This window comes from Herbidospora yilanensis, from assembly GCF_001570565.1.
Classification (GTDB): domain Bacteria; phylum Actinomycetota; class Actinomycetes; order Streptosporangiales; family Streptosporangiaceae; genus Herbidospora; species Herbidospora yilanensis.
Map to the genome: position 1 here is coordinate 64964 of NZ_BBXE01000029.1, position 56487 is coordinate 121450.

The 56487-nt window shown below is 72.4% G+C and carries 55 protein-coding genes (1 of these 55 running past the window's edge); 32 read left to right on the top strand and 23 right to left on the bottom strand.

What is annotated here, in order from left to right; all coding sequences use genetic code 11:
* Positions 1-39 precede the first annotated feature (39 nt).
* Positions 40-927: an SDR family NAD(P)-dependent oxidoreductase gene (locus AW273_RS23360; protein ID WP_062351829.1), complete on the top strand. Its 888-nt coding sequence runs from the start codon at positions 40-42 to the stop codon at positions 925-927.
* Here the strand turns inward: AW273_RS23360 and AW273_RS23365 are convergent.
* The 6 genes from AW273_RS23365 to AW273_RS23390 are packed head-to-tail and all read right to left on the bottom strand — an operon-like array spanning position 924 to position 5489.
* Positions 924-1706, bottom strand: coding sequence for an amidohydrolase family protein (locus AW273_RS23365; RefSeq protein WP_062351832.1), 783 nt, complete (start codon positions 1704-1706; stop codon positions 924-926). The genes AW273_RS23360 and AW273_RS23365 overlap by 4 nt on opposite strands.
* Entirely contained in the window at positions 1703-2533 is an 831-nt protein-coding gene (locus AW273_RS23370; protein ID WP_062351835.1) for an amidohydrolase family protein, read from the bottom strand. Before AW273_RS23370 ends, AW273_RS23365 begins: the two co-directional genes overlap by 4 nt.
* Entirely contained in the window at positions 2515-2961 is a 447-nt protein-coding gene (locus tag AW273_RS23375) for a lipocalin-like domain-containing protein (protein ID WP_062351838.1), read from the bottom strand. Before AW273_RS23375 ends, AW273_RS23370 begins: the two co-directional genes overlap by 19 nt.
* The gene (locus AW273_RS23380) at positions 2958-3683 is read right to left on the bottom strand and encodes an HpcH/HpaI aldolase family protein (RefSeq protein WP_062351841.1); all 726 of its coding nucleotides are present in this window, start codon (positions 3681-3683) and stop codon (positions 2958-2960) included. Before AW273_RS23380 ends, AW273_RS23375 begins: the two co-directional genes overlap by 4 nt.
* Positions 3680-4585: a cupin domain-containing protein gene (locus AW273_RS23385; protein ID WP_062351844.1), complete on the bottom strand. Its 906-nt coding sequence runs from the start codon at positions 4583-4585 to the stop codon at positions 3680-3682. Before AW273_RS23385 ends, AW273_RS23380 begins: the two co-directional genes overlap by 4 nt.
* Positions 4586-4595: 10 nt before the next feature.
* The gene (locus AW273_RS23390; RefSeq protein ID WP_062352119.1) at positions 4596-5489 is read right to left on the bottom strand and encodes a DUF6282 family protein; all 894 of its coding nucleotides are present in this window, start codon (positions 5487-5489) and stop codon (positions 4596-4598) included.
* 99 nt (positions 5490-5588) lie between these two features.
* Between AW273_RS23390 and AW273_RS23395 the strand changes: the two genes are divergently transcribed.
* From AW273_RS23395 to AW273_RS23415, 5 genes are read left to right on the top strand one after another with little or no spacing between them, the layout of a single operon-like run.
* Complete coding sequence (locus AW273_RS23395; RefSeq protein WP_062351847.1) at positions 5589-6383, top strand: CoA-transferase subunit beta; 795 nt, start codon at positions 5589-5591, stop codon at positions 6381-6383.
* A complete protein-coding gene (locus tag AW273_RS23400) occupies positions 6380-7195 on the top strand; it encodes an alpha/beta fold hydrolase (RefSeq protein WP_062351850.1) in 816 nt (271 codons plus the stop codon). The genes AW273_RS23395 and AW273_RS23400 overlap by 4 nt, the downstream gene beginning before the upstream one ends.
* Entirely contained in the window at positions 7192-7986 is a 795-nt protein-coding gene (locus AW273_RS23405) for an alpha/beta fold hydrolase (protein ID WP_062351853.1), read from the top strand. Before AW273_RS23400 ends, AW273_RS23405 begins: the two co-directional genes overlap by 4 nt.
* A gap of 11 nt (positions 7987-7997) precedes the next feature.
* Complete coding sequence (locus AW273_RS23410) at positions 7998-9527, top strand: class I adenylate-forming enzyme family protein (protein ID WP_062351856.1); 1530 nt, start codon at positions 7998-8000, stop codon at positions 9525-9527.
* A complete protein-coding gene (locus AW273_RS23415) occupies positions 9524-10405 on the top strand; it encodes a CoA transferase subunit A (RefSeq protein ID WP_062351859.1) in 882 nt (293 codons plus the stop codon). Before AW273_RS23410 ends, AW273_RS23415 begins: the two co-directional genes overlap by 4 nt.
* Positions 10406-10410: 5 nt before the next feature.
* Here AW273_RS23415 and AW273_RS23420 read toward each other — a convergent pair whose 3' ends face one another.
* A complete protein-coding gene (locus tag AW273_RS23420; protein ID WP_062351862.1) occupies positions 10411-11412 on the bottom strand; it encodes an aldo/keto reductase in 1002 nt (333 codons plus the stop codon).
* Between the two features lie 171 nt (positions 11413-11583).
* Here AW273_RS23420 and AW273_RS23425 point away from each other — a divergent pair, with 171 nt between their 5' ends.
* The 11 genes from AW273_RS23425 to AW273_RS23475 all read left to right on the top strand — a co-directional run bounded on the left by AW273_RS23425 (position 11584) and on the right by AW273_RS23475 (position 23691).
* Positions 11584-13035, top strand: coding sequence for an aldehyde dehydrogenase family protein (locus AW273_RS23425; RefSeq protein WP_062351865.1), 1452 nt, complete (start codon positions 11584-11586; stop codon positions 13033-13035).
* A gap of 14 nt (positions 13036-13049) precedes the next feature.
* Complete coding sequence (locus tag AW273_RS23430) at positions 13050-14135, top strand: zinc-binding dehydrogenase (protein ID WP_062351868.1); 1086 nt, start codon at positions 13050-13052, stop codon at positions 14133-14135.
* Positions 14136-14223: 88 nt separating this feature from the next.
* Positions 14224-14733: a VOC family protein gene (locus AW273_RS23435; RefSeq protein ID WP_062351869.1), complete on the top strand. Its 510-nt coding sequence runs from the start codon at positions 14224-14226 to the stop codon at positions 14731-14733.
* A complete protein-coding gene (locus AW273_RS23440) occupies positions 14727-15863 on the top strand; it encodes an alpha/beta fold hydrolase domain-containing protein (protein ID WP_083949986.1) in 1137 nt (378 codons plus the stop codon). Before AW273_RS23435 ends, AW273_RS23440 begins: the two co-directional genes overlap by 7 nt.
* Positions 15851-17071: an FAD-dependent oxidoreductase gene (locus tag AW273_RS23445; RefSeq protein WP_062351870.1), complete on the top strand. Its 1221-nt coding sequence runs from the start codon at positions 15851-15853 to the stop codon at positions 17069-17071. Before AW273_RS23440 ends, AW273_RS23445 begins: the two co-directional genes overlap by 13 nt.
* Positions 17068-18216, top strand: coding sequence for an acyl-CoA dehydrogenase family protein (locus tag AW273_RS23450; protein ID WP_198168318.1), 1149 nt, complete (start codon positions 17068-17070; stop codon positions 18214-18216). The genes AW273_RS23445 and AW273_RS23450 overlap by 4 nt, the downstream gene beginning before the upstream one ends.
* 16 nt (positions 18217-18232) lie before the next feature.
* Positions 18233-20200, top strand: coding sequence for an AMP-binding protein (locus tag AW273_RS23455; protein ID WP_157556079.1), 1968 nt, complete (start codon positions 18233-18235; stop codon positions 20198-20200).
* Positions 20197-20592 carry a MaoC/PaaZ C-terminal domain-containing protein gene (locus AW273_RS23460; RefSeq protein WP_062351873.1) on the top strand — a complete coding sequence of 132 codons (396 nt, stop codon included), beginning with the start codon at positions 20197-20199 and terminating at the stop codon, positions 20590-20592. The genes AW273_RS23455 and AW273_RS23460 overlap by 4 nt, the downstream gene beginning before the upstream one ends.
* On the top strand, positions 20589-21473 hold the full coding sequence (locus tag AW273_RS23465; RefSeq protein WP_062351874.1) for an amidohydrolase family protein: 885 nt from the start codon (positions 20589-20591) through the stop codon (positions 21471-21473). Before AW273_RS23460 ends, AW273_RS23465 begins: the two co-directional genes overlap by 4 nt.
* The gene (locus tag AW273_RS23470) at positions 21473-22978 is read left to right on the top strand and encodes an FAD-dependent oxidoreductase (protein ID WP_062351877.1); all 1506 of its coding nucleotides are present in this window, start codon (positions 21473-21475) and stop codon (positions 22976-22978) included. The genes AW273_RS23465 and AW273_RS23470 overlap by 1 nt, the downstream gene beginning before the upstream one ends.
* Entirely contained in the window at positions 22975-23691 is a 717-nt protein-coding gene (locus AW273_RS23475) for an IclR family transcriptional regulator (protein ID WP_063910073.1), read from the top strand. The genes AW273_RS23470 and AW273_RS23475 overlap by 4 nt, the downstream gene beginning before the upstream one ends.
* An 88-nt stretch (positions 23692-23779) precedes the next feature.
* Here the strand turns inward: AW273_RS23475 and AW273_RS23480 are convergent, their stop codons facing one another.
* The 8 genes from AW273_RS23480 to AW273_RS23515 all read right to left on the bottom strand — a co-directional run bounded on the left by AW273_RS23480 (position 23780) and on the right by AW273_RS23515 (position 34314).
* Positions 23780-25207 carry an FAD-dependent monooxygenase gene (locus AW273_RS23480; protein ID WP_062351883.1) on the bottom strand — a complete coding sequence of 476 codons (1428 nt, stop codon included), beginning with the start codon at positions 25205-25207 and terminating at the stop codon, positions 23780-23782.
* 264 nt (positions 25208-25471) lie between these two features.
* The gene (locus AW273_RS23485) at positions 25472-27379 is read right to left on the bottom strand and encodes an Ig domain-containing protein (RefSeq protein ID WP_063910074.1); all 1908 of its coding nucleotides are present in this window, start codon (positions 27377-27379) and stop codon (positions 25472-25474) included.
* A 165-nt stretch (positions 27380-27544) separates the two neighbouring features.
* Positions 27545-28417: a ketopantoate reductase family protein gene (locus tag AW273_RS23490; protein WP_062351886.1), complete on the bottom strand. Its 873-nt coding sequence runs from the start codon at positions 28415-28417 to the stop codon at positions 27545-27547.
* Positions 28414-29004 (bottom strand): TetR/AcrR family transcriptional regulator, encoded by a 591-nt coding sequence (locus AW273_RS23495; protein WP_062351889.1) that lies wholly within the window; start codon positions 29002-29004, stop codon positions 28414-28416. The genes AW273_RS23490 and AW273_RS23495 overlap by 4 nt, the downstream gene beginning before the upstream one ends.
* Positions 29005-29113: 109 nt before the next feature.
* Positions 29114-30496, bottom strand: coding sequence for an aldehyde dehydrogenase family protein (locus AW273_RS23500; RefSeq protein ID WP_062351891.1), 1383 nt, complete (start codon positions 30494-30496; stop codon positions 29114-29116).
* The gene (locus AW273_RS23505; protein ID WP_198168309.1) at positions 30493-31395 is read right to left on the bottom strand and encodes an N-acetylglucosamine kinase; all 903 of its coding nucleotides are present in this window, start codon (positions 31393-31395) and stop codon (positions 30493-30495) included. Before AW273_RS23505 ends, AW273_RS23500 begins: the two co-directional genes overlap by 4 nt.
* On the bottom strand, positions 31392-32414 hold the full coding sequence (locus AW273_RS23510) for an SIS domain-containing protein (RefSeq protein ID WP_062351893.1): 1023 nt from the start codon (positions 32412-32414) through the stop codon (positions 31392-31394). The genes AW273_RS23505 and AW273_RS23510 overlap by 4 nt, the downstream gene beginning before the upstream one ends.
* A 22-nt stretch (positions 32415-32436) precedes the next feature.
* Positions 32437-34314 (bottom strand): primary-amine oxidase, encoded by a 1878-nt coding sequence (locus AW273_RS23515; protein WP_232327555.1) that lies wholly within the window; start codon positions 34312-34314, stop codon positions 32437-32439.
* Positions 34315-34540: 226 nt separating this feature from the next.
* Between AW273_RS23515 and AW273_RS23520 the strand changes: the two genes are divergently transcribed.
* Entirely contained in the window at positions 34541-35293 is a 753-nt protein-coding gene (locus AW273_RS23520; RefSeq protein WP_062351899.1) for a GntR family transcriptional regulator, read from the top strand.
* Between the two features lie 5 nt (positions 35294-35298).
* On the opposite strand, the gene AW273_RS23525 is transcribed toward AW273_RS23520, so the two are convergent.
* Genes AW273_RS23525 through AW273_RS23535 form a run of 3 tightly spaced genes read right to left on the bottom strand, consistent with a single transcriptional unit; the run spans position 35299 to position 38371 of the window.
* Positions 35299-36132 (bottom strand): carbohydrate ABC transporter permease, encoded by an 834-nt coding sequence (locus tag AW273_RS23525; RefSeq protein ID WP_062351904.1) that lies wholly within the window; start codon positions 36130-36132, stop codon positions 35299-35301.
* Positions 36129-37007 carry a carbohydrate ABC transporter permease gene (locus AW273_RS23530; RefSeq protein WP_062351907.1) on the bottom strand — a complete coding sequence of 293 codons (879 nt, stop codon included), beginning with the start codon at positions 37005-37007 and terminating at the stop codon, positions 36129-36131. The genes AW273_RS23525 and AW273_RS23530 overlap by 4 nt, the downstream gene beginning before the upstream one ends.
* 59 nt (positions 37008-37066) lie before the next feature.
* Positions 37067-38371: an ABC transporter substrate-binding protein gene (locus tag AW273_RS23535; protein WP_063910075.1), complete on the bottom strand. Its 1305-nt coding sequence runs from the start codon at positions 38369-38371 to the stop codon at positions 37067-37069.
* 190 nt (positions 38372-38561) lie between these two features.
* Between AW273_RS23535 and AW273_RS23540 the strand changes: the two genes are divergently transcribed.
* From AW273_RS23540 to AW273_RS23550, 3 genes are all read left to right on the top strand, one after another.
* Entirely contained in the window at positions 38562-39593 is a 1032-nt protein-coding gene (locus AW273_RS23540; protein ID WP_062351913.1) for a Gfo/Idh/MocA family protein, read from the top strand.
* 18 nt (positions 39594-39611) lie between these two features.
* Positions 39612-40151: a GNAT family N-acetyltransferase gene (locus AW273_RS23545; protein WP_062351916.1), complete on the top strand. Its 540-nt coding sequence runs from the start codon at positions 39612-39614 to the stop codon at positions 40149-40151.
* Between the two features lie 183 nt (positions 40152-40334).
* Positions 40335-41234, top strand: a complete 900-nt coding sequence (locus AW273_RS23550) for a hypothetical protein (RefSeq protein WP_083949977.1) — start codon at positions 40335-40337, stop codon at positions 41232-41234.
* A gap of 80 nt (positions 41235-41314) precedes the next feature.
* Here the strand turns inward: AW273_RS23550 and AW273_RS23555 are convergent, their stop codons facing one another.
* A complete protein-coding gene (locus AW273_RS23555) occupies positions 41315-41770 on the bottom strand; it encodes an anthrone oxygenase family protein (RefSeq protein ID WP_062351922.1) in 456 nt (151 codons plus the stop codon).
* A gap of 74 nt (positions 41771-41844) precedes the next feature.
* Here AW273_RS23555 and AW273_RS23560 point away from each other — a divergent pair, with 74 nt between their 5' ends.
* Both AW273_RS23560 and AW273_RS23565 read left to right on the top strand, forming a co-directional pair.
* A complete protein-coding gene (locus AW273_RS23560; protein WP_062352129.1) occupies positions 41845-42483 on the top strand; it encodes a TetR/AcrR family transcriptional regulator in 639 nt (212 codons plus the stop codon).
* 16 nt (positions 42484-42499) lie between these two features.
* Entirely contained in the window at positions 42500-43333 is an 834-nt protein-coding gene (locus AW273_RS23565) for an aldo/keto reductase (protein WP_232327556.1), read from the top strand.
* A gap of 8 nt (positions 43334-43341) precedes the next feature.
* Here AW273_RS23565 and AW273_RS23570 read toward each other — a convergent pair whose 3' ends face one another.
* Positions 43342-44091, bottom strand: coding sequence for a TetR/AcrR family transcriptional regulator (locus tag AW273_RS23570; RefSeq protein ID WP_232327557.1), 750 nt, complete (start codon positions 44089-44091; stop codon positions 43342-43344).
* Positions 44092-44149: 58 nt separating this feature from the next.
* Between AW273_RS23570 and AW273_RS23575 the strand changes: the two genes are divergently transcribed.
* The 5 genes from AW273_RS23575 (at position 44150) to AW273_RS23595 (ending at position 50479) form a co-directional block, all read left to right on the top strand.
* On the top strand, positions 44150-45094 hold the full coding sequence (locus AW273_RS23575) for an ATP-binding cassette domain-containing protein (RefSeq protein ID WP_062351928.1): 945 nt from the start codon (positions 44150-44152) through the stop codon (positions 45092-45094).
* Positions 45091-45882 carry an ABC transporter permease gene (locus AW273_RS23580; protein ID WP_062351931.1) on the top strand — a complete coding sequence of 264 codons (792 nt, stop codon included), beginning with the start codon at positions 45091-45093 and terminating at the stop codon, positions 45880-45882. The genes AW273_RS23575 and AW273_RS23580 overlap by 4 nt, the downstream gene beginning before the upstream one ends.
* Before the next feature lie 183 nt (positions 45883-46065).
* The gene (locus AW273_RS38750) at positions 46066-49404 is read left to right on the top strand and encodes a glycosyl hydrolase (RefSeq protein WP_083949978.1); all 3339 of its coding nucleotides are present in this window, start codon (positions 46066-46068) and stop codon (positions 49402-49404) included.
* A gap of 135 nt (positions 49405-49539) precedes the next feature.
* Positions 49540-49731: a hypothetical protein gene (locus AW273_RS23590; protein ID WP_062351935.1), complete on the top strand. Its 192-nt coding sequence runs from the start codon at positions 49540-49542 to the stop codon at positions 49729-49731.
* A gap of 145 nt (positions 49732-49876) precedes the next feature.
* A complete protein-coding gene (locus tag AW273_RS23595) occupies positions 49877-50479 on the top strand; it encodes a superoxide dismutase family protein (protein WP_083949979.1) in 603 nt (200 codons plus the stop codon).
* A 190-nt stretch (positions 50480-50669) separates the two neighbouring features.
* On the opposite strand, the gene AW273_RS39175 is transcribed toward AW273_RS23595, so the two are convergent.
* Positions 50670-51401 (bottom strand): collagen-like domain-containing protein, encoded by a 732-nt coding sequence (locus AW273_RS39175; protein ID WP_198168310.1) that lies wholly within the window; start codon positions 51399-51401, stop codon positions 50670-50672.
* A 298-nt stretch (positions 51402-51699) separates the two neighbouring features.
* Here AW273_RS39175 and AW273_RS23605 point away from each other — a divergent pair, with 298 nt between their 5' ends.
* On the top strand, positions 51700-52338 hold the full coding sequence (locus tag AW273_RS23605; RefSeq protein ID WP_062351945.1) for a helix-turn-helix transcriptional regulator: 639 nt from the start codon (positions 51700-51702) through the stop codon (positions 52336-52338).
* Positions 52335-53510: an aminotransferase class I/II-fold pyridoxal phosphate-dependent enzyme gene (locus AW273_RS23610; protein ID WP_062351949.1), complete on the top strand. Its 1176-nt coding sequence runs from the start codon at positions 52335-52337 to the stop codon at positions 53508-53510. Before AW273_RS23605 ends, AW273_RS23610 begins: the two co-directional genes overlap by 4 nt.
* Here AW273_RS23610 and AW273_RS23615 read toward each other — a convergent pair.
* On the bottom strand, positions 53452-54318 hold the full coding sequence (locus AW273_RS23615; protein WP_062351952.1) for an NAD(P)H-binding protein: 867 nt from the start codon (positions 54316-54318) through the stop codon (positions 53452-53454). The genes AW273_RS23610 and AW273_RS23615 overlap by 59 nt on opposite strands.
* Before the next feature lie 109 nt (positions 54319-54427).
* Here AW273_RS23615 and AW273_RS23620 point away from each other — a divergent pair, with 109 nt between their 5' ends.
* Positions 54428-55384, top strand: coding sequence for an AraC family transcriptional regulator (locus tag AW273_RS23620; protein WP_062351956.1), 957 nt, complete (start codon positions 54428-54430; stop codon positions 55382-55384).
* On the opposite strand, the gene AW273_RS23625 is transcribed toward AW273_RS23620, so the two are convergent.
* Positions 55311-56387: a cation diffusion facilitator family transporter gene (locus tag AW273_RS23625; RefSeq protein WP_062351959.1), complete on the bottom strand. Its 1077-nt coding sequence runs from the start codon at positions 56385-56387 to the stop codon at positions 55311-55313. The two genes, AW273_RS23620 and AW273_RS23625, sit on opposite strands and share 74 nt — an antisense overlap.
* A gap of 20 nt (positions 56388-56407) precedes the next feature.
* Between AW273_RS23625 and AW273_RS23630 the strand changes: the two genes are divergently transcribed.
* Positions 56408-56487 carry the 5' end (the start) of an ArsR/SmtB family transcription factor gene (locus AW273_RS23630; protein WP_062351962.1) on the top strand. Its footprint extends 280 nt past the window's final position, so the window shows 80 of its 360 coding nt (coding positions 1-80); it begins with the start codon at positions 56408-56410; the stop codon falls past the right edge of the window.

Consider the following 56487-nt stretch of genomic DNA (forward strand, 5'->3'; position numbering starts at 1 on the left):
GGCCCCGCCCCCGCCCCATTTCGTGTCGAAGGAGAGAACGTGCGACTCGACGACAAGGTCGCCGTCGTGACCGGCTCGGGCCGGGGCCTCGGCCGCGCCTACGCGGAGGCCCTGGCCGCCGCCGGCGCGAGCGTGGTCGTCAACGACATCGACGCCGACGCCGCGCACGAGGCGGTGGCCGCCATCGCCGCGGCGGGCGGCCGGGCGGTCGCCGAGGCCGGCGCCGTCGGAGACGCGGCGACCGCCGACGCCCTCGTCGGCCGGGCCGTGGCCGAGTTCGGCCGCCTGGACGTGATGTGCACCAACGCGGGCGCGCTCCGCGACCGCACCCTCGGCAAGGTGACCGACGAGGAGTTCGACCTGGTGGTCGACAGCCACGTCCGCGGCACCTTTACCTGCGGCCGCGCCGCCGCGCGCCGCTTCCGCGAACAGGGCGGCGGCGGCCGCCTCATCCTGGTCGGCTCCCCGGCGGGTCAGTACGGCGGCTTCGGCCAGACGGCCTACGCGGCCTCCAAGGCGGCCGTGATCGCGATGGTCCGCGTGTGGTCGGTCGAGCTGGCCAAGCAGGACGTGACGGTCAACGCGATCGTCCCGACGGCTCTCACCCGCATGGCCGCGACGATCCCCAGCCTGACGGAGGTGGTGGCCGCCGTCGAGGGCGGCGCCCCCGTCCCGGCCGAGCTGCGCCACCGGGGCATCGGCACGGTGCGGGACGTGGCGCCGCTCCTGGTCTTCCTGTCGTCGGACGAGGCGTCCGGCGTCACCGGCCAGTACTTCGGCTTCGGCGGCGACAGATTCTCGATCTGGGGCCACCCGAAGGAGACGTTCGTGACCCGGCGGGAGGGCGGCTGGACGGCCGACCAGTTGTCCGCCGACTTCGCGGAGTTCACCCCGCACTTCCAGAGCCACCTGCCCCCGGGCCGCTAGCCGAAGTAGAAGTCCAGCGACGCGCGGGTCATGCGGTCGCGGTCGGCCGGGTCCGGCACCAGCACGCCGAACGACCGCACCGCCTCGGCGTAGGAGACCGGCCGCCGCGCGCCCACGAAGGGCGCGTCGCTGCCCCAGAACAGCCGGTCGGGGCCGGCCGCCTCCAGCAGGGTGGCGGCGTATCCGGCGAGCCGCTCCTGCGACACCCGGAACCGGTAGCCCGCCGACAGCTTCACCCGGACGCGGCCGGTGGCCAGGGCGGGCAGCAGCGCGGAGCCGGCGTAGCCGGTCTCCGGGGACGGGTCGCCGAAGTGGTCGACGACCACGTCGACGCCCGACTCCAGCAGGCCCTCCAGCACGGGCGCGAGGCGGGACGACTCCACGTTCAGCTCCACGTGCCAGCCGCGCTCCGCCACCTCGCGCAACATCGAGCGGTAGGGGCGCAGCGACAGGTCCGCGCGGCGGCGCCACTGGAGACGCACGCCCACGACGCCGGGCCAGTCGTCCAGGGCGTCGCCCGGTTCCAGGTCGACGGTGCCGCGCAGCCTGTCGTGCGCGCGCAGCACCGCCAGGGTGTACGCGTTGCGGTCGCCCAGCAGGCTCATGGCCGAGACGACCGCGTGGCTCACGCCGTGGGCGTCCATCAGGGGGAGGAAGTCCTCGACCGGCAACTCGCCGTCGGGGCGCGTCCACGCGCCGGCCGACAGGGGGAGGTCGCGGCGGAACAGGTGGACGTGCGTGTCGACCAGAGTGCCGACCGGAGTGTCCGCCGGGGTCACGGGGCCAGGCCGTACAGGCGGGCGGCGGTGCCGGCGAGGACCTGGGCGGCGTCGGCGGCAGGGAGGCCGGACACCGAGGCGCGGCCGATGCGGACCATCTCGGGGTAGGCGACCGGGGTCTGCGTCACGTCCGAGCCCCACAACACGCGTTCCGCGCCGAACGCGCCGACCAGCCAGGTCACCGCGCCGGCCGGGTCGAGGCCCGGGTTGAGCGTCGTCGCCTTCACGTGGACCCGGGGATGGTCGGCCAGGGCGAGCAGCAGGTCGGCGCCGGGGTAGGGCCGGGGCCCGCCGGTCTCCACGCTCGCCACGTGGTCGAGCACGACCGGCACGTCCGGGAACACGCGCAGGACGGCGGGGAGGGCGCGCAGGCACTCGTCGCGGTTCCAGCGGTAGAGGTGCAGGCACATCGACAGGCCCAGGTCGGCCGCCGTCCGCCAGACCGCCGCGGCCTCGGGGCCGGCGAACCAGCCGGCGCCCGGGGGGCCGCCGTGCCTGCCGCCGCCGGGGGCGGTCAGGCGCATCGCCCGCGCGCCCAGGGACGCCCAGCGGCGGACCGTCGTGGCGGCGTCGGGGGCGAGCCCGTCGACGACGCACATCGCCGCCAGGCGGCCGGGGTGCCTCCTGGCCGCGTCCACGACATAGCGGTTGTCGAAGCCGAACACGTGGGCGCGCTGCACCGCGACCGCCGCCGACAGGCCGTGGGCGTCCAGCGCCGACAGCAGGCGTTCGGCGGTCATCGGGTCGGCGACCGGGACCAGGGAGGGATAGGCGGGGTCGTCGGTCGTCAGGTGCGCGTGGGCGTCGATCATGAGGCGGGTCTCCACGGGGGCAGGCGCTCCCAGACGAGGACGGGGGTGGGGGGTTCGTCCGGAGTGCGCTCGGCGCGCAGGGTCAGGCGGTCGCCGGTCAGCTCCGCGAGGCGGACCATCGTCGCGCCGATCCAGTTCGGGTAGACGGCCGCCTCGATGTGGTGGGCGACCCGGTCGCCGAGCCATTCGTAGCCGCCGCTGTAGGCGCCGTATCCGCGCACCGCCGCCAGGCGTTCGGGCCCGGTGGCCCAGCGCCAGTTGCCGGTGGTCAGCGGGGCACGGTCGCCCGGCATGTACTGGACGGCCATGTGGCCGTCGGGGGCGTACAGGAGCCGGCCGAGCGGGACGGGGCCGAGCGGGCGGTCGCCCGGCGCGCCGTCGGGGCCCGCCGCGCCGCCGCCTTCGAGGTAGTGGTCGAGCAGCCGCCACGTGCCGACGATCACGGGGCCTCCCCGCGCACGCCGCGCACCGTCGAACGGGCGGTGCGGGCCAGCATGGTCGCGTCGTTGCCCACGATCAGGAACTCGTGGCCCAGGCCGGCCGCCCTCCGGGCCGACGCCGCGTCGGCGCAGGCCGCGCCGCACGGTTTCCCGGCCCGCGCGGCGGCCTCCCGGCCCCTGTCCAGGAGGGGGAGCAGCGCGGGGTCGCCCATGCCGACGCCCAGCGCGAGCGACAGGTCGCCCGCGCCGAGGAAGACCGCGTCGACGCCGGGCACCGCGAGGATGTCGTCGGCCGCCTCGATCGCGGCGGGGCTCTCCAGTTGCGGCACGCACCACACGGGCGCGCCGACGTACTCCTCGCGGGAGAGCAGGCCCCACCGGCCCGCCCGGGAGGTGCCGCCCGCGCCACGGGCGCCGAGCGGCGGGAAGCGCATGGCCGAGACGACCCGGCGGGCCTGCTCGGCCGAGTCGACCCGGGGAACCAGCAGGCCGCGCGCTCCGGCGTCGAGCACCCGCTGGATCGTGGCGGCGTCGTGGCCGGGCACGCGGACCAGCGCGTCCATGCCGGAGGCGTGGGCCAGGGCGATCATCTGGGCGGTCAGGCCGAGGTCGAGCGGGGAGTGCTCCAGGTCGATCACCACGAAGTCGAAACCGGCGTACCCCATGATCTCGACGGACTCGGTGGTGGCCAGTTTGATCCAGGTGCCCAGGCGGGGGCCGCTCATGGCGCGGGGTACTCGTCGGCGTTCAGCACCCAGCCGGGCCGGGCCGAGAAGTCGGCGCGCGGCGGGCTGAACACGTCGATGAGCAGGTGGCGGCCGGGGCCCACGGCCTGGCTGGTGTGCACGGTCGGCGGCGGGATGATCGCGACCGACGGGCTGGACACGCGCGGGTGCTCGTCGGGACGCCACTGGCTCAGCCGGGAGGTCCACGGGGTGCGCACGTGGTGGACGTAGTCGCCGGCGACGGTCAGCGAGCACTGCTCGAAGTCGTCGTGGTGGTGCGGGGACATGCGGTCGGGGTCGCGCGGGCCGTCGGCGGGGTCGCCGAAGTTCACCATGAACGCGCTGGTGCGGAAGATGCGCCCGAACCGGCCGGGCGCCCGCGGATGGTCGGCGGTCAGGTAGACGCGCAGCCGGTGCCCGGCGGGCGGGTCGGGCCACAACCCCAGCGGAGCCACCCGGGGGTGCGGTTCTGCGTAGGAACCCGCGTTGGCGCAGCGGGCCAGCACGTCCTCGGTCCGGGTGTCGAACAGGCGGAACAGGGTGACCGGGCCGCGCGCGGTGAGCGTGCTGTCGCCCGGCGGGACCACGACGACGCCGCTGCCGGCGACCGTGGCGGCCGAGTCGCCCGCGACGACCTCGACGGTGCCGGCCGGGTCGGGCAGGATCACGACGTACTCCTCACCCTGGCCGGTGCGCGTGAGGGTGTCGCCGTCGGCGAGGTCGCTGTAGACGATGGCGAGGTTCTGGCCGCGCACGTACCACGTCCGGCCGCCGCGCGCGGTGGTCTCCTGGGGCGGCAGGCCGGCGAACTCGAAGGTGGCCAGGGCCGCGATGGGGGCGTTGGGGTCGCCCGCGTAGGGCGTGGCGTCGAGGGCGGCGCGTGGGTCGGTGGCGCTGTACATGCGGGTCCTTTCAGTCGTCCAGGCCGAGCAGGTAGGACGGGTTCGCGCGGACGATCGTGCGCAGGTCCTTCTCCGGCAGGCCGAGGTCGAGCAGGGCCCCGCCGACCCGGATGAAGGAGTCGACCGGCATCGGCCGCCCGGCCTGCCCGAGGTCGGAGGCGAGCACGGTGTGCTCCGGCCCGACCTGCTCGATCCAGGCGAGGAGCTGCTCCGGGGTGCCCTTCCGCTGGGCGACCTCGGGGTCGTACATGCTGGTCTCGTGCTCGATGTACGCGCCGAGCGCGGTGAACTCGCGGCACTGCGCGGGGTCGGAGCCGATGACGAAGTTGGGGTGGCTCACGACCAGCCGCCGCACGCCCCGGTCCTTGGCGGCGGCGAACACCTCCAGGATGTCGCCCGGCGGGAGGTGCCCGGCCGACACGAGCGCGCCGGCCTCGGCGACGAGGTCGAGCACCTTCCCGACCGCGGGCAGCAGCGCGCCGTCGGGGCCGCGCACGTCGACCCGCTCGACCGACAGCGGGATGGTCGGCGTGGGGAAGCCGCCGCCGGAGTTGTGGTGGTCGATGTGGGCACTGGAGGAGATGGTGGGGAACCACACGCACTTCCCGCCCATGCGCAGCGACAACTCCACCGCGAACGGGTTGACGCCGCCGACCTGGTTGTTGAGCGCGATGCCTCCGTAGACCTTCGTGGGCAGCGGGGCCAGCCGGTCGCGCATGGCCAGCAGGTCCATGACCGTGTTGTGGTGGTGGGACTTGGCCAGCAGGGCGCGCATGCCGAGACGCGCGCCGTCCTCGGCCGCGGCGACGTGGTCGAAGCGGCGGGGGAGCGGGTTCGGTCCGGAGTGGCAGTGCAGGTCGACGAGCCCGTGGAGGGCGCGCTCGATCGCGGTGGGACGGGTCATGTCGATCCTCTTGACAGCGGCGCCGACTCTGTAACACATTGCGGACTTGATGTACGATAAATGCGAAACACCATCATGGCAAGCTTCCCAGGGGGTCACGTGGCCGACGCGAGTTACAGCTGGGCCGAGATGATGGCGGTCTCCATCGCCCACGAGATGGCCGACGGCGACTTCGGCTCGGTCGGCGCCGCCTCCCACATCCCCGCGGCCGGCCTGCGCCTGGCCCAGCTCACCCACGCGCCGAACCTGTCCTTCTTCTGCGGCGGCAGCGGCGCGACCAACCCGAGGATCCGCCGCCTCACCGAGTCGTCGGCCGACTACCGCAACCTCGTGACCAGCGAATACCAGTTCAGCCTCGACGACGTCGTCGACTTCGAGACCGCGATCCGCTTCGACTTCGCCTTCCTCGGCGGCATGCAGATCGACAAGCACGGCAACCTCAACATGGTCGCCATCGGGCCGTGGGAGAAGCCGAAGGTGCGCGGCCCCGGCACGATCGGCCTGATCTTCCTCGGCGGCTTCAAGACCAGCTACATCTACACCGAGCACCACAGCCCCCGGATCTTCGTCGACAAGGTCGACTTCGTCAGCGGCGCGGGCTGGCTCGACGGCGGCGACTCCAGGAGCAAGGTGTTCCGCCCCGAGTCCGACGGCCCGCGCCGGGTCTTCACCCCGCTCGGCGTCTTCGACTTCGAGCCGGAGAGCCGCCGCATGCGCCTGATCAAGGTGCATCCGTGGAGCAGCGTCGAGAGCATCCAGGCCGCCACCGGCTTCGAACTGCTCGTCGCCGACGACGTCGCGACCGTCGACCCGCCCTCCGAGGAGGAGCTGCGGCTGCTGCGCACCGAGGTCGACACCGACGGCGTGCTGCGCCGTTACCCCGCGACCGCATGAACGGCCGCCGCCTGCTGGCCGACGGCCTCACCACCCACTATCTGGAGGCGGGCGACGGCCCGCCGCTGGTGCTGCTCCACGGCGGCGAGTACGGCGCCGCCGCCGAGCTGACCTGGGAACACTGCATCCCGTTGCTGGCGGGCCACTACCGCGTGCTGGCCCTCGACCTCGTCGGCTTCGGCCACAGCGACAAGGTCCGCGACTTCGGCGGCCAGCGGCGGCTGATGCTGCGCCAGGTCGCCGGGGTGCTGCGCACGTTACGCGTCGAGCCGGCGTTCTTCGTCGGCACCTCGCTCAGCGCTCGCCTGCTCCTGGACGTCGCCGCCACCGCCGCCCCGGTCTGGCCGATCCGCGCCATGGTGGCCGCCGGGATCGGGCTGGCCCCGCCGGAGGCCGCCGGCCGCAAGGTGCTGGAGCGGTTCGACGGCACGCTCGACGGCCTGCGCCCCTCGATGGACGTGCTCTTCCACGACCCGGGGCGCCGCGCGGACGACGACTACCTGCGCCGCCGCCACGCCTACGCCACGCTCCCCGGCGCGTGGGAGACCGCGCAGGCCGGGCACCTCCGCGCCCCCCATCGCCGCCCGTCCGGGCGCCCGCCCGCCCGCGACTACGGCGGCATCCGGGTGCCCACGTGCCTGATCCGGGGCGAGCACGATTCGTTGGTGCCCGAGGCGACCTGGCACGACCTCGCCGCCCAGATCCCCGGCGCGACCACGGTGACGATCGCCGAGGCGGGCCACTACCCGCAGATCGAGCGAGCCGCCGAGTTCGCCGAAGCGGTGTCGCGATTCCTAACGGAGGTCTCATGACCACCCTCGCGGGATCGCCCGCGCCCGCCGGCGTCCACCTCGAAACCGGGGGCGGTGACGGCCCGGTCGTGGTGTTCCTCCACGGCTCGGCCGCCTCCGGCGCGGTCTGGAGCGACGTCGTCCGGGAACTCGCCGCCCGCCGCCCCGGCATCGCGTGGGCCGTGCCCGACCTGCCCGGCCACGGCCGCTCCCGCTGGCAGCGCGACTACTCTCCCGACGGCTACGCCGACGCCGTGGCCGCCGCGCTGGCGCCCTGGCTGGCCGGCCGCCCGGCCCATCTCGTCGGCCACTCCCTCGGCGGCATGGTCGCCCTGGCCCTGGCCGACGGCACCCGGGCCGTCAAGGCGGCCTCGGCGCTGGTCATCGCCATGAAGGTGAGCTGGACCGAGACCGAGCTGACCCGCCGCGCCGCCGCCGCGACCCGCCCGACCCGCGTCTTCCCGACCGTCGAGGAGGCGCGGGCCCTGTTCGGCCGGATCTCGGGGCTGAGCGCCCCGGACGCCCTCGACACCGGCCTGGCCCTCACCGAGGGCGGCCACCGCCTGTCCGGCGACCCCCGCATCACCGCCACGCCCCCCGCCGCCCCCGAGACCCTGGCCGCCATGGCCGCACGGGCCGCCTGCCCCGTCCGGCTGGCGTGCGGCGACGACGACCCCGGCATCCGGCCCGCCGACATGGGCGAGGTGCTCGGCCTCCCCGTCGACGTGCTGGCCGGGGCCCGCCACAACGTGCCCATCGAGCAGCCGGGCCTGGTCGCCGACCTGGTGCTCCGGACGCTCCCGCAAGGCTGAGAGACGGAACCATGCGAATCGAGACCCTGCTGCGGCAGAACGCGGTCCGGCGCGGCGAGCGGCTCGCCGTCATCACCGACGAACGCACCCTCACCTGGGCCGAGCTCGACCACGAGAGCGACCGCCTGGCCAACGCGCTGACCGCCCTCGGCCTGCGGGCCCAGGAACGGGTGGCGCTCGTGCTCGGCAACGGCCACCCGATCGTGACCGCCTTCTACGGGCTCTGGAAGGTGAACCTGGTCGCGGTCGGCGTCAACCCCAAGATGACCGCCCCCGAGATCACCCGCATCCTGGCCCACTCGGGCGCGGCGGCCGTCATCACCGACACCCCGGCGGGTGCGGAGGCCGCGAGGGCCGTGCCCGGCGTGCGCGTGGTCGTCACCGCCGAGAGCCTCGGCGACCTCATCGCGAGCGCCGACCCCACCCCGCCCCCGGCGACGGGCGACGGCGGCGACCTGCGCTCGCTGCGCTACACCAGCGGCACCACCGGCGCGCCCAAGGGCTGCATGGCCACCCACGACCAGCAGCTCGCGCACACCGCCAACTACCTCGCCGAGATCGCCGTCCCGCGCGGCGGCCCCACCTGGCTCTCGGTGCCGCTCACGCTCGGCGTCGGCGCGTCGTTCGTGACCACCACCGCCTACCTCGGCGTGCCCCTGCTCCTGCGGCGGCGGTTCGACCCGGCCGCGTTCGTGCGGGACGTCGCCGACCACGGGGTCGAACACGCCTTCCTGGTGCCGACCATGCTCGTCGACCTCGCCCGCGCGCTGCCCGCCCTCGGGCCCGCGCCGTCGCTCAAGATGATCGGCTACGGCGGGGCGTCGGTCTCCTGGAGCCTCGTCCGGTCGGTGGCCGAGGGGCTGGGCGTCGACCTCTACCACGCCTTCGGCGCGACCGAGGCGGGCGGCTTCACCGCGCTGCTGACGCCCGACGACCACCGCAGGTTCCTGGCCGAAGGGGCTGCCTCGATCGTCCCGGTCGGCCGTCCGGCCGCCTTCGCGGAGGTGCGCATCTTCGACGGGGACGACCGCGAGGTGCCCGTACGCGAGACGGGGGAGATGCGCATCAAGGCGCCCAGCGTGTTCTCCGGCTACTGGAGCCAGCCCGAGGTGACCCGGCAGGTGCTCGAAGACGGGTGGCTGCGGCTCGGCGACATGGCCTGGCGCGACGAGCGCGGCTACATCTACCTGGCCGACCGGGCCCAGGGCGTGATCAGGTCGGGCGCGCAGAACGTGTACGCCGGGGAGGTCGAGGCCGTCCTCCAGGCGTGCCCGGGAGTGGCCAGGGCGGCGGTCGTCGGCGTGCCGCACGAGCGGTTCGGCGAGTCGGTCAAGGCGCTCGTGCAGCGGGTGCCCGGCGCCGGTCTGACCGAGGACGAGGTGCTGGCCCACTGCGCCGAGCGGCTGGCCGGCTACAAACGCCCCCGCGAGGTCGAGTTCGTCGCCGACCTGCCCGTGGACGAGGGCGGCAAGATCAGGAGAGCCGAGCTGAAGCGCCTGACCGGCGTGCCGCTGGGCGAGACGGCGAAGGAGCCCCGATGAGCACGAGCAAGGTGACCACGCCGGAGGAGGCGGTCGCCGGCATCCCCGACGGCGCGGTCGTCGCGCTGGGCGGCGTGCACTCCCACAACAGCCCGATGGCCCTGGTCAACGCGCTGATCAGGCGCGGCGTCCGCGACCTGGAACTCATCCCGACGCCGAGCGCGGGCGCGCCGGTCGACATGCTGATCGCGGCCGGGTGCGTGCGCCGCCTGCACGTCTCCTACGTCGGCCTGGAGTTCCTCGGCCTGGCCCCGAACTTCCGGCGGGCCGCCGAGAACCAGAGCATCGAGATCGTGGAGGGCGACGAGGCCTACATCGTGTACGGCTTCCGGGCCGGCGCGAGCCGGTTGCCCTTCCTGCCCCTGCCGCCCCTCTACGAGGGCACCGACCTGCCCAAGGTGAACCCGCGCATCAAGACCGTGGTCGACCCGTACACGGGACGCACGGTCACCACCGTCCCGGCCCTGCGCGCCGACTACGGCCTGTTCCACGCGCAGGTCACCGACCGCAGGGGCAACACGCAGATCTTCGGCCAGCGCCGCTTCGAGGACGTCATGGCCAAGGCCTGCGACCACGTGATCATCAGCTCCGACGAGATCCTCGACGAGTACGCCCCCGCCCCCGACCCCCGGATCGTCTCCATCCCCGGGGCGATCGTCGAGACCGTCGCGCACGCGCCCTACGGCGCCTACCCGCTGTCGTCGCCGGGCCACTACGGCTACGACCGCGACCGCCTGGTGGAGTATCGCGACCTGGCGGCGCAGGACCGCACGAAGGAGTACCTGGAGACCCACGTGCACTCGGTGGCCGACCACCGGGAGCACCTGGAGAAGGTGGGCGTGACCCGCCTCCTGGGTCTCCAGCAGACCTTCCGCTAGTCAGCTCACCACGCGTAGGCCTCCGGCGCGGGGCCCGGCCCGGGGAAGATCTCGTCGAGCCGGGCCAGCGTCGTCTCGTCGAGCTTCACGTCGAAGGCCCGCACGGCGGCCTCCAGTTGCCCGGCCGTGCGGGGCCCGATGATGGGCGCGGTCACCCCGGGACGGGTCAGCAACCAGGCCACGGCCACGTTCGCCGGGTCTTCGCCGAGGTCGGCGCACAGGTTCTCGTACGCCTCCACCTGCGCGCGGTGGTGTTCCAGCTTCACCATGCGGCGGCCGCGGTGCGGGGCCATGCCCGCGCCGGGCAGCGCCCTGCCGAGGGTGTTCTCGCGTTCCTTGCGGAGCACGCCGCCGAGCAGCCCGGCGTCCAGCGGCGACCACGGCATCATGCCGACGCCGTAGTGGCGGCAGGCCGGCAGCACCTCCAGTTCCGCCGTGCGCTCCAGCAGGTTGTAGACGGTCTGCTCGCTCACCAGGCCCAGGTGGCCGCGCCGGGCCGCGATCTCCTGGCCGCCCGCGATATGCCAGCCGGGGTGGTTCGACGAGCCGACGTACACGATCTTGCCCTGGGCCTTGAGGAGCTCCATCGCCTCCCAGATCTCCTCCCAGCGCACCGACCGGTCGATGTGGTGCGGCTGGTAGAGGTCGATGTGGTCGACGCCGAGGCGGCGCAGCGAGTCCTCGCAGGCGCGGCGGATGTGGATGGCCGACAGGCCGGAGTTGTTGGGCCCCTCGGCCATGCGCCCGTAGAGCTTGGTGGCCAGCACGACACGCTCGCGCCGCCCGCCGCCCTGGGCCAGCCAGCGGCCGATGATCTGCTCGGTGAGGCCCTCGCCGAAGCTCCAGCCGTACACGTTGGACGTGTCGATCAGGTTGACGCCCAGCTCAAGGGCCCTGTCCATGATCGCGAACGCGTCCTCCCCGGTGGTCTGGGTGCCGAAGTTGTCGGTGCCGAGGACCAGGCGGCTGATGACCAGACCGCTGCGGCCGAGGTTCGCATACTCCACGGGAGCTCCTCAGAGATTTCATTTATCGGACGATAAGTCCTATAAGTAAGATCCGATGGTAGCGTTGCGCCACAGCCGAGGGCAAAAGCGCACGTCGCGGTCCTTTCGTAGCCGAAATGACGGTGGCGATCTCTGTGCCCGGGCCCAGAATCCGCCCGACGGGAGCAGTCGTTGAGCACAAACGTTCCGTCCGCCCACACCTTCGTCTCCGGCGAGCTCCGGCACGGCGGTGGCCGGGAGTTCGTCACCGTCCACCCTCCCGACGGCACGCCGCTGGCCACCGTCCAGGAGACCGGGCCCGGCCTGGTCGACGCGGCCGTGCGCGCGGCCGCCGCCGCCCAGCCCGCCTGGGCCGCCACCTCCCCGCACGAACGCGCCCGGATCCTGCGCGCCGCCGCCGACCTGCTCGAATCCCGGCGCGACCGGTTCGCGGAACTCGTCGCCCTCGACAACGGCAAGGTCCTGGCCGAGGCCCACGGCGAGGTCACGGTGGCCGCCGCCCACTTACGCGCGGCGGCCGGCTGGGCCGCCACCCTCGAAGGCGGCACGCTCCCGTACGACGGCGGCTCGATCCGTATGGTCTTCCGCGAACCGGTCGGCGTCGTCGCCGCGATCATCCCGTTCAACACCACGCTCGTCTTCGCCGCGCAGAAGGCCGGGCCCGCGCTGACCGCGGGCAACGCGGTGCTGGTCAAGGCCCCGGAGCTGAGCCCGCTGGCCGCCCCCGTCTTCGCCGCGCTGCTCAGCGAGGCGGGCTTGCCGCCGGACCTGCTCCAAGTGCTCCAGGGCGGCGGCGACGTCGGCCGCCGCCTGGCCGGGCACGCGGCGGTGACCATGGTGTCCTTCACCGGCAGCACCGAGGTCGGCCGCCAGGTCATGCGCTCGGCGGCCGGCGGCGTGAAACGGGTGCTGCTCGAACTCGGCGGCAAGTCCGCCAACATCGTCTACGCCGACGCCGACCTCGACGCCGCCCTGCACGCCACCGTCGGCGGCGTGTTCCGCAACGCCGGGCAGCGCTGCTTCTCCGGCTCCCGGCTGCTCGTCGAGGAGCCGGTCGCCGAGGAGTTCACCACCCGCGTCGCGGACCTGGCCCGGTCGATCCGGGTCGGCCCGCCGTTCGACCCCGCCAGCCGCCTCGGCTCGCTCATCTCGGCGGCGGAGGCGGCCCGGGTGCACGGCATGGTCGAGGACGCCGTCGCCCAGGGCGCGAGGGTGCTGGCCGGAGGCACGCCCCCGGACGGCGCGTTCTACGCCCCGACCGTGCTGGAGATCCCCGGCCGCCCGCCGGAGATCGTCTACCAGGAGGTCTTCGGGCCGGTGCTGACCGTGCAGCGGTTCTCCGGCGCCGACGAGGCGGTCGCGCTCGCCAACGACTCGCCGTTCGGGCTGGTCGGCGGCTGCTGGACCCGCGACATCGAGCGCGCGCTGACCACCGCCCGGCGGGTGCGCTCCGGCTACTTCTGGATCAACTCCTACGGCGCGCTCGCCCTGGACGCGCCCATCGGCGGCGTCGGCCTGTCCGGCGTCGGCCGCGAGCTGGGCCGCATCGGCCACGAGGCCTACACCGAGACCAAGACCGTGATCATCGACACCGCCCCGGCCGCCGCGCCGCGCTGGTACTGACCCGAGGAGAGCCCATGGCCGCCCACTACCGAGGGGCCGTGGCGCGCGCCGCGCACGGCCCGCTGGCGATCGAGGACATACCGGTACACGAACCGGTCGGCGACGAGGTGCGGATCGAGGTGGCGGCCTGCGGCCTGTGCCACAGCGACGTGCACTTCATGCACGGCACCTCCGGCGCCGACTTCCCCTACCTCGTCGGGCACGAGGTGGCCGGGCGGGTGTCCCGGCTCGGCCCGGCCGCCTCCGGGCTGCGGGTCGGCGACGCGGTGGTGGTCGCGCCGATGGTGGCGTGCGGGGGCTGCCGCCAGTGCGCGGCCGGACGGCCCCGCGCCTGCCCCGACCGGCTGCTCCGGCGGCCGGGGGTGCCGCTCGGCGACGGCGTGCCCGCCACGCCGGTGCTGGGCGTGGGCGGTCTGGCGGAACTGGTCACCGTGCCGGCCCGGCACGTCGTGCCGATCGACCCCCGGGTGCCCTCGCGCATCGCGGCGCTGCTCGGTTGCGCGGTGCCGAGCGGCTTCGGCGCGGCCGTCAACACCGCCGAGGCCGGCCCGGCCGACGACGTGGTGGTGCTCGGCTGCGGCGGCGTGGGCGTCGCGGCGGTCGCCGGGGCGGCCTACGCCGGGGCGCGCACGGTGATCGCGGTGGACGTGAAGGAGGCCAAGCTCGACGCGGCCCGCCGCTTCGGCGCGACCCACGTCGTGGACGCCTCGAAGGAGGACGTCGCCGAACGCGTGCGCGAGGTGACCGGCGGCAGGGGCGCCGACGTCGTGCTCGACGCCGTCGGCGGGCCCGCGTCGTTCGCGGTCGCCGACGCGGTGCGCGGCCCCGGCTCCCGCCTGGTCGTGGTCGGCGCACCCCGGCAGGGCGACACCGTCGGCCTGCCGCTCCGGCGGCTCTTCCTGACCGGCGGCTCGATCAGGGTGTCGATCTGGGGCGACTGCGACGCGCCCCGCGACCTGCCGCTGCTCGCCTCGCTCTACCTCGGCGGGCGGCTGCCGCTGGAGGAGTACGTCACCGGCACCTACCCGCTCGACGACGCCGCCCTCGGCTACGCGCGGCTGCTCTCGGGTGAGGCGCTGCGTGGCGTCGTCGTGCTCTGAGCGGTTGACAGATCGCTCGGCGCCACCACAGAATCAAAACAAATTTCGGACTGGTTGTCCGATAATTGATAAATACCGAGGAGTGAGGATGGCCACCGCCCCGCTGCGCGCACCGCGCTCGCTCAACCACATCGCCTACCCGACCTGGGACTCGCAGGCCACGCACGACTTCTACACCGAGGTCCTCAAGTGCGAGCTCATCGCCGCGATCCAGCTCGACGTGGTGCCCTCCAGCGGCGCGAAGACGCCGTACCTGCACACGTTCTTCGGCCTGGGCGACGGCGGCGCGATCGCCTTCTTCGAGGTGGACGGGCTGGAGAACCCGGGCCCCGACGCGGTGCCCTCGTGGATCCGGCACATCGCGCTGAACGTCGACTCCATGGAGGAACTGCACGCCTGGAAGGCCCACTTCGCGGCCAAGGGCGTCGAGACGGTCGGCATCGTCGACCACGACGGCGTCTGGGAGTCGCTCTACCTCTTCGACCCCAACGGCGTCCGGATTGAACTGACCCTCCAAACCCGCCCGCTCACCGCCGACGACGCCCGCGAGGGCGCCGCGGCGCTGGCCGAGTGGACCGCGCGGAGCCGTCCGTGCTGACCCGTGAGCTGCTCGCCGTGCCGATGACGCCCGGCGGGCGGCTCGACATCAACTCGGGGGTCGCCCGCCTCAGCGGCACGATCTGGGCCACCCTCTGGCGCGACGACCGCCGCCCCCACGGCGGCGCCGTCGTGCTGATCGTGCACCCGGCCTCCAACTTCCTGGGCCACTACGCGCTGGAGGCGCTGGCCTCCCGGGGCGTCGCGGCGGCGGGCCTGGCCACCCGCTACGTCGGCAACGACTCGGCGCTGATCATGGAGAACTGCGTCCTGGACGTCGGCGCGGCCGTCCGCCACCTGCGCGGGCTCGGCTACGACCGGGTCGTCCTGGTCGGCAACTCCGGCGGCGGCGGGCTGGCCGCGCTCTACCAGTCGCAGGCCGAGACGCCGACCATCACCCACACCCCGGCCGGCGACCCGGCCGACCTCGCCGGGGCCGGGCTGATCCCGGCCGACCGCGTCGTGATGGCGATGGCCCACCCGGGCCGCGCGATCGTCTACACCGAGGGGCTCGACGCCGCGATCACCGACGAGCACGAGCCCTTCGACCGCGACGCCGCGCTCGACCTGTTCGAGCCCGCCAACGGGCCGGCGTACAGCGCCGGGTTCGTCGCCCGCTACCGGCGGGCGCAGCTCGACCGCAACCGGCGCATCACCGACTGGGCGCTGCACCGGCTCGCGACGCTGCCCGAGCACGCCCGCGACGGGAAGGGCCCCGACGACCTGCCGTTCGTCGTCCACGGCACCGCCGCCGACCCGCGTTTCCTCGACCTCTCGCTCGACCCCTCCGACCGCACGGCCGGCACCCTGTGGGGCGACGCCTGGACGGCCAACTTCCGCCCCGCCTCGCTCGGCCACCTCACGAGCCTGCGCTCCTGGCTCAGCCAGTGGAGCGCCGACCACGCCCGCGCGGACGCCTACCGCGAGCTGGCCCAGGTCAAGGCCCCCGTCATGGTCGTCTACGGCTCCGCCGACCGCGCCGCCTTCCCGAGCCACGCCCGGGGCATGTACGACGCGGTCGGCCACGACCGCCGCGAGCTGGTCGAGATCAAGGGCGCCGACCACTACTTCCAGGGCCGTCCCGACCTGGCCGCCGTCATGTGCGACCACCTCGCCGAATGGGCCGGGTGATGGCCGTGCTCGACGTCGCCGTGGTGGGCGCGGGACCGGTCGGCCTCACCGCCGCCCTGGCGCTGGCCGAACGGGGCATCTCGGTCACGGTCTTCGAGGAGACCCCGGTGCTCAGCACCGAGTGGCGGGCCTCGACCTTCCACCCGCCGACCCTGGAGATCGCCTGCGACCTGGGCATCGCCGAGGCGATGTTGTCGGAGGGCATCATCGCCCGGACGTACCAGATCAGGGACCGCAGGGACGGCCTCATCGCCGAGTTCGACTTCGGGCTGCTGGCCGACGAGACCGCCTACCCGTTCCGGCTCCAGCTGGAGCAGTACAAGTACACCCAGATCCTCAGCGACGCGCTGGCCCGCCGCCATCCGCGGGTGGACGTGCGGATGGGCGAGGGCGTCACCCACGTCAGCCAGGACGGCGGCACGGCCGTGCTGACCACGGCGTCGGGGGAGCGGGTGGAGGCCGGGTGGGTGCTGGCCGCCGACGGCGCGCGCAGCACGCTCCGCAAGGCCCTCGGCACCCCCTTCGAGGGGCTCACCTACGACCACCGCTACCTGGTCCTGAGCATCGACTACCCGCTGGAGACCCTGCTCCCGGGCATCTGCGACGTCAACTACATCGCCGACCCCCGCGAGCACCTGCTGATCCTGCGGGTGCCCGACGTGTGGCGGGTCGTCGTCGCGGTGCCGCCGGAACTGCCGGCCGAGGAGGCGCTCACCGACGCCCACGTCGCGGAACGGCTGCGCGGCCTGTTCGGCGACCACCCCGACCTGCCGCTGCTGGAGCGCAAGATCTACTCCGTGCACCAGCGGGTCGCCGAGGGCTTCCGCCAGGACCGGGTGCTGCTGCTCGGCGACGCCGCCCACGTCAACAGCCCGATGGGCGGCATGGGCCTCAACGGCGGCATCCACGACGCCTTCGACCTGTCGGTCCAGCTCGGCAGGGTGCTCGGCGAGGGCGCCGGCGCCGAACTGCTCGACCACTGGGCGCACCGCCGCCGCAAGGCCGCCGTCGAGGCCGTCCAGGAGATCACCCACCGGACGACCACCGAGATGGCCGAGCAGGACGAGGCCGAACGCCGCGGCTTCCGCCGCCGCATGGCGCAGATCGCCGCCGACCCCGCGCTGGCCAAGGCGTGGATGCTCGACGCCGCGATGATCTCCAACGTGCGGGCCCACGGCCTGCCGCCGCGCCCCTCCGGGGGACGCTGATGGACTTCGCCCTCACCGACGAGCAGCGCGACCTCCGCGACGTCGCCCGCGCCTTCGTCACCAAGGAACTGCTGCCCCTGGAGGACGGCTTCCTCCGCGGCGGCGCGGACCGGCTGCCGAGGGAGCGGGAACACGAGCTGCGGGCCAAGGCCAGGAGCTTCGGCTTCTGGGGCCTGAGCACCCCGGAGCCGTACGGCGGAATGGACCTGCCCGCCCTCACCCAGGCGCTGATCCACATCGAGCTGGCCCGCACCTGCGTGCCCTTCCGCTTCGGCGGCCAGGCCGACAACATCCTCTACGCCGCGACCGCCGCGCAACAGGAGGAGTACCTGAAGCCGACGATCGCGGGGGAGCGGCTCGGCTGCTTCGCCCTCACCGAACCCGACGCCGGGTCGGACGTCGCCGCGATCCGCACCACCGCCCGCCCCGACGGGACCGACTGGGTCGTCCGGGGCCAGAAGACCTTCATCAGCAACGGCGACGACGCCGACTACGCCATCGTCATCGCCGCGACCGATCCCGGCGCGACCGCCTTCCTGGTCGACCGCGCCGCCGGGTGGACCTCCTCTCCGATCCCCACCATGGGGAGCTGGCACCGGCCCGCGACCCTGTTCTTCGACGACGTCAGGGTGCCCGGCGACAAGGTGCTCGGCGAGGTCGGCGCGGGCTTCGACCTGGCCGGGCGATGGGTCGGCAAGGGCCGCCACGTCATCTCCGCCCACTGCGTCGGCATCGCCGAACGCTGCCTGTCCATGGCCGTCGGCTACGCCGGGCTGCGGCGCGCGTTCGGTCGTCCGATCGGCGACAACCAGGCGATCCAGTGGATGATCGCCGACTCGGAGACCGAACTGGAGGCCGGCCGCTGGCTCGCCCTCCGGGCCGCCTGGGACGTGGACCGGGGGGCCGACGCCCGGCACTCCGCCGCGATGGCCAAGCTCTACTGCACCGGCATGGTCGGGCGGGTCGTCGACCGCGCCCTCCAGATCCACGGCGGCATGGGCTACACCCGGGAACTCCCGCTGGAGAGCTGGTACCGGGCCGTCCGGGCGATGCGGATCTACGAGGGCACCGACGAGATCCAGCGGCTCATCCTGTCGCGCGACCTGCTGCGCGGCCACACCCGGATCGGAGGCCACCTTGCCTGAGATGCCCGTGTCTGAAATGCCCGTGCCTGCAATGACCGTCGCGGCGGCCCTGCGCGCCGCCGCGCTCGCCGCGGGGGACCGTCCCGCCGTCGTCCAGGGCGGGCACGTCCGCCGCTACCCCGAGCTGGTGTCCCGGGCCCGCCGCGTCGCGGGCACGCTCGCCGCGCGGGGGGTGGGGGCCGGTTCGACCGTGGCGATCGCGCTCTACAACTCGGCCGCGTACGTCGAGACCGTGCTGGCCGCCTTCGAGCTCGGGGCGCAGCCGGTCAACGTCAACTACCGCTACCAGGAACACGAGCTGCGGCACGTCCTCGGCCACACCTCGGCCGCCGCGTTCGTGTACGACGCCGGGCTGGCCGACCGGGCCGCCGCCGCCACGGCCGGCCTGCCGATCGCGCTGCTGGAGGTGGGCGGGGCCGACACCTACGAGAAGGCCGCCCAGACCGGCCCGTTCGCCGAGCCCGCCGCGGACTCCCCGCACGGCATCATCCTGCTGACCGGCGGCACCACCGGCACCCCGAAGGGCGTGGTGTGGGACCGCGACGGGCTGCTCGGCATCATCGCCTCGGTCTTCCGCGCGCACGGCCACGACACCCCGCGCACCCCCGAGGAGGTGGCCGCGCGGGTGCGCGACCTGCGGGCGAAGGGCGTGACGCCGGTCGTGCTGCCGATGTCGCCGCTGATGCACGGCACCGGTTTCTTCCACGCCCTGCGCACCCTCATGGCCGGCGGCACCCTCTGCTTCTGCGCCTCCCGGTCCCTGGACGCCGACGAGGTCTGGCGCACCGTCCAGGAACACCGGGTCAGCGAGATGGTCATCGTCGGCGACGCCTTCGGCCGCCCCCTGGTCCAGGCGCTCGCGACCGCCGAGGAGGCGGGCCGGCCCTACGACATCACGAGCCTGCGCCGGATGACCAGCTCCGGCGTGGTGTGGAGCGCCGAGGTCAAACGCGCGTTGTTACGGCGCGGCGGCGACCTGACGCTCGTGGACAACATCTCCGCCTCCGAGGGCGGCCCCTTCGGCGTCGCCGAGGCGCGGTCGGAGGCCGACGTCGCCGACGCCCGGTTCGTGCTCGCGTCCGTCGCCCGCGTGCTCGACGAGAACGACCGCGACGTCGAGCCCGGCAGCGGCCGGGTCGGCGTGCTGGCCAGCGCCGGCCCCCTGCCGGTCGGCTACCTGGGCGACCCCGAGCGCACCGCCCGCACCTGGCGGGTCGTCGACGGCGTGCGCTACGCCGTGCCCGGCGACCTGGCCTCGCTCGACGCCGACGGCCGTCTCATCCTGCTCGGCCGGGGCGACGGCGTGGTGAACACCGGCGGGGAGAAGGTGTTCCCCGAGGAGGTCGAGCAGGCCCTGGTCAGCCACCCGCTGGTCGACGACGCGGTCGTGGTCGGCGTGCCCGACCCGCGCTGGGGCCAGGTCGTGGCCGCCGTCGTCGCGCCCGCCGACCGGCTCGACGGCGTGTCCGACGAGGAACTGGCCGCGCACGTCCGCGACCGGCTCGCCGGGTACAAGGTGCCGCGCCGCATCGTGCGGGCCGCCGGGGTGCCGCGCACCCCCGCCGGGAAGGCGAACCGGGCGCAGGCGCGGCGGATCGTGACCGGCACGCCGTTCCCGATCGAGCAGGGCCACGTGACGATGTTCAACCGCGCCCTCGGCGAGGAGAGCACGGCCGTGCCGCCCACGTTCCTCATCGCCTACGCCCAGCACGACCCCGACTGGCCGCTGCGGCCCGCCCCCGGCAGACCGTGGCCGCCCGGCGGAGGCGGGGGAGGCGGGCTGCACGCGGAGCAGGAGTTCGAGTACCTGCGCCCGCTGCGCCCCGGCGAGACCCTGACCGCCCGCAGACGCGACGGCCGCACCTGGCAGAAGACCGGAGGCAGGGGCGTGCTGCGCTTCACCGAACGCCACATCGACTTCCACGACGAGAACGGCGACCTGGTCGCCCGCTCCACCACGGTCACCGTGCGGGTGGAGAAGTGATCGGCCGCGAGGTGACCGCGGTCGTCACCGAGAACCTGCACCGCACCCAGATCGTCATGTACGCCGGAGCGGGCGGCGACTACAACCCCCTGCACACCGACGAACGCCACGCCACCGAGGTCGCCGGGCACCCGACCGTGATGGCCCACGGCATGCTCACGATGGGTCTGGCGGGCCGCGTGCTGACCGACTGGTTCGGGCACGGCAACGTCACCCGCTACCGGGCGCGCTTCAAGGCGCCGGTGTGGCCGGGCGACACCCTCACCGCCACCGCCCGCGTCACCGACGCCGACGGCGACCGCGCCGAGGTGGCGCTGTCGGTCGTGAACGCCGAAGGCGTGGAGGTGCTCGCCGGCACCGCGACCGTGCGGCTCGCGGGGGAGGGGGCGTGAGCGTCGATCCGGCCGCCGTCGAGGCCATCGACGTGCACACCCACGTGCAGGCCTCCGTCCACGACACCGGCGGCGACGACGGCGGCGGGTTCGCCGCGATGGCCGGCTACTTCAAGGCGGGGCCGGTCACCCGCTACACCGTGCCGATGCTCGCCGGCCACTACCGCGAGCGGCGCATGGCCGCCGTCGTCTTCACCGTCGACACCGCCCACCTCAGCGGCCGGGAGCAGCGCCCGTCGAACGAGGAGATCGCCGAGCAGGCCGCCCTCCACTCCGACGTGCTCATCCCGTTCGCCAGCGTCGACCCCCACCGGGGCGCGGCCGGAGTGAAGGCGGCGCGGCGGCTCATCGAGCACCACGGCGTGCGCGGCTTCAAGTTCCACCCCACGACCCAGGGCTTCTTCCCGGACGACCGGATGGCCTACCCCCTCTACGAGGTCATCGCCGAACACGGCCTGACCGCCCTGTTCCACACCGGCCAGACCGGCGCGGGCGCGGGCACCCCGGGCGGCGGCGGCCTGCGCCTGAAGTACTCCAACCCCCTCCACGTGGACGACGTCGCCGCCGACTTCCCCGACCTCAAGATCATCTTGGCGCACCCGTCGTTCCCCTGGCAGGACGAGGCCCTCGCGATCGCCACGCACAAGCCCAACGTGCACATCGACCTGTCGGGCTGGTCGCCCAAGTACTTCCCGTCGCAGCTCGTCCACTACGCGAACACGCTGCTCAAGGACAAGGTGCTGTTCGGCTCCGACTTCCCGATGATCACCCCCGAGCGCTGGCTGGCCGACTTCGCGAAGCTGGAGATCCGGGACGAGGTCCGCCCGAAGATCCTCAAGGACAACGCCGCCCGCCTGTTCGGGCTCACCGGGAGGCCCTGATGTTCCACACCGGCCCCTTCGACCGCACCGCCGACGTCGTCGTCCTGGGCTACGGCGACGCGGGCATCGTCGCCGCCGTCACCGCCCACGACCTGGGCGCCGAGGTGCTCGTCCTGGAGAAGCAGGGCCGCTACGACCACCGCCCCAACAGCCGCTACGCGGCCGGCTTCTTCCTGGTGCCCACCGACGTCGACCGCGCCGTCGCCTACGCCGAGGCCCTCTACGCCGTCAACGGCGAGACCGTCGACCCCGCCCTGATCCGCGCCTGGGCCGAGGAGACCGCCGCCAACCCGGCCTGGCTCGACGAGCACGGCTGCGCCCACGCCGACACCGGCATCCTCGGCGAGCACCACATCCTGCCCGGCCACGACGCGATCACCGTGCACAAGGCGCTGCCCGGCCCGCGCCCCGCCGGATACACCGGCTGCCCCATGCACGGGTTCCTCCGCCACCTGGCCGAGCGGCGGGACATCGAGGTGCGCTGGGGCGTGCGCGCCCGCTGGCTGCTCACCGACGCCTCCGGCGCGGTCACCGGAGTGCTGGCCGAGCACGAGGGCCGGGTCGAGCGCATCGGCGCGCGGCGCGGCGTGGTCCTCGCCTCGGGCGGGTTCGAGGCCGCGCCCGACCTGACGACGCAGTACCTCCCCGTCACCCCCGTGCACTTCTACGGCACCCGGCACAACACCGGCGACGGTGTGCGCATGGCCGTGGAGGCGGGCGCGGAGTTGTGGCACATGAACGTCTGGCCCGGTCATTTCGTCGCCCGCTTCCCCGACAGCGGATACGACGGGGGCACGGCGATCGACCTGTGGGGGTCGGGCAGGTTCGGGCCCGCGCCGGACCGCCGCCCCCCAGGCTCGATCTTCGTCGACGGCTCGGCCCGCCGTTTCCAGGCCGAACCCGGCCCGCAGCACGCCGCCCACCTGGGCCTGCTCGCCATGGACGCCGCGGGGCTCAGCCGCCCGAGGGTGCCCACCTGGTGGATCTTCGACCAGGCCCGCTTCGACGCGGCCACCCTCGTCCCGACGTACTCGGGCCCGGCCGGGCCGGTCGGCGACCTGGAGTGGAGCCCCGGCAACGAGGAGGAACTGCGCCGGGGCTGGATCCTCATGGGCGACGGCCCGGCCGAGATCGCCGAGCAGTGCGGCCTCGACCCCGACGCGCTGGAGGCCACGATCGCCCGCTACAACGCCCACTGCGCGGCGGGCGCCGACGCCGACTTCGGCCGCGACCCGGCCACCCTCACGCCGCTCGCCGGCCCCCGCTACTACGCCCTTCCGCTGTGGCCCGGCGGCTCCCACACACTGGGCGGTCCGAGGCGCGACGAGCACGCCCGGGTGACTTCGGTGCGTGGTGGTCCGGTGCGGAATCTGTACTCTGCCGGTGAGCTAGGATCGCTGCACGGTTTGCTCTATCCGGCCGGTGGGGGCAGCATCGCCGAATGCCTCGCGTTCGGCCGCATAGCGGGGCGCAACGCCGCCGCCAACATGATCACCGGAGGATGACTCGATTGGGCGCGGGTGACAACGCCGCCGAGAACGCGGCGCCGGTCAGCGGATCGCAGACCCTCGACAGGGGCCTGAAACTGCTCGAACTGCTCGCCTCGGAAGACCGCGACATGACGGTCGCCGAGCTGGCGTCCGCACTGGGCATGCACCGCCAGGCGGTCTACCGGCTGCTCACCACGCTGCGCAGCCATCGGCTGGCGGCCGAGGGCAGCTCCGGCCGCTACCGTCTCGGCCTGGGCGTCATCCAGCTCGCCCGGCAGGCCAACCCCCACCTGCGCCGCGCCGTCCTGCCCCACCTGCGCACCCTCGCCGAGGAGCTGGGCGTCACCGCCCAGTGTGTGGTCGCCGAGGGCGACGACGCGGTGGTGCTGGCCGTGGTCGAGCCGTCCGACGCGGTCTTCCACCTGTCCCAGCGCAGCGGCGCCCGCCACGCCCTGTCCCAGGGGGCGAGCGGCATCGCGATCATGAGCTCCCGCGACCCGCAACCACGCGATTCCGAGACGGTGGCGGAGGCCCGCAAGCGGGGCTACGCCGTCTCGCGCGGCACCCTCACGCCGGGGGCGGTGGGCATCGCGGTCCCGCTCTACGCGTCGGAGGGCCACGCGATGGACGCCAGCCTGGGGATCGTGTCGATGATCGACCTCGACGTCGAACGCGCGGCCGGCCGCCTGCTCGCCACCGCCAACGAGATCACGGCCACCGAACTGTAGCCGGGTCGTTGGGCAGACCGATTCACCGACGACCAACCCTTCGACGAAGGGGGGCGCGCCCCGGGGGCTCCGCGGCGCGCCCCCTGACTCACCTGCCGAACCAGCGGGCGAGGTGCGCGTCCAGATCCCGCTGGTCGTCGCCGATCCAGGCGACGTGGCCGTCTGGGCGGAGCAGGACGGACGGGACGTCCAGGCCCGCCGTGGGGTCGGCCAGGTGGTCGACCCGGTCTGACCAGCCGCCGGTGGTCAGGCGTTCGGTGCGGTCGATGAGCAGGCCCCGGCCGTGGCGCAGCAAGCTGTAGAGGTTGCCGTGTTTCACGTCGATGTCGGGGATTCGGCGGCCGAGCAGGTCGGGGCCCTCGCCGAAGTCGTAGCGGATGTCGATGGCGGTGATCTTCTCGATGAGGCGCCGGTTGACCGCGTCGATGTCCATGAGTTCGGTGAGCAGCCTGCGTACGGCCTGGGGGCCGGGTTCGGCGGCTGAGAGTTCCATCTGGGCGCGGGTGTTGTCCAGGACGGCGGCGGCGACGGGGTGGCGTTCGGCGTGGTAGGTGTCGAGGAGGGTGTCGGGGGCCCAGCCGCGGATGTGGGCGGCCAGTTTCCAGCCGAGGTTGACGGCGTCCTGGACGCCGAGGTTGAGGCCTTGCCCGCCGATGGGCGGGTGGACGTGGGCGGCGTCGCCGGCGAGGAGGACGCGGCCGACGCGGTAGTGGTCGGCCAGGCGGGTGGCGTCGCCGAAGCGGGAGAGCCAGCGGGGGGAGTGGACGCCGAAGTCGGTTCCGGTGAGGGCATGGAGTTGTCGCCGGAAGTCGTCGAGGGTGGGGGGTTCGGTGCGGTCGGTGACGGTGGCGGCGGGGACGACGACGGTGTAGAGGCCGGGGCCGGCGGGGCGGAGCCAGAGTCGTTGGTGGTGGTCGCGGAGCCGGGCCAGGGTGGCGGTGATCTCTTCGGGGGGCGTGTCGGCTTCCATTTCGCCCATGAGGGTGTCGTTGCGTGCGGGTTCGCCGGGGAAGGCGACGCCGAGGAGTTTGCGTACGGTGCTGTGTGCGCCGTCGCAGCCGACGAGGTGGCGGGCGCGGAGGGGTTCTCCGTGGGCGAGTTCGACGGTGACGCCGTGGTCGTCCTGGTGGAGGCCGGTGACGGTGTGGCCGGGCCGGATGTGGGCGCCGTTTTCGGTGGCGTGGTCGGCGAGGAGCCGGTTGATGACGGGTTGGGGGATGCCGACCATGTAGGCGTAGGGGGTGTCGAGGCCGGTGGGCGCGGGTTTGGGGATGGCGGCGTAGAAGCCGGCGGCGGGGCGTCGTCTGCCGTTGTGGAGGACGCGGTCGAGGAGTCCGCGCATGGCCATGAGTTCGAGGCTGCGGATGTGGAGTCCGACGATGCGGGAGGCGGGCGCCGGTTCGGTGTCCTTGTCGAGGACGATGACGCTGATGTCGTGGAGGCGGAGTTCGGCGGCGAGCATGGCGCCGGTGGGCCCGCATCCGGCGATGACGACGTCGGCGTGTGGGGTGTGCATCGCTGTGGCCTTTCGGGAGTGCCGTGGTGGCGGCGCTCCCGGCGGCGTTGTGTCAGTCGCCTGGCCGTGACGGGATGGGGAGCACCCATGTGGTCGCTGCGTTCATGGGTCTCACCTCCTGTGGTGGGGTCACGGTCGAGGGCACGTTACAAGGGTGTGTTTCCGCTCGTCCACTTCTTTTGGGTCATGTGGGGGCCGCCAGCGGTCGAGGGTGCCGACGGCCCGCCCGCCGCGTCGGCGGGCGGGCCGTCCGCCCGGAGGAGGTCAGCCGAACGCCTTGACCTCCAGCAGCCCGACCGACGCGGCCCCGCTCTGGAGGGCGACCCGCAGCCGGGTCGTGGTGACGGGGGCGAAGACGGCCCGGTTGTAGGTGTTCGCCGCGACGGGGTAGGTCGCCGGGACGTCCACGTAGGACGTGCCGTTCCACCACTGGAGCTTCCACGAGGCCGGCAGGTCGATGCCCTGGCCGTCGTCGAAGAAGTACACCTCGGCCGACCGGAGGGTCTGCGCCGAGGGCCAGGTCAGTTCGGCCCACTGGGCGCCGGTGTTCGGCCAGGTGCCCCAGCGCGGGTTGACGGTGTCGTTCGAGCCCGGCGGGTCGATGCCGTCGTTGATCGCGGCCACCGATTCCCATGGGGAGGTGGTGGAGGCGCTCGGCGTGGCGGTCCGGGCCAGGTTCACGGCCGGGGTGCCGCCGACGGTGATGGAGAAGGTGCGCGTCACGGGGGCGCTGCGGGTGTCGTAGTCACGGAGTCGCACGGTGAACTGCGACGTGCCGTCGGACGTCGGCGTGCCGGAGATCGTCCCGGTGAAGCGGTCGAGGGTCAGTCCGGCGGGGAGCGCGCCGCCGGTGACGGTCCAGTCGTAGAAGGGGACGCCGCCGCGGGCCGCCAGGGTGTGCGTGTAGGCGGCGCCGGCCGTCCCCGTGGGCAGGGTCGTGGTGGTGATCGACGGTGGCAGGAACGGGGTGAGGGAGCGGTTGAGGCGCCAGCCGGCGTTCTCCGCGATGAGCAGCGCCAGCTTGGTCAGCGTCCAGCGCCGGGTCGGGAACGCGTGCGTCCAGCCGCCGCTCTGGCCGCTGATGCGGTCCCAGTACTGCTGGGTTCCCGGGACGTGGTAGCTGGAGTCGAGCGGCACCCGGATGCCCTGGTAGGCCTCGACCTCCGCGTCGGCGCCGCCCGACTGCACGTAGGAGCGCATGCCGGCCCAGTCGCTGTGGTAGGCGACGGCGTGCCCGTACTCGTGCATGACCAGGCCGTACACGTCCAGGACCGAACCCGTGATGGTGGTGCGCCACCAGTCCTCGTCGGCGAGGGAGGTGAAGAGCTGCTTGCCCGCCTCGTCGTACTCGAAGATCATCGACGTCGAGCGGTGCAGCGGCCCGGCGACCTGCTGGCCGCCGCGGGTGGCGTAGCGGCCGTTGGCGGCGGGGTAGCCGGTCGAATAGGGCGTCTGGATGCCGCGGAAGAACACGTAGTGGCCGTTGAACGCGGTGTCGTTGGTGACGTTGACCGTGTTCTGCCAGTCGTCGCCCGGCAGGTGGTTGGGTTCGGCCCCGGCCGCGACGGTGTCGAAGGGCGTCAGGTCGAAGTAGCGGAACCAGTCCTTCACCGCCTCCTCGGCCGCCGCCCGGAACGCGGTGTTGCCGAAGTAGCCGGTGATGGTGTCGAACCGGTAGTCGAAGGTGATCGGGATCGACGGTTCGAGCGGGGTCTTCTCGTCCTGCTGGACGCGGATCGGCATCGTCTGCGTGTACGTCGCCCCTCCGGCGTCCCGGACGGTCAGCCGGAACGTGTGGGTCTCGTCCTGCCCGGCGCCCCGTTTCGACTGGATGCCGAGCCGGAACGTCCTCTGCTCCCCGGCGTTGGCGAACGTGAGCGTCTTGGTCGCGCCGGTCGCGGTGAGCTGGCTCGGCAGGTCCATCATCAGCCGGGAGGTGCCCTCGGCCTTCAGGTCGACGGTGACGGGGAACCGCACGTCGGCGGGCGGCCGGACGGTGAAGGTCAGGGCGGGGTTGGCGACGTGCCCCTGCCAGTCGACGAGCCGGATGCCGTGGTCGTTGATCGTGCGCCCGAACATGTCGACGACCGTGGCCGTCGGGGCGGCGTGGGAGGGGGCGGGAACGGCGAGGAACGCGATGAGCAGAGTAGCGGTCAGGGCTAGTCGTCTCACTGGGGACCCTTTCTGATAGAAAGCCTTTTCGTCCACCTTTCGCGCGAACGTTACGCCGCAGTTGAGATCGCCGAAAGCGTTTTCGGGATTTTTGGGCCTGGGGAGGTGGCGCCGCTCCACCACGGGCTGACCTGATCGAGCCTCACGTGCACTTCTGCCTGCCGGCTACCGGCCCCTCGCATGGGCCCGCAACTGTTCGGCCAGCCGCTCGAGTTCGGCGCTCTCGGCGGGTGAGGTGTTGCTGAGGCCGCTGTGTACGGCCGTCGGGCTCCGCAGGAAGCGCCGCAACACCGCCACGAGCAGCCCTTCCGGCAGCGTCCGCAACGCCTCCAAGCCGCGTGGCACCGGTGGCGCCGGCAGGGCCGCCAGGTTCCGCCGCATGAGGTGGAGCATGCCGCGGACCGCGTCCTTGTCGCCGGCCAGTGCGGCCGGGCCGCCCGCCGCCCGCACGGTCTGCCCGAGTGGGACGGCGAAGGCGGCGTGCGTTCTGAGCCGGGCGTCCATCCCCGGCGTGGCCCTGGCCTTGATTCCGGCCGCGCGGAACGTTCTCACGATCCGTTCCAGCCGGGGGGTGGTGCGGCCGTCGGGTTCGCCGATCGGCATCGCGACCCGGCGGGTGATGGTGTTGGCCGCGCGGTAGCGGATCACGTCGCCGTCCATGGTGCCGCCGGCGGTGGGGGAGCCGAGCAGGACCCGCTCGTGGCCGATCACCGCGCCCAGCGGTTGCGCCCCGGCCGCCCAGTTGTGCAGGAACAGCACGTCACCGTCGAGGCCGGCGAGTGAGGCCAGCACCGAGTCGACCTGATGGGCGCGGACCAGCACGGTGATCAGCTCGTATCCGTCGGCCGGGTGGTCGACCACCGGCACCGGTATCCGCCTGACGGCCGGGCTGCCGGCTTCGGCGAGCTGCACGCCGTGGCGGCGCAGGGAGGCCAGGCGCTCGCCCCGGGCCAGGAGCGAGACGTCGTGCCCGGCCTCCCGCAGGCGGACGGCGAACTGGCTGCCGACGACCCCGGCGCCGTATACGAGAATCTTCATGACGGTGCGAATCCCTTCTCGTCACGGGGATGGGCGAAGGTGAGCGCCGGCCGGATGATCGTCCGGAACAGCTCCTGCCGAGACGCCGCGGTCTCCTCCCGGCCGCTGATCAGGGGAGAGAAGGCGAGGTCGGCGAGGATCAGGTGGGCCAGCCGCCGGAACAGCGGCGCGTCGCGCACGATCTCGCCGCGGTCGGCCGCGGCTTCGAAAATCGCGGCCAGCGCGGTCACGATCGGCGCGATGATCTCCTTGCGCAGCGCGGCGCCGAAGCCGGGGTCGGCCGCTGCCGCGTGCAGCAGCATGAGTCCCATGCGCAGGTCGCGGGTGGGCATGCCGTCGATACGGGCCATCTGGGCGAACACCTCGTCGAGCGAGGCCGCCCCGGCGTAGTCGGGCAGGGCCGGACGGTGCTGGGTGAGGGCGGCCATGACCAGGTCGGCCTTGCTGCCTCCCCAGTGGCGGTACAGGGTCGCCTTGCTCGTTCGGGCCCGGACCGCCACGGCGTCGAAGGTGAGCCGTTCGTAGCCGACGTCCAGCAGCAACGCGCGGACGGTCTCGAACAATTCGGCCAGGCGTTCGGGCTTCATGCGAGAACGGGGCGGGGGTTCCATCGACATACCGGAACTGTACGATACCGTTTCGTACAGTTCAAACACGGAGCCGGGGGAAGACCGGCCGGTCTTCCCCCGGCCAGGGTCAGTACGGGTAGTGGACGGGCAGATCCGTCGTGGTCAGCCAGCGGCGTGTGGTGAACTCCTCCAAGTTGTCGTCGCCGCCCGACCGCCCGCCGAGCCCCGACTGCCCGATCCCGCCGAACGGGACGCCGGCCTCGTCCTGCGGGGTGGCGTCGTTGACGTGGACCATGCCGCCGCGCAACCGGCGGGCCACCGAAAGCCCGCGCCGCAGGTCGGCCGTCACGACCGCGTTGACCAGGCCGTATTCGGTGTCGTTGACGACCCGGATCGCCTCCTCCTCGTCGGCCACGACGAGCACGGGCGCGACCGGGGCGAAGATCTCCTCCCGCCACAACCGCATGCCCGTGCCGACCGAGGCGACCACGGCGGGGCGGAAGAACGGCGGGTCGCCCGGCCCTCCGGTGAGCACCGACGCTCCTGCCGCGACGGCCTCCGACAACATCCGCGCCGCCCGGGTGAACTGGCGTTCGTTGATCATCGGGCCGAGGCCGACCGCCTCGGTGAACGGGTCGCCGACGGTGATGGCCGCCGCCCGCCGCGTCAGTTCGGCGACGTAGGCTTCGGCGATGCCGGCCTGGACGATGTGGCGGCCGGCCGTGATGCAGGTCTGGCCCTGGTAGTGGAAGCTCGACCAGGTGCCGATCATCGCGGCCTGTTCCAGGTCGGCGTCGTCGAGCACGACCAGGGCGTTGTTGCCGCCCAGTTCGAGCGACACCTTCTTCAGCAGGCCGCCCGCCTGGGCGGCGATGGCACGGCCGACCGTGGTGGAGCCGGTGAAGTGCACCATGGCGGTGCCGGGGTGGGTGACGAGGCGTTCGCCCACCTCGGGGCCGCCCTGCACGATCTGGAGCACGCCCCCGTCGAACAGGTCGGCGAACAGGTCGGCGAACAGGGAGCCGCCGCTCAGCGGCGTCTCCGGGGACGGCTTCAGCACGACCGTGTTGCCCAGGGCGAGCGCGGGCGCGACCACCCGCATGCCGAGAACCAGCGGGAAGTTCCACGGCGTGATCGCGGCGACGACGCCGAGGGGGAGGCGTTCGGCCAGGCTGAAGCGGCCCGTGTGGCTGGAGGGCAGCACCTCGCCGACGGGCCGGCCGGCCAGGGCGGCGGCGGCGTGCAGTTCGCCGGCCGCGGCGCCGATCTCGTAGTCGGCCTTGCCGGGGATGCAGCCCGTCTCGCGCACGATCAGGTCGCGTACCCGCGCCGCCCCGGCCTCCAGCCGGGCGGCGGCCGTGCGCAGCGCGGCGGCGCGTTCGGTGTAGGGGAGCGCGGCCCAGGCGGGCTGGGCGGCGGCGGCCCGGCCGACGGCGGCGTCGACGCCGGCGAGCGTCGACTCCGTCACCGAGCCGAGCGTTTCGCCGGTCGATTTGTCCCTTGATTTCATGTCCGCTCCTCAGGTTGGAGACGCCGGGCGAGCGCGACCGCGCCGGTGACAGGGGGGTGGTGCAGCAGATGGACGGTCAGCGCGGGATGGTCCCGGGCGACCGCGTCGCGGAAGGCGGAGAAGAGGTCGGGCTGGCCGGTCATGACCCCGCCCGCCGCGACCACGTCGGTGCCGCCCGCGCCCCGGGCGGCCAGCACGCCGACCAGGTGGGCGAGGCTTTCCGCGCCCGCCCGGATGACGGCGCGGGCGTCGGCCGAGCCGCGCGCGGCGGCGGCGAAGACGGCCGGGGCCTTCGGCGCCCAGTGCTCGGCCGTCGGGACGTCGTTGACGCTGCGGGCCAGCCCGACCGCGTCGGGCACCCCGAACGCCTCGATCAGCAGCGACAGCAGCACGTCGCCGCCGTCGCCGGTGTCGTTCCTGGTCAGCGCGGCCCGCACGGCCTCCCTGACCAGGGCGGGCGCGCTGCCCTCATCGCCGATGACCCAGCCCCAGCCGCCGGCGAACATCAGCCCGCCGCCGGGGCGCACCGCCACGGCGATCGAGCCGGTGCCGGAGATGACGCCGATGCCCGAGGTCAGCCCGGCCGCCGGGACCAGCAGCGCGGCGTCGTTGGTGACCTCGGCCGGGACCCCGGCCGCCGACGACAACGCGCGGGACAGTTCGGCGCAGTGGTGCTCGTCGTCGCAGCCCTGCGCGCCCACGGCGATCGCGCCGAGCGTGACCTCCGCCGGTCGGTGCCGGTCGACCAGGTCGGCGATCCACCGGGCCGCCTCGCCGACGGGCGTGGCCGACCACGTGCCGGTGGGGTCGACCACGTCGGCCAGCACCCGGCCGTCGGGGGTCTCGAACCGCAGGTGGGTCTTGGTGCCGCCGATGTCCAGCCCGGCCAGGACCGTCACAGCGCGGCTCCGACCTTGGTGTCGGTGTTGTCGAACACGAACTCCTCGATGTCGACGCCGGCGTCCTCGGCCGTCCGGGCGACGAGCGCCTGGAGCACGAACGCCTCCAGCACCGCCCGCTGGTTCGGCGACACCGACGGCAGGCGGACCACCTGCAACGAGGGTCCGGGCTCGACGTCGGCGGAGGTCACCAGGATCACCGGGTGGTTCGCGGCGGCCAGCGTGCGGGCCAGGCTCAGCTCGCGGTCGTCGCCGAACAGCACGTGCACGGTGTCGCCCGCCGACTCCATCGCGCCGTGCAGGTACTGGCGGGTGCTCATCGCCGCGGCGGGCAGCCGGACGGTCTCGCGGAACAGCAGCGCCCCGGCCTCGGCCGAACCGGCCGACGGCCCGCCGCCCACGAAGTCGCCGGCCCGCGCGGCGGCGAACGGCGCGGCCAGCGCCCCGGCGCGCTCGGCCAGGCCGCTCTCCAGGGCGGCGAGGTGGCCGGGCAACCGCGTCCAGGCCGGGTCGACGGCGCCGCCGTCCCACGCTTCGGCGATCATCCCGAGGGCCACGACGGTCGCGGTGTAGCCGATCGTGGAGGCGTAGCTGTCGGGGATGCCGCCCAGCGACAGCGCGTGGCTCGCCAGGTCGGCGATCGGCGAGGGGGCGGCGTTGGTGACCGCGTACCGCAGGCCGGGGTCGACGGTGCCGAGCACGGCCAGCGTCTCGCTGCTGCGCCCGCTCTGCGACACCGCGACCAGAGGGTGGCCGCTGCGCGGGAACGGCAGCGGGTGGTCGCCCGCGCTCAGCCGCCAGGAGTGCACGCCCCGGCTGCGCAGCGTCCAGACCGGCGCGCAGGCCGCGGCGTGGCTGGCCCCGATGGCGACGAAGATCGGGCCGTCTCCCCGGAACCAGCCCTCGGCCTGCCGGACCGTGACGTCCCTGCTCAGCCGCTCGATCGCGGTCCGCAGCGCGGCGACCTGACCGGCCCGCGCGGACGCGAAGGAGATGTGGCCTTCTTTCGGCGTTGACATGCTTTCCCCAGATATCGATGAGTCACGAATGGCAGTGCGTGGCGCCGCCGGACGCCGGGATGTCCAGCGTCGGGTTGCGGCCGAAGAAGCCGGACGGCTTGAGCGTGAAGCCGGTGGTGTCCACCGGCATGACCGGCCAGTCCTCCGGGCGCGGGAAGTGCGTCATGCCGAAGGTGTGCCAGAGCACGATCGGCGCGCCGTCGATGTCGCGGTCGGCGGCGACCCAGGCGGGCATGCCCGCCCCGCCGGGATGCTGGTTGACCAGGTCACCGGCCGGATAGAGCTCGGCGGGGTCGTAGGCGGTGACCCACAGGTGGCCCGAGGCGAACACGGCCCGGCCGTACAGGTCCGACTCGGGGTCGGCCAGCAGGACCGGCATGCCTTCGGGGTGCAGGACGTAGGCGACGTCCCGGCCCAGGCGGTTCTGGACCTCGGGGTTGCCCACGCGCCAGACCCGGCCGCGCCGGCCGTCGGCCAGGCGGGGGGCGTCGCTCTCCCTGCGCAGGCGGGTGACCTGCTGGGTGATGCCGGTGCCGGTCGGGTTCTGCGGGCCGCGCGGCACGGCGACGGCGTCGATCTCCTCGACGTAGTTGGCGGCGCCGTCGACGGCCATCTCCAGGCGGGCGCTGAACAGGTGCTGGTGGTGCGGGGCGCCCAGGCCGGGGGCGACCTCGGTGGCGTAGGCGTAGTCGCCGCCGGGGTTCGGGTGGCCCGAGGTGAACACGACGCCGGTGGCCTTGACCTCCAGCTCGATCGTGCCGTCGAGGTAGAGGTACCAGTAGAAGCCGTAGTCGTAGTTGCCGACGGTGACGAAGAAGGAGATCACCAGGCGGCGGTTGCGGCGCACCTCGCTCGAATTGGTGAAGTGGCTGGTGTGCTTCCACAACACCCCGGCGTCCTCCTCGTGGACGCAGATCGCCTGGGGGATCACGCGCGGGTGGCCGGCGTTGTCGGCGACCACGGCGTCCAGATAGGTGATCTCGCCGAGGCAGTCGCAGCCGAGCCTGAGGGAGTTGGCGAAGTTGCCGAGCAGGTATTCGCCGCCGTCGAAGAAGGTCTGGAACCAGCGCTGGGGGCTGGGGTCGGCGTACGGGACGACCATCTCGGCGATCGAGGCGCGGTCGACGACCTTCCGGTCGTTGATCGAGATGTCGCGCAGCACCAGGCCCTCGCGGGAGTCGAAGCAGACCTGGACCTTCCAGCCGAGCCAGTCGAGGACGTGGTCGTCGTCGACGGTGAAGCTGGGGCCGTGCGGCTGGGTGATCTCGATCGGCTTCAGGCCCTCCCGGAGCGGCCCGTTGAAGTCGGCGAGGTGGAAGTTGCCGTCTTCCTGCGGGACGTCCAGGACGGCGTCGTCGAGCACCTCGACGACCGTCTTCTCGATGACGTCGACGTAGGCGACGACGCCGTCGACCGGGTGGGCCCAGGGCAGGTCGTGCTCGTCCTTCTGCAGGAAGGTCAGGGTGCGCTGGAGGCGGCGGCCCTTCTCTCCGGGGTTCATCGCCCGGCCCGCCGACAGCGGCTGGACGCGCAGCTTCGACAGGTCGGTCAGGCCGCGCCGGCGCATGGCCGCGAGCCAGCGTTCGTCGGCGTGCACGATCGCCTCGACCATCGCGAACTCCAGCATGACGACCGGCACCTGGCCGTCGACGGCCGGGTCGAGCTCGGTCACCGAGACCAGGGCGCCGTCGCCGGGGCGGACCACCACGTCGTGGGATCGGCCGTCGGCCATGTCGACGAGCATCGCCCGCAGTTCGCGCGGCCCCGCCGGGGTGCGCTTGTCCCGCTCCTTCAGGCCCAGGTACGACACGTGCGTCGTCTCGTTCAGCAGGCCCTCGCGGACGAGGATCTCGCGCGCCGCCGATATCTCCTCGGCGCGGAGTGTGCTGTGTTCCCTCACGATGACTCCTCTCATGACCAGATTAGTACCAAAGTGTTTACCACGCCATACCAATAGAGGCGCGGAGATACCGGATAGCGTGATTCGGGTGACCGTAACGGCCGGTGGATCTGCCTGTTCGTGCCGTTGACTACCGGATTGTCGGGATATCCGGCCGAGGTAAACCAGGACTCATCTGGTCTTCTGTGGTTTGCGTATCGGAGGGTGGTTCCGCGATAATGCGAGCGTGAACGCCCCGACGTCGACGTCGATCCACGCCGATCACCCCGAGCCGCTGTGGATCCAGGCGGTGAACCTCATCAAAGAGCAACTGGGCGCCGGCGTGCTCAAGCCGGGCGGCCGGCTGCCCCCCGAGCGCGAGTTGTGCGAGCGGCTCGGCATCAGCCGGGTCACCCTGCGCAAGGCACTGCGCACCCTGGTCGAGGAGGGCATCCTCAGCCCCTCCCACGGCCGCGGCTGGTACGTCGCGCCGAGCGCCGGAGCGCCCGCCCGCGAGTGGCCCAACAGCCTGGAGTCGTTCACCGAGACCGCCCGCCAGATGGGCCTGACGCCCAGCTCGACCGTGCTGCGCCACGAGGTGGTGCCGGCCAACCTCGACGAGGCCGAGCAGTTGTCCATCGCGCCGGGCACCCCGCTGTTCGTGCTGGAGCGGGTGCGTCTGCTCAACGGCGTGCCGACCGCGCTCGACCTGACCCAGGTCCCGGCCGAGCTGGTGCCCGGCTTCGCCGAACTCGACTTCACCTCCGGCTCGCTCTACGAGCAGATCGCCTCCGTGGGCCTCCACCCGGCCCGCGCCAACGCCACGATCGAGGCCCGTGAGTCCGACGACCACCTCGCCGGCCACCTCCAGCTCGAGGTCGGCAAGCCGGTGCTGGTGATGCGCCAGCTCGTCTTCGGCGCGGGCGACACCCCGCTGTTCTCCTCGACGGTCTGCTACCGCGGCGACCGCTACCGGCTGCGCACCAGCTTCCAGCGCTGAGGTCCTCACTTGCCGATGCCCGCGCTCAGGCCCTGGATGAACTGCCGCGAGAAGACCACGAACAGCACGATCAGCGGCACCGCGCCCAGCGTGAGCGCGCCGAGCAGCGCCGGGTAGTCGTTGAGGAACTGCCCTGCGAACTGCTGCACGCCGAGCGTCACCGTCTGGTTCTCCTTGCTCGGCGCCAGGATGAGCGGGAACCACAGGTCGTTCCAGATCGGCAACATCGTCACCGACGCCACCGCCGCCAGGCCCGGCCGCACCATCGGCAACACGATCGACAGGGTGCGCAGCTCGCCCGCGCCGTCGATGCGCGCGGCCTCCTTCACCGCCGCCGGCACCGCCTTGAAATAGGTCATCAGCAGCGCGATCGCCAGCGGCAGGCTCATCGCCGTGTAGACCAGCACCAGCGCCACCAGCGTGTCCATGAGCTGCCAGGAGATCATCGTCTTGATGATCGGCACGGTGCCCAGGCGGATCGGCAACATGATGCCCAGCACGAAGAACCCGCCCACGAGCGGCGCGAACCGCACCTTGTACTCCGTGAGCGCGAAGGCCGCCAGCGTCGCCAGCACCAGTGTGGCCACCGTCGCGCCGACCGTGACGATGAGGCTGTTGCCGTAGTTGACGACGAACTGCCCGCGGGCGAACACCCGCTCGTAGCCGCCGAGGCTGAAGGTCTCGGCGTTCGGCAGCGCGAACGGCTGGCCGAAGATGCCCGGCGTGGTCTTCAACGAGTTGACCACGATCACCAGGATGGGCGCGACCGCGAGCAGCGCGAAGAAGATCAGCAGCGCGTGCGTCACGAGCGATCCGGCCCGGTCTCGGTTGTTTCTCAAAGTTCGTAACTCCTGAGACGGCGGTGCAGCAGCCCGAAGTAGGCGGCGGTGACGACCAGGATGATCAGGAAGATCACGCTGGCCACGGTCGCGCCCAGGTCGAGGTCGGAGAGTTGCCCGCTCGATCCGAAGAAGGTGCGGTAGAACAGCGTGCCGAGGATGTCGGTGCTGTAGTTGGGCCCGGGGGCCGAGCCGTTCAGGGCGAAGACCAGGTCGAAGCCGTTGAAGGTCCAGATGTAGGTGAGGATCGCGATCAACCCGAACTGGGGCGCGATCAGCGGGAACTTCACCCGCCAGAACGTCGACCAGGCGCCCGCTCCCTCGACCCGGGCGGCCTCCAGCACGTCGCCCGGCACGGCCAGCAGGGCGGCGTACAGGAAGATCATGGGGATGCCGACGTACTGCCAGACCGACATCAGCGAGAGCGTCGGCAGCGCGGTGCGCTCGTCGCCGAGCAGCGGGAAGTCGATCAGGCCCCACAGTGGGTTGATGATGAGCCGCCACACGAAGCCGACGATCACCACCGACAACGTGGTCGGGATGAACAGCAGCGTCCGGTAGAGGCCCGTCGACCGGCGCAGCCTGCCGGAGGTGAGCAGCGCGGCCAGCAGCAGCCCGAGCGGCACCTCCACGACCAGGTGGATGGCGAAGAACTCCAGGTTGTTGGTCAGCGCGTTCCAGAAACGCTCGCTGGTCGTCGGGTTGGTGAACAGGTAGACGTAGTTCTCCAGGCCGACGAACCTGGCGACGCCCGAGTCGGTGTCGTACAGGCTGTACCAGATGGAGTTCACCAGCGGGAGCGCCGCGAACACCACGTAGACCGCGAGCGCGGGCAGGGTGAAGGCGAGGAAGTAGCGGTAGTGGGCCCGGTTCAAGACGTGCCTTTCCGATCGCAGACTCGTGCCGGGCCCGTTGTCCGGGCCCGGCACGGGCGTCACTGCTGCGGGGTGTACCAGCTCGACAGGCCCTTCTGGAGTTCCTCGGTCGCCTGCCGCGTGCTGAGGTCCTCGTTGAGCATGAGCTGGAGCACCCGCCACACCTCGTCGTCGAACGGGGGAGTGCCGGCACTGAGCCGGTCGAGGCCCAGGCGCGGGGTCAGCTTGGCGCCGTTCTTCAGGTCGGCGAAGCTCTGGGCCAGGGTGTTGGTGTACGTCACGGGCTGCTTGGCCATCGAGAAGAAGCCGGGCAGCTTGTTGACGTACAACTCCAGGAACTCGGGGGTGGCCGTCCAGGCCAGGAACTCCTCGGCGGCGGCCTTGTTCGTGCTGGCCGCGCTGATGCCGATGGCCATGTCGGGCATCTCCTGGAGGTAGCGCTCGCCCCCGGCGACGTCGGCCGGCGGGCCGAAGACGCCGACGTCGAGCCCGTCGACGGCGACCTGGTTGATGTTCCAGGAGCCGTCGGGCAGGATCGCGGCCTTGCCGAGGGTGAAGAGCTGCGTCATGTCGGGGTACTTCAGGCTCTCGAAGCCTTTGGGCAGGTAGGGCTTCCAGGCGGCGAACGCGTCGAAGGCCTTCTGGAAGTCGGGGTCGGTGACCTTCTTGGTGCCCTTGATCAGGCCCTGCCGGCCCTCCTCGCCCTTCCAGTAGACCGGGCCGATGCTGTAGAGGCCGTTGTAGGCGAGCTGCCACGACTCCGAGGAGCCGACCGCGAGCGGCGTGTACCTGCCGTCGTCCTTGATCTTCTTGAGCACGTCCAGGAACTCCGCCTGGGTGGTCGGCACCCGCAGGCCGAGCTCGGCGAAGATGCCCTTGTTGTAGTAGAAGCCGGCCAGCACGGCGGCCGTCGGCAGGCAGTAGCGGCTGCCGGCGTCGTCCGACCACGGGTCGAGCGCCAGCGGCTCGAACGCGTCGAGCATCGGCTTGCCGTCGAGCTTCTCGAAGTAGCCCTTCTTGATCCACGAGCGGTTCACGTCGTAGGGCCGGCAGGTGATGAGGTCGGGGCCGGTGCCGCCGTCCACCTGCGACTGGATCGCCGCGTTGTACTCGTTGGTGTTGGTCGCCGCGAACTTCACGTCGATGGTCGGGTGGGACTTCTCGAAGGCGGGGAGGATCTCGTCCTCCCACATCGCCAGGTCCTCGGTACGCCAGCTTCCCAGCGTCAGCACGGTCTTCTCGCCGGCGGCGGCCGGGGCGGCGCTGCCGCCGGTGGTGACGGGGGTCGCCGACGGCGCGCACGCCGAGGTCAGGACGGCGGCCGCGGCCGCGACCAACGCAACGGATGCACGTATCGCATGCATGGGGTCGCCTCTCGCTTCGATGTCTCGCGTGGCGTCGTGGACATCTCTCGTCAAGAAGGCCAGCGCCTGATGCGGCAGCGTACACAGACGACCTGTGTGGTAACAAGAGGTATTGCTTTGGTTTACGGTGATGCTACCTTTCGAACCACGGCGTGCCCCTTGCCGCCTGGAACCGCGTCCGGAGGACCAGATGATCGGTGTCGGCCTGCTCGGTGCAGGGTTTATCGGCGAGTGTTACGCCGACGCGCTCGACGACGTGAAGGGTGCGGAGCTCGTCGCGCACTACTCCCGATCCCCCGAGAGGGCCGCCGCTTTCGCCGGCCGACCGGGACGCAACACGAGACCACACGAGACCATGAAGGCGCTGTGCGAGGACCCGGCCGTGGACCTCGTCGTCGTCGCGCTGCCGAACGAGGTGCACCTGGAGGCGGTGCGCCACGTGGCCGCCGCCGGCAAGGGCGTCGTGTGCACCAAGCCGCTCGCCCGCACCGGCCCCGAGGCCGCGGAGATCCTCAAGGTGGTGACGGAGGCCGGCGTCTGGCACGGCTACGCCGAGAGCTCGGTCTTCTCGCCCAACATCGCCAAGGCCCACGAGATCGTCGAGGCCGGCGGCATCGGCGAGGTGCTCTGGATGCGCGCCCGCGAGGGCCACTCCGGCCCGCACGCCCCCCACTTCTGGGACGCCGAGACGGCGGGCGGCGGCGCGCTGCTGGACATGGGCTGCCACACCGTCGAGTCGGCCCGGCACTTCTTCGGCAAGGACAACCCGGTCGTCGAGGTCTTCGCGTGGGGCGCGACGCTGGCCCACCAGGACAAGACCACCGGCGAGGACACCGCCATCGCGCTGCTGAAGTTCGCCGGCGGCCAGGTCGCCTCGATCGAGTCGTCGTGGGTGGAGAAGGGCGGCATGCAACTGCGCCACGAGTTCGTCGGCAGCGCCGGCCGCCTGGTCACCGACACCGCCTCGACGCCCGTGTGGGGCTTCATCACCCAGCCCGTCGGCTACCTGGTGGAGAAGGCCGACGCGGACACCGGCTGGGTCTACCCGGTGCCGGAGGAGACCCGGGCGTACGGCTTCTCGCAGCAGATGCGGCACTTCGTCGACCGCTTCGCGGCCGGAGAGGCGCCGATGGAGACCTTCGACGACGGCGTGGCCGTCAACCGGATCATCGACGCCTGCTATCTGTCGATGAGGACGGGCCGCTGGGAGCCGGTGCCCTAAGGTCGGCTCGTGTCCGAAATGCCCGCGCGGGTCGCCCTGCACCCGCTCACCCCCGCCGACCAGGACGAGTTCTGCTCCCTCGTCGCCGCCAGCGCCGAACTCCACACCCCGTGGATGCAACTGCCCGCGACGCCGGAGGCGTTCCGGCTCTGGATGCGGCGCTTCGACGACGGCGCCAACCTGGGCTTCCTGATCCGGGCCAGGGAGACCGGCGCCGCCGTCGGCCTGGTCAACATCAACTCCATCATCCGGGGGCGGTACCAGGGCGCGTCCCTCGGCTACGCGGCGTTCGCGCCGTCGGCCGGGCGGGGCCACATGACCGAAGGTGTCGGCCTCGTCATGCGGCACGCCTTCGAGGAACTGCGGCTGCACCGGCTGGAGGCCAACATCCAGCCGGGCAACACCGCGTCGCTGGCGCTGGTCCGGCGGCTGGGCTTCCGCTACGAGGGACTGTCGCCCGATTACCTGTACATCGACGGCGCCTGGCGCGACCACGAACGCTGGGCCCGCACCGCGCCGGCTCCGTGGACCCCCGACCCCACCCTCCCCGACATCTAATCAATCGCACCGGTGAAATGTTATATGGCCGACCTCACAGCGCTTTCTGCGTGATGTTAACTGCCGTGCGCGCCGGGCCGGAAATAGCATGCGAAAAAAAGTGGCGGCGGTAAATTGAAAGTGCGTCGACTGCGGCTCACACTCATGGTCAAGGAGGCCTGACCCCTCAATTTTGGAGCCGCAATGGACCGAGCCGTAATCGGAATCCACAAGCGCCGGAAAACGATGCTCCGCCGCGTCGCGTCCGTCACCGTCGCCCTGCTCTCCGTGGCATTCCTCTGCGCGCCGCCCGCCACCGCGGTCGCGCTGCCGACCCCGAAGGACCTGACGGCGTACCTGGACCTGGAATGTTTCAAGACCAGCCAGTACCAGCCGCCGGCCACCGTGCTCACGCTGCGGCACATCAACCCGGTGCTCGCCAACCTGCCGATCGAGACGGTCACGCTCGGCCCGCGTGAGCAGCTCTGCGTCCCGGTCGCCAAGAACAACCAGGCGCCGCCGTCGCCGGCGCTCGACTTCATCCGCTACATCGACCTGTCGTGCTACCGGATCTCCGGCACCACCGTGAACACCGGGTTGGTCCTCAGCCACCTCAACCCGTTGCTCCAGGGCTTCCCGCGCACCCAGATCACCATGAACTCGCCGCAGCAGCTCTGCGTGCCGGTCATCAAGAACAACGCGGTCCCGCCCGACGACGTGCTCAAACTCGTCCGGCACATCGACCTGAAGTGCTACGGCATCTCGCCCAACACCCTGCTGAACACGCAGCTCGGCCTGCGCCAGCTCAACCCCGTCCTGGCCCCGGTGATCCCCAACCACGCCGCCCAGGTCACCTACGCCCGCCAGCTCTGCGTGCCGGTGCAGAAGGCCGGTGACGACATCCCCACCGAGATCTTCAACATCGTGCGCTGGATCGACCTGGAGAAGTTCGACCTGAACGTCGCCGCCACGCCCCAGGTCGGGCTGACGCTGCGGCACATCAACCCCGTCCTCGCCAATCTTCCGCCGGAGCAGGCCGTTCTGACCGGCGCCGGCCAGTTGGCCCTGCCGGTCGCCAAGAACGGCAACTTCCCGCCGGGCTGACCCCATTGAAAAACGCGGAGCCCTTTTCCCGTGAAAGGGCTCCGCTGTTTCTCCCGGCAATTACCGGCCGATGAACACGGTCAGTCCGGCAGTGCCGGGACCAGCAACAGGAAAAGGAATCCGGCGGTCGCCATCGCCGTGCGGACGAGATGGAGGTTCCACCATTCCGCGCGCGCCCGCGCCCAATCGGCCGGCAGCAGATCGGGGTGCCACGAATCGGCGAGCCGGTTGAGCGCGTCGATTCTCGTCACCGTGAGCACGACGACCGCGACCACGAGCGCCACCGCGCCGACGCTGAGCCAGAACCCCGGCCCGCCGCGCGAGTAGCCCAGGACGCACGTCGCCACCATCAGCGCGAGGCAGGTCAGCAGCAGCACCGGCATGGCCCGCCCGTAGTCGGCGTTCAGCCCCTGCCAGTAGCGCACGTAGTCGGGGCCCGGCAGCGAGCGCAGCGACGGCGCGAGCGCGGTGAAGACGAGCCCCCCGGCGAACACCCCGAGCAGGGCCGTCGCCCCGGTCCGGACGGCTTCGAACATCGGCACCCCCCATAATCGACTGGAAGCGCACCATTTCATTTGAATCGATTAAAGTCAATGTGTGGGTGACCGTCATGAACACCAAGCGCCGGTACGTCAGCGGCGTCCGCCAGGAGAACGCACGCGCCACCCGGGAGCGCATCGCGGCGGCGGCCCGGACCCTCATGCTCGAACGCGGCTACGCCGCCACGACGATGGCCGACGTCGCACGGGCGGCGGGTGTGGTCGTGCAGACGCTCTACACCTCCAGCCCCGGTGGCAAGCCGGGCCTGGCCAAACTGGTCTGGGACGTCACCCTGGCCGGTGACGCCGAGCCCGTTCCGCAGAGCGAGCGCCCCCAGGTCCGGGCGATCATCGCCGAGCCCGACCCGGTGCGGAAGCTCGCCGCCTACGCCGCGATGGCCGTCGAGATCTACGAGCGGGTCGGTCCCGTCCACCGGGTGCTGCGCGCCGCGGCGGCCACCGACGCCGGCCTGGCCGACCTGCTGGCCGCCACCGAACGCCAGCGCCTGACCGGTTCCCTCGGCCCGGCCGCCCACCTGAAGGAGGCCGGCGTGCTGCGCGAGGGCCTGACCGTCGAGCGGGCCGCGGCCCACATCTACGCGCTGACCTCCCTGGAGGTGTTCGAGCACCTGACGGAGATCGCCGGCTGGACTCCGGGGGAGTGCCGCGACTGGCTGGCCCGCGTGCTCCGCGACACCCTCCTGGCCTGACGCCTAGACTGCGGCCGTGATCACGACTCCCACCGTCCGGCTGGCACACGGCGCCGACATGCCGCGCCTCGGCCTGGGCACCTGGCCCATGAACGACGCGCAGGCCGAACGCGCCGTCGCCACCGCGATCGAGGCCGGTTACCGCCTCATCGACACGGCCGAGGCCTACGGCAACGAGACCGGCGTCGGCCGCGGCATCAAGGCCTCGGGCATCGCCCGCGAAGACCTGTTCGTCACCACCAAGTTCGACCGCCACTGGCACGGCCGCGACCTGGTCCCGCAGGCCTACGAGGCCGGTCTCGACCGCCTCGGCCTCGACTACGCCGACCTGCTGCTCATCCACTGGCCCAACCCGGGCCACGACCGCTACGTCGCGGCCTTCGAGGGCCTGGTCGACCTGCTCCAGGACGGCCGACTCAAGGCCATCGGCACCTCGAACTTCAAGCCGGCCCACCTCGACCGCGTCATCACCGAGACCGGCGTGGTCCCCGACGTCAACCAGATCCAGCTCAGCCCGGCGGTCACCCGCGACGAGGCCCGCGCCTACCACCGGGCCCACGGCATCGTGACCGAGTCGTGGTCGCCCCTGGGCGGCCGGGGCGCCGACGTGCTCGGCCGGCCGGTGATCGCCGCCATCGCCGAGGAGATCGGCCGGACCCCGGCGCAGGTCGTCCTCCGCTGGAACATCGAACTGGGCCTGGTGGCCATCCCGAAGTCGTCGAACCCCGAGCGCCTGCGCGAGAACCTCGCCGTCTTCGACTTCGGCCTCACCCCGGAGCAGGTCGCCGCGATCAGCGCCCTCGACCAGGGCGAGTCGGCGGCCGTCGACTCCGACGCGTTCGGCCACTGACCAGGCGGCTACGCCCCGGGCGGCAGGGCCGCGGCGACGCAGTCGAGGACGCGCCGCACCCCGAGCCGGAACTGCTCGTCGCGGCTGAGATGGGGCCGGCGCGCCTCCATCACGATCTTGGTGAGGATCGGGTGGTCCCCGCTCTTCACCAGGCGGTCGACGTACGCCTGGCCGCGCGCCATCCACTCCTGCTCGCTGAGCCCGCTGCGGCGCAGTTCCTCGGCCGCGCCGATCTCCTCGCGGACGGCGCCCTCGACGTAGCCGTTCAGCAGGGCCGTCAGGGCCAGGTTCTCGTCGATGGGGACGAGCGGATCGAGCACGCCCATCAGCCGTTCGATCAGGAGAAGCTGGTTGGGGCCCAGGCCCGGGAGTGAGCGCCGCATGGCGGCCATCCACGGGTGCCGCCGCCACATGGCCCGCAACCCGTCGGCGTAGCGGGTCAGGTCGGCGCGCCAGTCGCCCGAGGGCACGCCCGTGAGGTCGATCTCGCCCGTCAGCCGGTCGGCCATCAGCTCGATCAGGTCGTCGCGGCTCGGGACGTACCGGTAGAGGGACATCGCGCCCGCGCCGATCTCGGCGGCGATGCGCCGCATGGTGGCGGCCTCCAGCCCTTCGGCGTCGGCGATCCGGATCGCGGCCTCGGTGATCTGCGCGCGGCTGTAGGCGGGCCGCGGCCCCCGGGCGGGGCGTTCGGGCAGCGTCCAGATGTTCACGTGCTCGGCGTCGGCCACCGTCTCCTCCTCGCCAATTGCGTACATCGTACTCGGTGGCCTAGCCTGACCCGCAACCGCGTACAACGTACTCAGTGGAGGGCTCATGCCTGATCCGATCGTGGTCGCCGAAGGGCTGCGCAAGTCCTTCGGCGACGTCCATGCGCTGCGAGGGCTGGATCTGGCCGTCCGGGAGGGGACGGTCTGCGGGGTGCTGGGGCCCAACGGGGCCGGGAAGACGACCGCGGTGCGGGTCCTGGCGACCCTGTCGGCGCCCGACGCCGGGCACGCCCGCGTCGCCGGGCACGACGTCGTCCGCCAGGCCGGCGAGGTGCGCGCCAGGATCGGCCTGGCGGGCCAGTACGCCGCCGTGGACGAGAAGCTCACCGGCCGCGCCAACCTGCGCATGTTCGGGCGGCTCTCCCACCTGTCCCGGCGTGAGGCGCACCGCCGGGCCGACGAACTGCTTGAACGCTTCGGCCTGACGGAGGCCGCCGACCGGCGGGTGGCCGGCTACTCCGGCGGCACGCGCCGCCGCCTCGACCTGATCGCCAGCCTCATCCACCGTCCCGAGGTGCTCTTCCTGGACGAGCCGACCACCGGCCTCGACCCGCGCAGCCGGGGCGAGATCTGGGACTCCGTCCGCGCGCTGGTGGCCGACGGCACCACGGTGCTGCTCACCACGCAGTACCTCGACGAGGCCGACCGGCTGGCCGACGACATCGCCGTCGTCGACCACGGGCGGGTGATCGCCACCGGCACCCCCGACGAGCTGAAGGCCACGATCGGCGACCGCCTCGACGTCGTCGTCGAAGACCCCGCCGCCCTGGGCCCGGCGGCGGCCGTGCTGACGGGCCTGACCGGGGCCGACCCCACGACCACCGGCGACGACCGGCTCAGCGTCGCCCTGCCGGGCGGCGGCCTCCGGCTGGCCGGCGTCGTGCGCGAACTCGACCGCGCCGGGGTCGCCGCGGCCGACGTGCGGCTGCGCCGTCCCACCCTCGACGAGGTGTTCCTGCGCCTCACCGACCGGACGGAGCCGGTGCGATGACCGCCCGCCTGCGGTGGACGCTGGCCGACGGGCTGACCCTGGTCGGCCGCGAGCTGGGGCGGCTGCGGCACGACCCCGGCGAGCTCGTGGCGGCGCTGATGTTCCCGGCCGTCATGGTGGTGCTGTTCGGGTACGTCCTCGGCAGCGCGATCCGGGTGCCGGGCGGCGGCGACTACCGCGAATACCTCATGCCCGGCCTGTTCGCGATGGTGACCTTCTCCTCGGTGATGGGGGTCATGACGCGGACGGCCGCCGACGCCTCCCGCGGGGTGATGGACCGGTTCCGCTCCCTGCCGATGGCCCGCTCGGCGGTGCCGTTCGGGCAGACCGGCGCCGACCTGCTGGTCGGCCTGCTGATGCTGGCCGTCATGGTGGGCGCGGGCCTGCTGGTGGGCTGGCGGGCGCACCTCGGCCCGGCCGCCGCGGTCCAGGCGTTCCTGCTGATGGTCGTGCTGCGGTACGCGCTGGCCTGGGCGGGCGTCTACGCGGGCCTGGCGGTCGGCGACGACCGGGTCGCCGACGCGATGGTGCCGCTGTTCCTGCCGTTCACGATGGTGTCGAACGCGTTCGTGCCGACCGGCGGCATGCCGGGGTGGTTGCGCCTGCTGGCCGACTGGAACCCCGTGAGCGCGCTCACCGCCGCCACGCGGGAGTTGTTCGGCAACCCGGGCCTCCCCTCGGGCGAGGTGGCCTGGCCGCTCGCGCACCCGGTGGCCGCCGTCCTGCTCTGGTCGGCCGCGCTGCTGGTGATCTTCGTTCCGCTGTCGCTCCGCGCCAACCGGCGCTGAGAGCGCTCTCGCCCTGACCTGCATCGGGAGAGATTAACCTCCGAGTAATCAGTCAGAAACATTGACGAGCGGCGTTTCGGGCACTAGTTTCCGCGCAGAGAGCGCTCTCTGCGTCGTGGAGAGAAGCGGTCCCAGGACCCACCCCCCAACGCACACCGCCAGGTCGTCCCCCACGGAGGAAGAATGGACCAGCCCATCGGGGCTCAGTTACCCGGCACCTCGCCGCCCGGCCGCCGGCCCGCGTCACGGTCGGTCGTGGTCAGCGTCGTGCTGGCGATGATCGCCGCGATGCTCGCGTTCGTGGCCGGCACGCCCACCGCGCAGGCGGGCACGGTCGGCGCCGGATCGTACGCCGACACGCTGCCGGCCGGTCGCGCGCTGCCGTCCGGCTGCGGCTCCCTGTCGACCAACCCGCGTCTCTACGTCACCGCCAACGCCCCGGCCGGCGCGGTCCCCACCAACGACTGGTGGTCGTCGCTGCTCTGGAAGCGGTTCGACTGCTCCTACAGCGAGCCGCTGCACGCGCACCCGATCTCCTACGACACCTTCGCCGGCGGCCTCGGCTTCTCCTACAACACCGTCGCCGCGATCAGCGGCTCGGCGACCGGCGTGGGGGAGTACCACTACCCGTACGTGCAGGACATCCTGGTCGGCGTGACCGGCCTGAACTCCCCGGACGCCAAGGTCGACGGCTGGACCGACTGGACGGTCTCCCCGTACTGGAGCGACGGCACCCGGACGCTGCGGGCCACCATCGGCCACGGCCTGCCCTTCGCCTACTTCACCAAGACCGGCGGCAACGCCCAGATCACCACCAGCGGCGCCCCGACCGTGTGGTCCAACAGCGGCGGCACCATCGGGTTCACCGTCAACGGCAAGGACTACCTCGGCTTCGCCCCCAGCGGCTCGACCTGGACGGTCAGCGGCACCAGCATCTCCTCGACGCTGAACGGGCAGAACTACTTCTCGGTCGCGGTGCTGCCGACCACGCCCTCGACCCCGGCCGCCACCCGCACCAGCCTGGCGAGCACCTACGCGCAGTACGCCCACGCGCACGTCACCGGCACCCGGGTGTCCTACTCGTACAACCCGGCCACCGCGAACGTCAGCACGACGTACACCTTCACCACCACGGCCCGTGAGGGCAGCGCGAGCGGCACTGTCATCGCGCTCTACCCGCACCAGTGGAACTACCTGACCGGTTCCACTCCGCTGGCGCAGACCTACATCTCGGCGCGCGGCCAGATGAAGGTGGTCACGGGCGGCTCGTTCAGCACCACGATGAAGTTCCAGGGTGTGCTGCCCGAGATCCCGGCCGTCGCCGACAACGCCGGCGGCGACCTGACCACCATCACGAACTACCTGAACGCCGAACTCGCCGACCCGACCGCCGGTCTCGGCGACGACACCTACTGGACCGGCAAGGGCCTGGGCCGGGCGGCGCGCATCGCCGAGATAGCCGACCAGCTCAACCTGACCGCCGTCCGGGATTCGGCGCTGAACCGCATCAGGACCAGGCTGAACGACTGGTTCACCGCCAGCGCGGGCAAGACCAGCCGGGTCTTCTACTACAACCAGTCGTGGGGCACCCTGATCGGCTACCCGGCCTCCTACGGCTCCGACCAGGAGCTCAACGACCACCACTTCCACTACGGCTACTACATCGCCGCCGCGGCGACGCTGGCCAAGTTCGACCCGACCTGGGCGACCAACGCCCAGTACGGCGGCATGGTCGACCTGCTGATCCGCGACGCCAACAACTACGACCGGAACGACACCCGCTTCCCCTACCTGCGTGACTTCGACATCTACGCGGGTCACGACTGGGCGGCCGGGCACGGCGCGTTCGGCTCCGGCAACAACCAGGAGTCGTCGTCGGAGGGCATGAACTTCGCCAACGCCCTGATCCAGTGGGGCCAGGCGACCGGCAACACCGCCGTCCGCGACGCCGGCGTGTTCATCTACGCCACCCAGAGCGCGGCGATCCAGGAGTACTGGTTCGACGTGCGCAACCAGAACTTCCCGTCGACCTTCGGCCACAACACGGTCGGCATGGTCTGGGGCTCCGGCGGTGCCTATGCCACCTGGTTCAGCGCCGAGCCCGAGATGATCCAGGGCATCAACATGCTGCCGATCACCGGCGGCCACTTCTACCTCGGCGAGTGGCCGGCCAACGTGCTGGTCAACTACAACGAGCTGGTCACCAACAACGGCGGCCCGCCGACGGTCTGGCAGGACATCATCCAGGAGTTCCGGGCCCTCGCCGACGGTCCGGCCGCGCTGGCGGCCTTCCAGGCGAATCCGAACTTCACCTCGGAAGAGGGTGAGAGCAAGGCGCACACGTTCCACTGGCTGCGCAACCTGGCCGCGCTGGGCACGGTCGACACCACGGTCACCGCCAACCACCCGCTGGCGAAGGTGTTCAGCAAGAACGGGACGCGCACCTACGTCGCCTCCAACATCACCAACAGCCCGATCACGGTGACCTTCTCCAACGGCACGACGCTGACCGCGCCGGCCGGCAAGACCGTCACCTCGGGCCTGTTCACCTGGAGCGGCGGCAACGCGAACGGGACCAGCAACCCGCCGACCAGTCCGTCGCCGAGCCCGTCGCCGTCGCCGTGCGCGACCACGCTGCTCTCGCAGGGCCGCCCGGCCACCGCGTCGAGCGTCGAGGCCGCCTACACCGCGAACCTGGCGGTCGACGGCAACGCCGCCACCCGCTGGGCCAGCGCGTTCAGCGACCCGCAGTGGATCCAGGTGGACCTCGGCTCGGTGCAGAACATCTCGTCGGTGCAGCTCACCTGGGAGGCCGCGTACGGGCGGTCGTACCAGATCCAGACCTCCACCAACGGGACGACCTGGACCGACGTCTACAGCACCACCACCGGCGACGGCGGCGCCGACAACCTGACGGTGTCGGGCTCGGGCCGCTACGTGCGGGTCTACGGCACCGCGCGCGGCACCGCCTGGGGCTACTCGCTGTGGGAGTTCAAGGTGTACGGCGGCGGCTGCGCCACCAGCCCGTCACCGTCGCCCTCGCCGGGCGGTCCCTTCTCCGCCAACCGCTACCCGCAGTCGAACGGCACCCTGCCGGGGACGACGGGTTCGGCCGGCACCGTCACGCTGGCCGCGGCCAACGGCAACCACGACGGCGCCCCGGCCAACGCCGCCGTCTACACCGCGACCGGCCTGACCGCGGCGTACGGCGGCGCGGCCACCACGTTCGACCTGTTCGTGGACGCCGGGACCAACGTCGGCAACGCCACGCAGGTCAGGGTCTCCTACGACCTGACCGGCAACGGGAGCTGGGACCGGGTGGAGACCTACACCTACTTCGCCACCGACCCGGTGGCCGGGTGGGAGCACTACACCCAGGCGGCCGGGGTGAAGTCGGCCACCGGCGCGCTCGGCAACCTGGCGAACGGCTCGGTGCGGGTCGAGATCTGGAGCGCGATCGGCTCCACCACGACCAACGTCGGGATCGGCAACCAGAGCGTCGTCCGGCTGCCCTTCGCGTGACCCGATGACGGCGGCGGTCCGCACGTGCGGACCGCCGCCTTCACTCTTGTCAGACCTCGGATTATCGGCTTATCTCTTAGGAAACTTTCTTTTTATTTAAGGAGAGGAAGCCTCGTGAAAAGACGTGCTCTTCGGATGGGGATCATCGCCCTCGGCCTGACCGCCGTCACCCTCATCGCCACACCCGCCCACGCCGGCGTCGTCGGCTACTACTCCAGCAGCACCGCGTGCGAGGCCGCCGGGCAGCGCGGCCTCGGCAGCGTCTGGCCCTGGTACTCCTGCTACCCGTCGGGCAGCGTCTGGGCCCTCTGGGCACCCGGCTTCTGACGCCCGGAACCCGGGGCCGCCTCTCCGGGGGAGAGGCGGCCCCGGGTCGTCGAGGCCGGAACCTTTGCCTTCGGCACCGGGAAAGCGGACATAACGGTGGGAATCTCTGTCCTCGTCCGGAGAAACCCACATCGGGAGACCGCTGATGCTGAGTAAGGCCCGTTTGCCGCTGGTTGTCCCGCTGGGTGTGGGAGTCGTCATGGTCGGCTTCACCGCGCTGGCGGCGCTGAAGCCGGGCGGGGGCGGCGTACCGGCCGGCGCCGTGATCAAGAACACCCAGGGCCAGACGGTCGGCTCGCTCCAGATCGAGGACGCCGGCGACGGCAAGACCAAGGTCACGGTCGCGGTGACGAGCCTGCCGGCGGGATACCACGGCTTCCACGTCCACGCCAAGGGCGTCTGCGACCCCCGGTCGAAGGACCCCGCCACGGGCAGCCCGTTCTTCAGCGCGGGCGGCCACTTCGACCTCGGCTCCCACTCGCACGACCACCACACCGGAGACCTGCCCAACCTGCTCGTCGGCGCGGACGGCACCGGCACCGCCTCGGCGGTGACCGACCGCTTCCAGGTGGCGCAGCTCTTCGACGGCGACGGCAGCTCCGTCATGATCCACGCCCTGGCCGACAACCACGCCAACATCCCCGACCGCTACCGGAACGAGACGGGCCGGCAGGGCCCCGACGCCGAGACCCTCAAGGCCGGCGACTCGGGCGGGCGCATCGCCTGCGGCGTGATCACCCGAAGCTGACCCGGCCGCGCCACGCGACGACGCCGGCACGTCCTGCTGCCACGCGCTCCAGAACAAGTTGTGCGTCCGCGGGCCGGGCGAGGAGCCGCAGGAGGTCTGCCCGGTCAAGGCCGACGCGGCCCTGACCAAGGAGGACCGCTGCCATTGGAAAAGCCCTTCCGGTCACCCGGAAGGGCTTTCGCGCGACAGGTCAGACGCAGATGGCGTAGACCTTGAGCTTGACGGTCCTGTTGTTCTCGATCGCGACACGAACCGCCCAGCTGTTGCTGTTGCCGTTGACGGTCGGCTTGCTCATGGCCACGTACTTGACGTAGTCGGTGCCGGAGGTGATGTCGTAGCCGCCGCCGACGACCTTCTTGCCCGGGTCGCAGTTGGTCAGGACGTAGTCCGAGCTGCTGTTGACCGAAGTCTCAATGCCGGTCTTGATGACCGGCGTGACGCCGCCGCCGGCGGGGCCGGTCTCGCCCTTCGGGCCCTGCGGGCCGGTCGCGCCCGTCTCGCCCTTGGGGCCCTGGGGGCCCGCGGGGCCGGCCTTGCCGTCCTTCCCGTCCTGGCCGTTGGCGCCCTTCGGCCCGGCGGGGCCGGTCTCGCCCTTCGGGCCCTGCGGTCCGGCGGGGCCGGTCTCACCCTTGGGACCCTGCGGGCCGGCGGGGCCGGTCTCGCCCTTCGGGCCCTGCGGGCCGGCGGGGCCGGTCTGACCCTTGGGTCCCTGCGGGCCGGTCTGGCCCTTCGGGCCCTGCGGGCCGGTCGCGCCGGTCATGCCCTGGAGGCCCATCGGGCCCTGCGCGCCCTGGCCACCCCAGGTGACCTTCGTCTCGGTCGCGCGGCACTTGGTGGTCGCGGTCACGATGCGCGCGTACCGGGTCTTCTTGTTGACACAGGCGTGGATGACGGTGTCAGCAGCCGAAGAAGCGGTCGCCATGCTTCCGACGGCGAAAATCGAACCCGCGAGCGCGCCGACGGTCAAAATCCCGACAGTGCGGCCGCCCGGCAACCTGATAGCCACTGATTTTCCTTCCGATGAAAACAGCGTGTCCTCTGTTTCTGAAGAGGACCCTGTGGTTGACGGCCCACCGGCACGCGCGGTTCACCGGTCGAATATCACAGCTCGATATCAACGTTTCTGTAGGTGTTCACTTACTCGAAAGTCCCACCAATTGTCAGCCGCCCGATAAACAATTGACTGGACGTCCCGTCCAAACTGGACATAGAGTCCGGCCATGGACGACGATCCCCGGGTGCGAACATGGGCGCCGGCGTGCCGGGCCGTGGCGGCGCTGCTCGGCCCCTACGCCGAGGTGGTCCTGCACGATCCCGGCACCGACCGGATCATGGCCGTCTGGAACCCGATGAGCACGCGCGGCCCGGGAGACCCGTCGCTGCTCGGGGAGCTCGACGCCCTCGACCCCTCGGCCCCCGACGTGTTCGGGCCCTACGAGAAACTGCTCGCCGACGGCCGCCGCCTGTCGTCGGTCAGCGCGATCCTGCGCGACGCCGACGGCAGACCGTCGGCCGTGTTGTGCGTCAACCTCGACCGGACGCCGCTGGAGCAGGCCGCGGCCGTGTTGTCGGCCTTCGGCGCCCCGACGGCCTCCCGGCCCGAGCCGCTGTTCGAGCACGACTGGAACGAGCGTGTCCAGCACGTCGTCGGCTCCTACGTGCGCGAGTGCGGCCGGCCGGTGGAGCGGCTGACCCGCGCCGACCGCCTCGCCGTGCTGGGCCGGCTGGAGGAGGCCGGGGTGTTCGCCGTGCGCCGTGCCACCCCGGTCGTCGCCCGCGCGCTGGCGGTCTCCCGATCCACCGTCTACGGCCTGCTGGCCGAGCTCAGAGCACCGAACACGAAGGACCACGCACGATGACCCGGCTGCCCGACTTCCGCCTCGAAACGTACTTCTCCCGGTGGGAGTTCACCGCCCGTCACCACCTGACGGCCTCCGACGCCCAGAGCATGTCGCTCGGCGAACTGCTGTCCCTGGCCGACGACGACGACCGGGCCGCGTTCGAGAACCTGTCCCTCGGCTACACCACCACCTACGGCGACCCGGCGCTGCGCGAGGCGATCGCGGCGACCTACGACCGGGTCGACGCCGCCGGCGTCCTCTGCTTCGCGGGCGCCGAGGAGGCCCTCTACCTGGCGATGAACGTCCTGCTCGACGCCGGTGACCACGCGGTCGTGGTGACGCCGAACTACCAGGCGGCCGAGACCGTGCCGCTGGCGTTGTGCGAGGTCACCGGCGTCGCCCTCGACCCCGACGACGACTGGGCCCTGGACCTCGGCCGGATCAGGGCGGCGATCAGGCCGAACACCCGGGTCGTGTCGGTGAACTTCCCCAACAACCCCACCGGCAAGGTCATCGCTGCCGCCGACTTCGCCGAACTGGCCCGGATCTGCGACGAGCACGACGTCCACCTGTTCAGCGACGAGGTCTACCGAGGCCTCGAACGCGACCCCGCCCGCACCCTGCCGCAGGCCGCCGACCTGTCCGAGCGGGCCCTGTCGCTCAACGTGACCTCGAAGTCGCTGGGCCTGCCGGGCCTGCGGATCGGCTGGCTCGCCTGCCGTGACCGCGCCCTGCTCGACCGGCTGGAGCGGGCCAAGCACTACACCACCATCTGCAACTCCGCCCCGAGCGAGGTGCTGGCCCGGATCGCGCTCAAGGCGCGGACCGGGATCCTGGCCCGCAACCGCGCCCTGATCGCCCGCAACCTGCCGGTCTTCGACACGTTCTTCGCCGAGTTCCCCGACCTGTTCGAGTGGCGCGCGCCCGACGGCGGCTGCGTCGCCTATCCCCGCTATCTCGGCCCCGACGGGGTCGAGGAGTTCTGCGCCCGCCTCGTGGACGAGGCCGGCGTCCTGCTGCTGCCCGCGAGCATCTACCGGTCGGAGCTCACCCCTGCCCCCGCCGACCGGTTCCGCGTCGGGGTCGGCCGCGCCGACCCCGAAGAGGGCCTGGCGGCCTTCCGTGCCTGGCTCAGGCGAGGGACGCGACCAGCCGGTGCAGGGTCTCGCCGAGCTCGGTCCGGCAGATGACGGTCCGGTCGCCCCGGGTCCGGTAGAGGCCGAGCCGCTCGGCGTCGTACAACTCGGCGAGCTCGGCCGCGATCCGTGGCGGCAGACCGGCGTCCACCAGCGCGCCGGTCCACCCGGCGTGGGGGATGGTGACGACCTGGAGCGGGCGGCCGAGCGCGGCCGACAACTCCCCGGCGACCTGGCGCTCGGTGTAGCGGGGGCCGTCGAGGTCGACGACCTCGCTGGTCGCGGCGGGGGAGAGCAGGGCCTCGGCGGCCACCACGCCGATGTCGCGGGTCGCGATCATGGTCGTCGGCACGTCGGCCGAGTCGGCGAACACGGGGTAGACGCCCTGGCCGAGCACCGCGCCGAGCAGCAGTTCGGCCTTCTCCTGGAAGTGCCACGAGCGGAGGGCAGTCACCCGCGCGCCGGTCGCCCGCAGCCCGTTCTCCAGGTGGTGCAGCCAGCGGATCGGGCCGGTGCCCTCGGCCAGCTCGGCCCCGATCGACGACAGCAGCACCACGTGCGGGACCCCGCTGTCACGGACCGCCGCGGCGATGGTGTCGGCCAGCGTGCGGTGGGCGGCGTCGGGGTCGTCCCGTGCCACGTCGGTCGGCAGCAGGACGAACGCGCCCGCGCAGCCGCGCAGCGCCTCCGCCAGCGCCGCCCGGTCGCCCAGGTCGGCCACGGCCACCCGCGCCCCGGCGGCGGACCATTCGCCGCCCTTGGCCGCGTCGCGGACCACCGCCCGCACCTGCTCTCCTCTGCCCAGCAGCTCGCGCGCCGCCGCGCCGCCGACGTGGCCGGTCACCCCGGTGATCGCATACATCCCGTTACCTCCGTCTTGGGTTCGTGTACGACCAAGTACATCCGGCAACGGTGAGACGATCCATGTTCGTCACACTCGATTCCATGTCTGTGCGTCTACGCTGAGGGGTGTGGACCCCCTTGCCGACCTTCTCGACGGCGTACGCGCCCGCAGCGCGGCCTTCTGCCGGGCGATCCTGCAGCCGCCGTGGGCGCTGCGCATCGCCGACGAGGCCCGGCTCGCCCTGGCCACCACGTTGCGCGGCCACGCCTGGATCGTGCCCGACCACGGGGAACCGGTGTTGCTGCGCACCGGCGACGTGGCCATCGTCAAAGGCCCCGACCACTACACGGTCGGCGACGACCCGGCCACCCCGCCCGACCTCGTCGTCCACCCCGGCAACCGGCTGACCACCCTCGACGGCGCCGACGTCACCGACCGGCTCCGCCTGGGGCCGCGTACGAGCGGGCGCTCCGCCGAGGGGTCGGCGGTCGTGGCCAGCGGCACCTACCAGGTCAGCGGCGAGGTCAGCGACCGGCTGCTGAACGCGCTGCCGGACATCGTGGTGGTGCCCAGGTCGAGCATGCCCTCACCGGTCATGGAACTGCTGGCCCACGAGGTCGACAACGAGGGGCCGGGCCAGGGCGTCGTCCTCGACCGGCTCCTGGACCTGGCGCTGATCGCGACGCTGCGCGCCTGGTTCGCCCGCCCCGAGGCGCACGCCCCCGGCTGGTACGCCGCCCAGAGCGACCCGCTGATCGGCCCGGCGCTGCGGCTGATCCACGACGACCCCGCCCACCCGTGGACGGTGGCGTCCATGGCCGAGAAGGTGGGCGCCTCGCGGGCCGCCTTCGCCCGCCGGTTCGCCGCCCTGGTGGGCGAGCCGCCGCTGACCTATCTGACCGGCTGGCGCATCGCCCTCGCCGCCGACCTGCTGCGGTCGTCCGACACGACGATCGACTCGGTGGCCCGCCACGTCGGCTACGCCAACGCCTTCGCGCTGAGCGTCGCGTTCAAGCGGGTCCGGGGCGTGTCGCCGAGCGGCCACCGGGCCGGTGTGCGATCAGCGGCCGGTGCGCGTGGGTGAGTTCGGGACCGTCCGGATCGGTGTGGACGGTCGCCGCGCCCAGCCGGGGAAGCCCGTGGATCAGCCGGTGCTCGACGTCGACCGCGACCTGGTGGGCTTCGACCACCGACATCGCCGGGTCGACCAGGACGTCGACCTCGGCGCGTAGCGCGTGGCCGAGCCAGCGCAGCCGGATCGACCCCGCCCGCGCCACCCCCGGCGTCGCGGTGATGATCTCCTCGGCCAGGGTCACCAGCGCGGGGTCGACCGCGTCCATGAGCCGGTGGTAGATCTCGCGGCCGGCGTCGCGCAGCACGAACAGGATGGCCGCCGTGATGAGCAGGCCGATGACCGGGTCGGCGATCGGGAAGCCCAGCGCCACGCCGCCGGCCCCGAAGAGCACGGCCAGCGAGGTGAACCCGTCGGCGCGCGCGTGCAGCCCGTCGGCCACCAGCGCGGCCGAGCCGATCCGCCGCCCGACCCGGATGCGGTAACGCGCCACCCACTCGTTGCCCACGAAGCCGATCAGGGCCGCACCCGCGACCCAGCCGAGGGCCCCGACCTCCTGCGGGTCGAGCAGCCGCCGCACGGACTCGTACCCGGCGAACAGCGCCGACGCGGCGATGAGCAGCACGATGACGATCCCGGCCAGGTCTTCGGCGCGGCCGTAGCCGTAGGTGAAACGGCGGGTGGCGGCCCGGCGGCCGACCGAGAACGCGATGGCCAGGGGGACGGCGGTCAGGGCGTCGGCGAAGTTGTGCAGCGTGTCGCCGAGCAGCGCGACCGACCCGGAGAAGGCGACGACGACCGCCTGCGCCAGCGCGGTGAACATGAGGATCGCGAACGACAGGCCCAGCACCCGGAGCCCGAGCCTGCTGGATTCGAACGCGGCGTCGGTCTTGTCCGCCGAGTCGTGGTTGTGGGGAGTGACCAGATGGCGGGCGTCGGCCAGGAGCCGCCGGAGCCGTCCCCGGTGGGCGTGCCCGTGCCCGTGCCCGTGCCCGTGTTCGATGTCTGAGCCCATGTCTGCCAGGATATGTATTCATGTACGCACGCGACAACGAAGCAGGTGCGACACCGCCGCAGGAGCCACCTACGGGCGCGCAGGTGGAGACGGCCGTGGA

Excerpts from the sequence above, each read along its gene's own strand:
- AW273_RS23590 (WP_062351935.1), top strand. The coding sequence starts at position 49,540 with ATGGGGATCATCGCCCTCGGCCTGACCGCCGTCACCCTCATCGCCACA.
- AW273_RS23475 (WP_063910073.1), top strand. The coding sequence starts at position 22,975 with ATGACTCGATTGGGCGCGGGTGACAACGCCGCCGAGAACGCGGCGCCG.
- AW273_RS23605 (WP_062351945.1), top strand. The coding sequence starts at position 51,700 with ATGGACGACGATCCCCGGGTGCGAACATGGGCGCCGGCGTGCCGGGCC.
- AW273_RS23610 (WP_062351949.1), top strand. The coding sequence starts at position 52,335 with ATGACCCGGCTGCCCGACTTCCGCCTCGAAACGTACTTCTCCCGGTGG.
- AW273_RS23400 (WP_062351850.1), top strand. The coding sequence starts at position 6,380 with ATGAACGGCCGCCGCCTGCTGGCCGACGGCCTCACCACCCACTATCTG.
- AW273_RS23405 (WP_062351853.1), top strand. The coding sequence starts at position 7,192 with ATGACCACCCTCGCGGGATCGCCCGCGCCCGCCGGCGTCCACCTCGAA.
- AW273_RS23560 (WP_062352129.1), top strand. The coding sequence starts at position 41,845 with ATGAACACCAAGCGCCGGTACGTCAGCGGCGTCCGCCAGGAGAACGCA.
- AW273_RS23555 (WP_062351922.1), bottom strand. The coding sequence starts at position 41,770 with ATGTTCGAAGCCGTCCGGACCGGGGCGACGGCCCTGCTCGGGGTGTTC.
- AW273_RS23500 (WP_062351891.1), bottom strand. The coding sequence starts at position 30,496 with ATGAAATCAAGGGACAAATCGACCGGCGAAACGCTCGGCTCGGTGACG.
- AW273_RS23615 (WP_062351952.1), bottom strand. The coding sequence starts at position 54,318 with ATGTATGCGATCACCGGGGTGACCGGCCACGTCGGCGGCGCGGCGGCG.
- AW273_RS23580 (WP_062351931.1), top strand. The coding sequence starts at position 45,091 with ATGACCGCCCGCCTGCGGTGGACGCTGGCCGACGGGCTGACCCTGGTC.
- AW273_RS23495 (WP_062351889.1), bottom strand. The coding sequence starts at position 29,004 with ATGAAGCCCGAACGCCTGGCCGAATTGTTCGAGACCGTCCGCGCGTTG.
- AW273_RS23410 (WP_062351856.1), top strand. The coding sequence starts at position 7,998 with ATGCGAATCGAGACCCTGCTGCGGCAGAACGCGGTCCGGCGCGGCGAG.
- AW273_RS23435 (WP_062351869.1), top strand. The coding sequence starts at position 14,224 with ATGGCCACCGCCCCGCTGCGCGCACCGCGCTCGCTCAACCACATCGCC.
- AW273_RS23510 (WP_062351893.1), bottom strand. The coding sequence starts at position 32,414 with ATGTCAACGCCGAAAGAAGGCCACATCTCCTTCGCGTCCGCGCGGGCC.
- AW273_RS23550 (WP_083949977.1), top strand. The coding sequence starts at position 40,335 with ATGGACCGAGCCGTAATCGGAATCCACAAGCGCCGGAAAACGATGCTC.
- AW273_RS38750 (WP_083949978.1), top strand. The coding sequence starts at position 46,066 with ATGGACCAGCCCATCGGGGCTCAGTTACCCGGCACCTCGCCGCCCGGC.
- AW273_RS23385 (WP_062351844.1), bottom strand. The coding sequence starts at position 4,585 with ATGTACAGCGCCACCGACCCACGCGCCGCCCTCGACGCCACGCCCTAC.
- AW273_RS23490 (WP_062351886.1), bottom strand. The coding sequence starts at position 28,417 with ATGAAGATTCTCGTATACGGCGCCGGGGTCGTCGGCAGCCAGTTCGCC.
- AW273_RS23430 (WP_062351868.1), top strand. The coding sequence starts at position 13,050 with ATGGCCGCCCACTACCGAGGGGCCGTGGCGCGCGCCGCGCACGGCCCG.
- AW273_RS23540 (WP_062351913.1), top strand. The coding sequence starts at position 38,562 with ATGATCGGTGTCGGCCTGCTCGGTGCAGGGTTTATCGGCGAGTGTTAC.
- AW273_RS23575 (WP_062351928.1), top strand. The coding sequence starts at position 44,150 with ATGCCTGATCCGATCGTGGTCGCCGAAGGGCTGCGCAAGTCCTTCGGC.
- AW273_RS23390 (WP_062352119.1), bottom strand. The coding sequence starts at position 5,489 with ATGACCCGTCCCACCGCGATCGAGCGCGCCCTCCACGGGCTCGTCGAC.
- AW273_RS23570 (WP_232327557.1), bottom strand. The coding sequence starts at position 44,091 with ATGTACGCAATTGGCGAGGAGGAGACGGTGGCCGACGCCGAGCACGTG.
- AW273_RS23470 (WP_062351877.1), top strand. The coding sequence starts at position 21,473 with ATGTTCCACACCGGCCCCTTCGACCGCACCGCCGACGTCGTCGTCCTG.
- AW273_RS23625 (WP_062351959.1), bottom strand. The coding sequence starts at position 56,387 with ATGGGCTCAGACATCGAACACGGGCACGGGCACGGGCACGGGCACGCC.
- AW273_RS23480 (WP_062351883.1), bottom strand. The coding sequence starts at position 25,207 with ATGCACACCCCACACGCCGACGTCGTCATCGCCGGATGCGGGCCCACC.
- AW273_RS23455 (WP_157556079.1), top strand. The coding sequence starts at position 18,233 with ATGCCCGTGCCTGCAATGACCGTCGCGGCGGCCCTGCGCGCCGCCGCG.
- AW273_RS23415 (WP_062351859.1), top strand. The coding sequence starts at position 9,524 with ATGAGCACGAGCAAGGTGACCACGCCGGAGGAGGCGGTCGCCGGCATC.
- AW273_RS23380 (WP_062351841.1), bottom strand. The coding sequence starts at position 3,683 with ATGAGCGGCCCCCGCCTGGGCACCTGGATCAAACTGGCCACCACCGAG.
- AW273_RS39175 (WP_198168310.1), bottom strand. The coding sequence starts at position 51,401 with ATGGCGACCGCTTCTTCGGCTGCTGACACCGTCATCCACGCCTGTGTC.
- AW273_RS23535 (WP_063910075.1), bottom strand. The coding sequence starts at position 38,371 with ATGCATGCGATACGTGCATCCGTTGCGTTGGTCGCGGCCGCGGCCGCC.
- AW273_RS23595 (WP_083949979.1), top strand. The coding sequence starts at position 49,877 with ATGCTGAGTAAGGCCCGTTTGCCGCTGGTTGTCCCGCTGGGTGTGGGA.
- AW273_RS23545 (WP_062351916.1), top strand. The coding sequence starts at position 39,612 with ATGCCCGCGCGGGTCGCCCTGCACCCGCTCACCCCCGCCGACCAGGAC.
- AW273_RS23445 (WP_062351870.1), top strand. The coding sequence starts at position 15,851 with ATGGGCCGGGTGATGGCCGTGCTCGACGTCGCCGTGGTGGGCGCGGGA.